Raw genomic sequence first — 56,144 nt, forward strand, 5'->3', positions numbered from 1 at the left:
ACCAGTCAAGATCTGCCGGGTGAAAGAATGCAGGATATTAAACACTTTAATCAACCAAAGAAACATACCTGGTGCATAGTAACACAGGTGAGTTTTTGACAAATCTTATCTCATAATAGCTTAAATGATCTAAAGTGTTTTAAAATATCAGGACGCAATCACTTCAATATTGAATTGATTGTGCTTTTTTAAGGTTAATTTTATGAAAAAAATTCTTCCCTTCTTTTTGCAATGATTTCTAATTGACCTTCTTTGCTAAATGCTTCATTTAAAAAATCAAGTTGATCCTGATTAGGAACGTCGCCAGATACTTAATATTGCTCTAAAATTTGCTTCTTTGAAAAACGACTTTTTTAATTAAATTTGATAAAGTTCAAAAACATAACAATTAAAATTTAAGCTTTTATTTTTCTGAGAAACGAAAGTTTAACCAGGTTTAATGTGTAAATTTGGAAGTTAACAGACCCTTTAAAAAAACAGAACGAAAACATCTAGAAGTTAATACAGAAAAAAATGAGAAACAATATTTATACTTTGTTATTATTTTTATTTTTATTCACAAGCGTTAATGCTCAGGAATATTCAAAATTAATAAGTGAAGCCAACAAATTATATGAAACAAAAGATTATAAAATGTCTACTGATTTATATGATAAAGCTTTTAAAATTGAAAGCAAAAATCCAAGTCACCTGTATAATGGCGCATGTGCATCTTCTTTAGCAGGAAATACAAAAAAAGCATTTAAATGGTTGAACTTATCAATAGAAAAAGGTTGGACAAATCTAAAGCACTTAAATTCTGATACTGATTTAGAAAATTTACATTCAAAAAAAGAATGGGGAAAAACGATTGAAAAGTTAGAAAAAAAATTAGAGTTAGTAGAAGCAAATTATGACAAACCATTGCAGGCTGAATTATTGATAATTCTTGAAGAAGACCAAAAATATAGGATGCAAATCCATGAAACTCTAAAAAAATTCAGTGATGATTCTAAAGAAATGCAAGACCTTTGGAAAATAACACTTCAGAAAGACTCAATTAACTTATTAAAAGTAAAAAAAATATTAGATGAAAAAGGTTGGGTTGGCAAAGACAAAGTAGGCGCACAAGCCAATAATGCGATATTTCTTGTCATTCAACATTCAGATCTGGAAACGCAAAAAAAATATTTACCAATGATGAGAGAAGCTGTAACAAAAGGAAATGCAAACCCAGGTTCTTTAGCTTTGTTAATTGACAGAATAGAAATCCGGGAAGGTAGAAAACAAATATACGGAAGTCAGATAGGAACCAATCCAAACACTAATAATCAATATGTTTTACCTTTGATTGATCCTGACCATGTAGATAAAAGAAGAACAGAAGTTGGCTTAGGTTCAATCTCTGATTATGTTAAAAATTGGAATTTAATTTGGGATGTTGAAAAGTATAAAAGTGAATTACCTGAATTAGAAAAATTAAATAAATAGAAAAAACGTCTGCTACAAGCAGTTTGCAAAAATAGCAGGTTTAGGGTTTAGTTTTAAGCGGTTTTTTTATTTCAAATAAAATATTTTTTTTAAGTCAAGATGACTTCTTTCTGCATTGTATTCTTCACATATCACCGTAAAAATTGAAAGTGTTTCAGTGAAAAATTAAAGCTCATTGCCTCATTAATTTTTAACTTTGCAGCTTACAATTGATAAAGCATTGAAGAAAAAGTACACCATAAAAGAGTTTCTTGAATACACTAATATAAGCGGCTTTAAGAATAATCATATTCATTTGGCGGAATACCATAAGCAGAAGAATATGCGAAGAAAATCGGCTCCCATTGAGCTCGACTTTTATTTTTTAGCAATCAAGCTCAACTTTGATAAAGACAAGAATTTTGGTCAGACGCTATTCGATCAGGCAGATGCCTTTGTATATCTGGACCAGCCGGGGGATTTTCTTCAATGGGATTTAGAACATCAAATTTCGGGGTATCATATTTTGATTGATGCAGGTTTGTTCAGAAAAATTGCTAAAGAATACAGCTTTACTTACTACGGCAATCACGAAGCACTTTTTATTACCAAAGAGGAAGAAAAAACAATTACCGACCTTTTCCAAAAAGCATTAAAAGAATTTGAAGGCAACGAGAGCTTTTCTAAGGATATAGTGATTTCCTATGCTTCGCTTATTCTATCCTATATCCAGAAATTTTACAGCAGGCAGTTTGATACAAGAGAGGAACTGTATAACATTACGGTAGCCGATTTTTACAAGAACCTCGAAGCGTATTATGACAATGAACAGAATGCCATGAAAATGCCATCGGTTTCCTACTTTTCGGATTTAGCCAGTTTATCTTCCAATTATTTTGGCGACCTCATAAAACATTATACAGGGCGTTCGCCACAGGAACATATACATCAACTGCTCATACAGACAGCAAAAAACAAATTACGGACAACTTCTTTAAGCATAAGCGAGATAGCCTTTAGTTTAGGGTTTGAATATCCGTCCTATTTTGCCACGTTTTTCAAAAAGGAAACAGGCATTTCCCCAAGTGTGTTCCGAAATCAGTAAATAATTAAAGTCTTCCCGTAATTACTTTAAGGATTGAGTTTTCAAGTCAGACTATCTTTGTACTGTTCACTAACTTATTAAAGATAAATGGCAATGAAAGCAATAAAATTCAAAAACAGAAATTGGGACGTAGCAGGTATCTTGCAGTTCCCGAAAGACTTTGATGAAACGAAAAAATATCAGGCGATTGTTTGTGCACACCCTATCAGCAGTTGTAAGGAACAGACAGCCGGAAATATTTATGGAAAAGCATTGGCAGAAGCTGGTTTTATTACACTGGTTTTTGATGCTTCCAATCAGGGAGAAAGCGGTGGCGAAGTAAGGTTTTAGAAGACCCTGCCACCCGTGTAGAGGATTTCCGTTGTGCAGCGGATTTTCTAACAACTTTGAATTATGTGGATGAAGAAAAAATTGGTGTTTTGGGAGTTTGTGGCGGAGGTGGCTATGCCGCTAATGCAGCAATGACCGAAAGACGGTTTAAGGCAGTTGTAACCGTTGTTGGCGCAAATTACGGACGTTTGCTTCGTGAGGGGGATTATACCGCTGATGCCGCTATTAAAATTCTGGAGGGAATTGCCAAGCAACGTACGGCACAGGCAAGAGGTGCTGACCCTGCCATTACGGTGTACAGACCAAACTCGCAGGAAGACAGAAAAGCTGCAGGAATGAACGACATCGACATTATTGAAGCTGTAGATTACTATCAAACACCCAGAGCGCAGCACCCTAATTCTCCAAACCATTTACGCGTGGACAGTCTTGATAAAGCAATGGCTTTTGATGCGTTCCATTTAGCAGATTTATTACTTACACAGCCGCTTCACGTGGTAGTTGGCGATAAAGTAGGAGCATTTGGCTCATATAGGGATGGCTTTGAACTGTTTGACAAAGCAGCATCAAAACAAAAGAGCATTCAAGTTGTTACCGAAGCAAGCCATTATGATTTGTATGACGGAAAAGAAGCTACCGGAAAAGCATTGGAACAGATTGTTCCGTTTTTTAATAAACATCTTGTCTAGTGCAATTTTTCATTCTTTTAAAGGTATTTGAGCCTTACAACAAAATCGTTGTAGGGCTTTGTTTTTACCTTTGTATTATAAAAATTAAGATAATGCAAACAGAAATAAATACATTAAATATATTTGGACGATTACGCGCTGGGTAAAGCGTACCATTCAGCGACCCTCAATATTCTAAAATAGGGTAAGCCTGTAACGATACAAACAAATTGTTAGTTGCTTCAGAGCTTGGGTTCCAGGCAGATTATCCGGAGGAGAACATCCTTTTTATAGCAGAAAACACCAATACAAAAGCAATCTGTGTAACAAGAGGAAAACATGGTTCAATATTGCTTTGGGAAAATTCTTTTTACTACCGTAAGGGCTTCATGATGAAAGTTGTAGGTACAGCAGGTGCCGGAGATTCTTATCTCGCCGCCCTTATCGCAAAACTGACCAGTGATAAAGAACCTGAAAAAGTATCGGATTTTGCCAGTGCTGTCGGTGAGATCATAGCAAGCCATCCTGGTGCCAATCCGAAATAGAAAGCATTGAGATAGAAAAATTTATGAAAAACCAACAATTTGAACTGAAACCCTTCGAAATATTTGGCATCATCGGCTTTTTTATGATGATGCCATTTTCTATCATATTATCTTTTGTATGGTTGATGAAAACGGGCGTTTGCTAAAAGAATATGATTCTCCTAAAAAAAGTAAGGATTGATTTAAAGTTAGATCCACCAATAAGCAGGAAAGTCGCGTCAGGAAAGTTCAAACCCGAAGCTTAAAAAACAAATGAATAATCTGAAAATTTGTTTTTCTAAAATAAATTCATTATATTGAGATATGAAAAAATTTGAAAATCAAGGTAGTATAACGCACGCAGGTAAAATGAATGAACGAACAAGAGCTATGGAAGTTCTTGAAAAAGCTAAGCAGACACAAGGGAAAATCACCTTTCTAAGACAAGGGGCCGGAAGAAATTTTAAACCCAAAAATGAGGTTTCCTAAATTGAAATTGATTACTCCATGGTCCACATAAGAATGTGGTATGTTACCGAAAATATAGAAAAAAGCCCCTGTTTCAACAGGGGTTATTTTATTTTATCCTTAATCTTTAGATACTCCAACTCTAATTTTATTATGTTTAGTTTAAACCTATTCAAAGCAGGCTTCAATACTTTTATATGTTCTCGAGTTTAGGTTTTCCTTTCTGAGACTTTTTCTAAAGCTTTAAACAATGAGAGATTACGGTTTAGTTCTTCCTCAAGGAAAAATGAATTGTTTTGATATGGGGTAATAGTCTTTTTCATCAAGTAAAGACGGCATCTGTTTCAGAATTGGATATATCATTTAGCTTACATATAGTTAAGAATATAAGCTTAATTTTAACAAACATATGAAACGAGAGCGAAAAATTGATGATCCGGCTTTCAAGACCAAAGCCGTTGAGCTTGTTTTAATTGCTGATCTTAAGCATAAACAGAAATTCTATTCTTCAATAATCTAGTACTAGCATTAAATTATTCAATCCAATTTCTCAAATTCAATATTGTAAACTCTTGAGAAATTAGTTATACAGCTCATGAATGCCAAAGAGTAAAATCTGCTATTGTAGTTGAGCCCGGTGGTCCCACCCAGATTCTGGAAAGATTTTCTGGCTGTTTCGGATCATAAAGGACAGTTGCTGCATCTCCTGTCTTAGGCAGATCGCTGCGTTTCCACTGGCCGGTTTTCTGAACCCAGCGATCCACCCCGTCCAAGTCGGTAAATTTCACAGTAATTGTTCCGATGAGACCGCCTGAACTAGGATCAATTTCCGGAATATCGGTAATGAGCGCAGGAATTATTTTCCCTTCAGTGATCATGCGGGTAAGAGTTTCATACTTTGCTGATCGCTTCATTCTTAATAGGATGCTAGTTATCAAGAGTAATCCGGCAATAACAGTCAGTATCACAGGAATAATCCATAATATACCCATCTTTGTTAGCGATAAAGCACCCCACCAGGCACCAATGGCAACCCCTGTGAAAAGAACAGGCCCAGGTCCAATCCCTGGAAATGAAAGTAGTTTCCCGGTATATCTGCGGCTGGCACTTATGTGTACAAAGAGACCACAGATTATAAATGGCAGCCCGGCAGCCATGCTAAAGATTGCTAAGGGAGGTTCATCCGAATTCGTCATATCCTGCTCCAAAAAACCAAATATAGAACGAGCGATTAATACGCCGCCTAATAAAATCATAACATGACCGATCAAAACACCCAGCAATGCAGCCTGGCTCCCCTTCTGCCTGGCTATCCTCTGTTTACGTGCTTCTATAGGATCTATTGTATTGTTATTCTTCATTATGTAAGTTGAGTTTTCATAATTACTATATACTGAATACATTAAAGGTTTAGCTTCTCAAATGTAGTAAATAAATTTAAACAGCAATCAGGGATTTTATTCAATCAGTTTAGAGGGCGTTTCAAAAAACATTCGTCTCTTTCGATGGATCCAGAAAGACTTCTTAAAGAAAAGCCTCCCGGGGTATCAGGAGGCAAAAGTGTAATTTGTCAGAAATATGAAATTTTCATGTTTTCAAATGTAAGAAGTGATTACATTCTTTATTATGACCTGAATCATAAATAAATTAACATTATTGCTTTTAACCATTAAATTATTTGTAATTAAAATTAATAAATCCTTATTTTAATTCAATTTCCATTAAGTGTCAGATTGAATGAAATTAGGTATGACAGAAAAATAAAATTCAACCATTCTTTAAATAAAGTACTCAAGAACATTTATTTTAAGTCCTCCTTGACCGTTTTAAACGGCATGAAAGCATTTTCTCAATGGTAGTTTTCGCTTTTTTCCTGGCTTCTCCAGGCTGACGAGGTTTAGATGAAGGTTTACGTTTCGGGGCAGAAGAACGGTCAAAATTCAATCTTTCTATGATTGCACCTAAAAATATCGTGAAATCGCCATCATATTGTATAGAATTAACTTCAATCAACATCCGGCGTGCACCAGGGTTATACCCCTCCTGCAGTAATACAGTGCTGTAATTTCGAATTGCAATCGGGTTTCCATTTTTATCAGATTTAAAAAATCTGGATTTATAATGATTTGTTCCCTCTCTGTATTCTTCTTTTTTTTTGCCTGTCTCAATTTCATCAAACCATACTTTTTGCATGGGTAAATAGAGTGGTTTTTTTTCAGGTTCTGCAAATGGTAAATTTTTCATCAGTTTTTATTATTATTTAATTTCTTAAAAGTAACAACCTCCTTTCAATACTGAAAAAGGGTTTCCGAAAAGACTGATATTTACTATTATTTGCAACCCACTTTAATATTTTAAATCCTTTTGGAACAAATTGATGTTATTTGAAACAATATTCCGGTTTATACTTTTACAAATTATTTTTTTTGCAAATCGCCAAAATCATGTATTTTGATAACTTCTATATGATTACCAGAAATCCGGAAGAGATCTGTAGCTTCTCTATACTTTTCTTCGTTTTCTGTATCCAAAGTTCTAAAATAAACCCGACGTACATCTTTATCATTTACAACTGAAATAAAAGTAAACCATGTAGAATTGGATGCACCATCAGGGAGCACCGCACTCACATTGGCTTCTTTCAGTTTAGCAAGGTCATTCCCTTTAAACCATTTATCAATAAGTTTTTTACCGTCGATTTTTTTTCCTCCTGATTCTAAAGCAGCGGCCAGTAAAGGGTTGCCTGCATTATCAAACCCTGTATTGAATTTGCTTGCATAATAAAACAAAATAGCTCTGGTAGGCTCATCCAGATGTTTACAATATTTATTATCAATCGTTACCTGCCCCTGCCCTGCTCGGGAAAAAACAACAGTACTGTCTGAATTTTCAGACAAATTGGATGGAGTTACCCCAGCATTTTTCTGATGATCAACTTTGGATTTATTACAAGCAATACACAGGAAAAACAGCACTGATACAGCTAATATTTGTAATAAAAAAATATTTGTTTTTTTAAGAATGTTCATAGTAAATCATTTAGATAATGTATATTACGATTAATTTTTAATATTTACAAATGGTCATAAAGGGAGCTAAAAACTATTTACCACAAGGTAGAAAATTCAGCCCCCTTTTAGATCAATAACATCCTATATTCAGATCCGCTATGTAAAATCTGTCTCCATAGTCATATATAAACGTCTCCTTTAGTTCCTTGCCTTATACTAATAGCTGAAACGATCTCCTACAATATTGTATTATTTACAGGTATACACCCCCTTCACAAATTCAGAATAATATAATATCATCACCAGTGCTGTATTCTGAAAACTGTAAGTATTAACATAGTATTTCAAAATTAAATGTCTCAATATTGAGACATTTGTCGTAAATTTGAGCTAATAAAAAAACAATGGATACTCATCAAAGAATTATTGAGACGGCTATATCCGTTTTAAATGAGAATTTTTCGGCAACATTTGAAGAAATAGCAGCAAGCTGCAACCTCAGCAGAAGGACTTTACACCGGTATTTTAAAAGCCGCAACGAACTGCTGGAAGCCTGCAATAAAAACATGATGCTGGCCTGGGAAGAGGCAGCCATCAAAGCCTGCAACAGTTCTGCTAATCCGCTGGTACAATTGGAACACTTATTATACGCCGGAATTGACAGCGGGATAAAGTATGCATTTCTCATTAAGCTGAATGAGGTAGAGCCTTCCTCTGAAGCTTTTGAAAGCGAAAAAACTAAAGACTATTTACAAACAAGAAACAACTTATTCCGTGCAATACAAGAGTTGCAAAAAGAAAAGCTGATCAATGAACGTTTACCATTACCGTGGATAAAAATTTTATTCACCAGTATAATTACAGCTACCATCACGGCATTCAGATCAGGGGATATTGCCCCGAATGAAGTAAAGAAACTGGCATGGTACTCATTCAGCAGAAGTATAGGGATACAATAAACAGATAAAAAATGATACATTCCTTTTTAATGATAGGCCAATCTAATATGGCTGGCCGTGGTTATGTAAAAGAAGTTCCATCAATCTTTGATGAACATATTAAAATGCAGAGAAACGGATTATGGCAGATCATGTCTGAACCGATTAATTTTGACCGCCCCAGTTCTGGTGTGGGACTTGCGGCCTCATTTGCCGCTTCCTGGAGACTGGATAATGAACAAGATGAAATTGGATTGATTCCATGTGCTGATGGAGGAACAAGTCTGGATGACTGGGCTATTGACGGTGCATTGTTTCAAAATGCAGTATCACAGGCCATACTTGCACAACGAACAAGCACACTAAAAGGTGTCTTATGGCATCAGGGAGAGAATGACTGTTCCCCTGAAAAGGCAGCTCAATATGTTGAAAAGTTTTCTGTTATTATTGATGCGTTGCGTAAGGAATTAAATATTCCGGAAGTTCCCCTTATCATCGGTGGTTTGGGAGATTATCTTACCAATGGGATATTCGGACAGTATTTCAGGTCTTACCCTCTCGTCAATCAGGCATTGCAGAATTTTGCACATACTCACAAAAACTCGTATTTTGTTACTGCAAAAGGACTTACCTCCAATCCGGATGGAATCCACTTCAATGCTTTATCACAAAGATTATTGGGTCTAAGGTATTATAATGCTTACCGTGATCTGAAGCATCTTTCTGATCCTGTAAATGATGAAGGTAAAGTATTGGACATCATCTATAACCGTCCTTATAACAAGACAGAAAAAGTAAAACTGCTGGAACAGGAATTTGCTTTGGGAAATATTGACAGTAAGAATTATCTGGAACAATTGACTTCAATAGGTCAGGAATAATACGAAAATCACAAATTCACAGAAGTCTCTATTTATAGGGACTTTTTATGTACGATACCTCTCTTGCAGCAATAATTAAGTATAAAATTCTTCCCTATCTCAAATAATTATTCAGCAGATCAATAGCAGCCGATATTCACCATCGTTTTCTAAAGGAGCTCTGTGCACACAAGGTAAAACCTGCTGAGCCGGATGATCAACCGCTAATCTCCACAGATGTCCTGAACCTAAATTGGTGGGCTGGGCATTTTGTTTAGGCTGATAATGTAAATCAAAGAAACAGTCTTTCAGGAAGGTTTCAAATTCTGCTTCCGGGCCGTCATGTAATTCTTTAAGCTTTTCCCTGATTTCGGGAATCATGATTTTTTGCTCCACCTGATGATTGGGTATGATATCACTCGCAGCACCGTAATATGTACATAAAAAAGTATCTGTCCCAACAGGCGAACGGTCAACATGGTAAGAATATACATCTGTTGAAATAAAATCGAATTCCTGATCCCGTTCATAGTTTTTGAGTAAATTAAGCGAAGGGGATGCTCCGAAAGCAGTTAATAACTGTAAATCATTTAAGATAACTTCCCTTGCAGCATTTCCGTTTTCCGATAACTGCAGCTTTAAAAGATCATCAATGGAAACTTCTGTAATATTTTCTTTTAACTGAAGCTTAGATACAATTTCTTCATAATCTCCGGACAGCTTTCTATGCCAGCAAATAGCATTTGTAAGTCCACGAAAATGGGTATTTACAAGTTCAGAAAAAGTAGAAACTACGCCGACCTGGCTGTTGTCAGAAAATTTATTGTCCATGTTTTAGAATAAAAAATTTAGCCTTTTATTTCTTTACAAAAATAATGAATAGGTCAGAAGATAATGCTAAGCCGACGAACATTTCTTCTCACTATCCGGGTCCGGTAAATTGTAATACTCTGTTTCAATATAGAATGATTATTCAGAAAAAAAGTTATATCCATTATAAGCAATAAATTGTTTATCTTTCTACATGATCCGTAAAAAAACTGTAATAACCATCTTGTTAATTGCTTTTATAAGTTGTACAGGGCAAAACAATAAAAAAATGACACACAAAACATCCGATACCAACCCGCTTTTATGCAATCCTGAAACTGGAATTTGTGAAATGCCGGATACCCGGTCTAATGATTTTACTTCAGAGAATATTCCTTCAAAAAACAAACCGGTTAAAGTTGTCTACTTTACCGATCCTATCTGCTCTTCCTGCTGGGGTATAGAACCACAGCTCAGAAAACTGAAACTTGAATATGGTAATACTATTGAAATTGAATACCATATGGGAGGATTGCTGCCAGACTGGAGCTATAATGGCGGAGGAATAAGCAAACCTTCTGACGTAGCCCATCATTGGGATGAGGTAAGTGTTTATTATGACATGCCTATTGATGGTGATGTATGGCTGGAAGATCCCTTACATTCTTCTTACCCTCCTTCTATAGCCTTCAAAGCTGCACAGCTTCAGGATAAAGGAAAAGCAATACGGTTTCTGCGTGAGATAAGGGAAATGGTATTTCTACAAAAGAAAAATATTACCCAATGGGAACATATTGCTCAAGCAGCTCAAAATGCAGGATTAGATACCAACCAATTAAAAACAGATTTTGAGTCTCGTGCAGAACCCCTTTTTCATGAAGATCTGCAAACTGCCAGAGAATTTGGAGTAAGAGGCTTTCCTACTATTTTTTTTATGGACAGTTCTGGAAATAAAGAAATCGTATATGGTTCAAAGCCCTATGCTTCTTACGAAGAAACAATCTTAAAATTATTTCCTAAAGCAGTAAAAATCGATTACAACAAAAACTGGGAATCCCTTTTTATGATCTACCCCACTCTTACCGCAAAGGAGTTTTCTGTATTATCCGGAACACCAAGGAACGAAAGTGAAAAAGCACTGAACAGCCTTTCAGAAAATGGACGGTTAGAGAAAATTTCAACGAAGAACGGAGCCCTATGGAAATGGAAATTGTAACAGTGATCCATTCTTTTTAATGATCATTTCACTATTTGCTAATTATATAAAAGCCAGTCTGATTATATAAAAATACAGGTTTCATTTTACTAAATTAAATTTATACTGAAAAAGAATGAAGCAGAGAAAATAGGCAGTTTTCGTCACTAATCAATTCAATCCTGAAATGACTCCTAAAAATGATTTATAAAATTCAGTTTTCATTCAGATTTTAATTCTAATTTTGAGTAAAATCATTTATTCTATGAAAATACTGGTCGTTGAAGATGAAGCAGCACTGAGCAAAAGTATCGTTACCTATATGAAACAGGAGAATTACCTTTGTGAAGTTGCTCCTAACTTTAACACGGCCCTTGAAAAAGTAGATTCTTATGATTACGACTGCATTCTTCTTGACATTTCCCTGCCTGACGGCAATGGACTGAATGTTTTAAAGACTTTAAAAGAGGATAATAAAACAGACGGAGTGATTATTATTTCTGCCAAAGATTCCATTGATGATAAAATCGCAGGATTACAGCTGGGAGCAGATGATTATATTCCGAAGCCTTTTCATTTATCAGAATTAAGCGCAAGAATTGCCGCTGTAATCCGCCGCCGTAGATTTAACGGGGGGAATGTGCTGGCATTTCATGAAATTACCATTGATACGGTAGCTAAAACCGTTACTGTTCATCAGCAAACAGTTGATTTAACAAGAAAGGAGTATGATTTACTGCTTTATTTTGCTATTAATAAAAACAGGGTTCTTTCCAAAACAGCAATTGCAGAACATCTTTCCGGAGAAAACGCTGATGTCTATGACAATTATGATTTTATCTATGCTCATATCAAAAATCTGAAAAAGAAACTGGGCGCTGCGGGAAGTACTGACTATTTAAAATCTGTTTACGGAATGGGATATAAATTTGAATATTAAATGAAATTAATCCACTACATATCACGCCGTTATGTCATCTACTCCATTCTTATATTGCTGATAGCCATCCCTGTCTTCTATTTCTCCTTACAATATCTGATGCTGAAAAGTCTGGATGAAAATATGCATCATCAGAAGGAATGGATAAAAAAGCAGTTAAAAACAACAATTCCCGATAATTTTATTTCTTTCGAAAACAGCATTATTGTCCGCCCTTCGAATAATCCAAAGGTTTTTGATTCTCTATACAGCCAGCCTGTTTTTATTCATGATGATAATGAAACGGTGATGCACAGGATTTTACTTTCCAATACGATTGTAAATGGTAAACCTTACGAAATCAGGATTCAAAAATCTATGATAGAGGATGAAGATCTTCTTAACAGCATTCTGGTTCTTCAATTGGTATTGGTTATTGTATTGCTGGCCGGCCTTATGATTATTAATTTTCGTCTCTCCAAAAATCTTTGGAAACCTTTTAATGATATTGTCCATAAACTGAATCTTTACCGGGTAGACAGTAATGAGGAGTATCAGTTTATGCCGACCCGTATTGAAGAGTTTAAAAACCTTGGAAACTCCATTAAAGATCTTACACAACGCAACCGGAAACTCTTTAAGACCCAAAAAGAATTTACGGAAAATGCTTCTCATGAACTTCAGACTCCCATAGCAGTGATGCAGAGTAAAGTGGAACTATTGATGCAGACCTCCCCTATATCTCAGGAACAGGCAGAATTAATTGAGGATATTTCTATTGCAGGAAATAAAATGCAGCGTCTCAACCGGACTCTTTTATTGCTGACTAAAATCGAAAACAATCAGTTTCCGGATACCGAAAAAGTAAAAATTAAAAATGTTATTCAAAAATTACTGCATCAGTATGAAGAGCCTGCTGAACAAAAAAATATCCAATGGGAAATTATGCTGGACAGTGAAATAGAGATTACAGCCCATCCAATCCTTATTGATATATTAATCGGAAATATCATGTCTAATGCAATAAGGCATTCAGAAAACGGGCGTCTTATTTCTGTAAAAACTTCTCAGAAAAAACTTACAGTCTCCAATCCGGCAAATAAAAAGCTTGATGAAAAAGAGTTGTTTCAACGGTTTAAAAAACAGTCAGAAAACACTCACAGTATCGGATTAGGCCTGGAGATGAGCAAAAAGATCTGCGATCTTTATCACTACGAAATCCAGTATCACTTTACTGATCAGCACCATACGTTCAGTATTATTTTCAATTAAATTGTCTTTATCCGAAAAAATTCAGAATCTCTACAGAATATCTGTTCAGTTTTACATCAACAATTAAAAAATGGGTAAAATGAAAACAACAACTTTTATCATACTGTTGATGACAGGATTCAGCACCATAACATTTGCACAAGAGAAAAAAGAAAAGCTTAAAGTTCCTTTGGCTGTTGAAAAAGCATTTCAAAAAAGTCATCCTGCCATTAAAGCCAAATGGGAAGAAGAAGATGGCAAGTATGAAGCCGGATTTCAACAGAATGGAAAAAAAATGAGTGTACTTTATTCTGCATCAGGTATCGTAGAAGAAAATGAAACAGAAATAGCCATCAATCAGCTTCCCAGCCCTGTAGCTCAATATACTGCACAACATAAACTGGGAAATATAAAGGAAGCTTCAAAAATCACAAAATCAGATGGTACTGTTCTGTACGAAGCTGAGGTAAAAGGAGGAGATGCTTTATTTGATACCAAAGGGAATTTTGTAAAGTTCCAAAAAGATTAGTCCATAGAAGAATGGAATATTGATAAAAGGCCGGCTGGAAACAGTCGGTTTTTTTGATGGCTTAATGATTTCATAAAAGTGATCGAACTCCGCAAAATTCAGAATCTCCACAGAATTCTGTTTCATCTTTGATGTAACAATTTGAAATAGTCTGTATGAACACAACCTACCCATATCCTACCCACTGGTTTATTGTTCTGACCACCCTATTATTTTGTTTTTCCGTAAAGGCACAGACAGAGCATGCCCTTCCTTATTTTATTACCGCAGCGCAGGCCAACAGCCCTTTACTCAATGACTATAATAATCAGGTGATGTCCAATAAAATCGACAGCTTAAAATTAAGATCTTCCTACGGTTTTATCGTAACCGGAGAAGCCAATGCAGGATATTCACCGAACATAAAAGGATGGGGATATGACAATGCTTTGACGAACGGACAGTCTTTATTTGCCGGTGTAAGAGTTGCCAAAGAATTTATCAGCCGGAATAATCTTGATACAAGGTTAAAAGCATATGATGCAGGTATTGCCCAGATTCTGGCCCAGAAAAATCTCAGCATTCAGACTTTAAACAAACAGATTACGGATCAATACATTGCTACCTACACCAGCCAGCAGCGTTATGAACTCAGTAAGGAAATCATCAGTCTGCTTAACCAGGAAGATGTGGTTCTGAAAAAATTAACGCAATCGTCCGTTTTTAAACAAACAGATTATCTGACCTTCAAAGTTACCCTTCAGCAAAACGAACTCACCCTGGAGCAGCAGCAAGCTGAATGGCAAAGCAATTATGCCCTGCTTAATTATCTGTGTGGCATTGTTGATACTCATTTCTCTCCTCTGAATACTCCCAATATCGATAAAACCCTCAATCCAGTAGATTTTAAAGAAAGCGTTTATCACCAATCTTTTAAAGCGGACAGTCTGAAAATAAAAAATGACAGTGAGATTATAAAATACAATTATAAGCCCAAGATTACTGCATTTTCTGATGGCGGATATCAATCTTCGTTTATACAAACTCCTTACAAAAACTTCGGATTGGGAGTTGGTGTAGGAGTTTCTATTCCAATCTATGACGGCCATCAGAAAAAAATGCTCCTGCAGCAAAATCAACTGGCCCTACAAACCCGGCAAAAATATCTGGAACAAACAGAAAGACAATACCAGCAGCAAATTTTTCAGATTCAAAATCAGATGGAACAGTATTATAAAATGATAGGAACAGCCAACCAGCAGATCAACTATGCAAAGACGCTGGTAGAAGCTAATGCCAAACAGCTTCCGACCGGAGATGTAAGAATGGTGGATTTTATTTTATCTATTAATAATTTATTGAGCCTAAAGGGTAATATTATTCAGTACAATGCCACTTTGTTTAACCTGCAGAACCAGATGCAATACCTAATTATTCAATAATCATGAAACAGTTATTTTACCTGATATTAGTGAGTATTCTTACATTCAGCTGTAAGAAAAATGATACTGCAGCTCCCGAAGAAGCAAAACCGGAAGCAAATCCTAAAACAGAAGTAGCTATTGCCTATCCTTCCGATACCATCCAGCTTCATAATGAAGTCACCCTGAATGCTACAGCAACCTATCTTTTGAAATCGGATGCAAAAGCCAACAGTACAGGGTATATCACGAGTATGAATGTAAGGCTTGGAGACCGGATAGGCCGGGGTTCTGTACTTTTCGGTTTGCAGACCAAAGAATCGCGGGCCTTAGGTAATACGATTAATAAACTGGATCAGTCCTTCAGATTCAATGGAGCGACCACTGTGGTAAGCCCGGCAACCGGATATGTAGTAATGTTAAATCATCAGATCGGTGATTATGTACAGGACGGTGAAATCCTCGCAACAGTAACGGATGCTTCCAGCTTTGGATTTGTGGTGGATGTTCCTTATGAATATCTGCAGCTGATAAAAAATCAAAATTCTCTCGCGGTAAAATTACCCGATGGCAACAGCCTGCCTGCTAAAATAGCCAAAGTGATGCCTTCCGTAGATGCGGTTTCCCAGACGGTAAAAGTCCTTCTGAAGATAGCAGGAGGCAGCACTATTCCTGAAAATTTAATTGGGACTGTTACTTTCTCCAAATCAACGGCCTATGGTTTATCTGTTCCTAAAATGGCTGTATTAAGTGATGAAACCCAGTCTTCTTTCTGGATAATGAAAATAATGAACGATACCACCGCTGTAAAAACACCTGTTGTAAAAGGAGCTGAAACAGACCGATATATTCAGATACAATCAGGGAATATTACCACAAAAGACAGAGTGATCGTTTCCGGAAATTTCGGATTAAGCGATACGGCTGCTGTAAAAATTAAAAACCCTTAATCTGATGAAAAAATCATTCTTTGTAACCTACAAAAGTCCCCTGCTGATCCTGATTTTTCTGATACTTTCAGGGGGGATTTATTCCTATACGCAAATACAGTCTGCTTTGTTTCCACAGGTCACTTTCCCGAAAATAAAAGTGATTGCAGATGCAGGACAGCAACCTGTCAGCCAGATGACTGTAGGGGTGACCAAGGTATTGGAAAATGCAATAAAAAAAGTACCTGACCTTGAGATTCTTAAAAGTACAACCAGCAGAGGGAGTTGCGAAATTTCAGCATTCCTGTCCTGGAAGGTGAATGTAGACCTGGCGAAACAGCAGGTGGAAAGCAGCATCAATGAGGTCCGAAATCAGCTGCCTCCGGAAGCCAATATTACTGTAGAAAAGATGAATCCTTCCATTCTTCCGGTAATGGGATATTCTTTAAATTCTGATACTAAAGATCCTATAGCCCTGAAACAGCTTGCTCTGTATACCATCAAGCCTTTTCTTTCTCAGGTTCCCGGTGTAAGCGAAATAAGAGTGATCGGCGGGCAGGATAAAGAGTTCCGGGTCTTGATGAATCAACAGATGATGGCCCGTCTGGGGATTACTTCAGCCACTGTTGAACAGGCAATTAATACCACCAATTTTATTAAATCAAATGGATATTCTTCAGATTTCAGATATCTTTACCTTACCCTTACGGATGCACAGATCCGGAATGAAAACCAGCTTAAAAATCTGGTGATCAGCAACAACGGCAACCGAATTGTTTTATTGGGAGACATTGCTGAAATCAATATTCATCAGGCAAAACAATATATTAAGGTTAATGCCAATGGACAAGAAAGCATCCTCATTGCTGTCATTCAGCAGCCCAATGCGAATGTAGTGGAACTGACCAAAGCTATGAATGCCAAAATTGAGGATTTGCAGAAAACCCTGACGAAAGATGTAGTGTTAAAACCTTATTATGTACAGGCAGATTTTGTAAATGATTCTATAAAAAGTGTAACAGATGCATTATGGATCGGCCTTGTACTGGCGATTATTGTTGCCATTATTTTTCTTCGCTCCTGGAAAGCCAGTACTGTCATATTGATTACGATTCCTATTACATTAAGTCTTACCATGCTGGTTCTCTATGCTGTTGGGCAGACTTTTAATATTATGACTTTAGGAGCCATTGCTGCTGCCATCGGCCTTATTATAGATGATGCCATTGTGGTGGTAGAGCAAATACACCGTACCCACGAAGAACATCCTGAAGAGTCTTCCAGAACATTGGTTCAGAAAGCCATCAATTATCTCCTAAAAGCAATGGTGGGTTCTTCATTAAGTACAATCGTCATATTTTTACCTTTCATATTGATGAGCGGTGTTGCCGGAGCTTATTTCAAAGTCATGACGAATACCATGATTGTTACTTTAATCTGTTCTTTCTTTGCCACCTGGATATTGCTTCCCGTAATCTATCTATTCCTTTCTTCCGGAAAAACAAAAGAAAAAAACCTGCAGCATCATGATGTTAAAGAGCGAAAATGGGTTGGATTTTTTATCAGAAAACCACTTTTCAGTTATATTTTCATTGTGTTTCTTATTATGGTTACTGCTTTTATTTTACCTAATATCAGTACAGGATTTTTACCGGAAATGGATGAAGGCAGTATTGTTCTGGACTATAAATCGCCCCCGGGAACCTCACTGGAAGAAACAGACCGGGAGTTGAAAATAGTGGAAAAGATAATCGTTTCCAATCCTGAAGTTGCGGCCTACAGCAGAAGAACAGGTACACAGATGGGCTTTTTTATCACAGAACCCAATACGGGTGATTACCTGATTCAGCTAAAAAAAGACAGAAGCAAAACCACTGCTGAGGTTACCGATGAAATCCGGTCAAAAATAGATGCTTCAGGACTTCCTTTAACGGTTGATTTCGGACAGGTGATTTCAGATATGCTGGGTGATCTCATGAGCAGTGTACAGCCTATTGAGATTAAAATTTTTGGTGCTGATCAGAAAGTTATTGAAAATTACTCGAAAAAGGTAGCTGACATTGTAGGAAAGGTGAATGGTACTGCCGACGTATTTGACGGAATTGTCATTGCAGGCCCTTCAATGATTATTACTCCAAAACTTCCTGTTTTAGCTCAGTATAAAATTGCATTGCCGGATTTTCAGAGTCAGCTTCAGGCCAACCTGGATGGGAATGTTGCAGGAAATATCTTTGACCAGGTTCAGTTTACTCCTATCCGGCTGCTGTACAACAGCAAAACCAATCAGTCTCTTAATGAGATCAACAACAGTATGATTTCTTTACCTGACGGAACATTAAAACCGTTAAGTGAATTTGCTAATGTAAATATTACCAGTGGTTCTGCAGAGGTAAACAGAGAAGATCTTCAGACGCTTGGAATTGTAACCGCAAGATTGGATAACGGGGACCTTGGAGGTACTATTAAAGAGATTCAAAAACAACTGGATCAGAAGATCAGGCTTCCGGCAGGTTACTCCATTGTTTATGGCGGTGCTTATGCGGAACAGCAGCAATCTTTCCGGGAACTTCTTATTATTCTGGGAATTTCTTGTCTGCTTGTATTTTCTGTGATGCTTTTCCTGTTCAGAAATATTACGGTGGCCCTTCTTATTTTATTTATTTCCGTTCTGGGGATATCCGGAGGAATATTTCTTTTGTACCTCACCAGTACTCCTTTGAATGTGGGAAGCTACACAGGATTGATTATGATGGTGGGAATCATTGGGGAAAATGCCATTTTCACTTATCTGCAATTTCATGAGAGCCTGGCTTCCAAAAGTAGAGAACAGGCTATTATATATGCGATCAGTACAAGGCTCCGTCCAAAATTAATGACTGCATTAGGAGCGATCATTGCTTTAATGCCCCTCGCATTAGGAATTGGAACGGGTGCTCAGATGCATCAGCCTTTAGCAATTGCAGTTATCGGTGGTTTTCTGATTGCCCTGCCTCTTTTACTGATTGTCTTTCCAACCTTATTAAACAAAATTCAATTAAAAAAAACTGAAGAATGAAATTTCTAATCTTCTTTCTATTGCCTATTGCAATATCCGCACAAAACGACAGCCTTCTTACCTCAGCAAAAGATAGTGCTGCGATTACTACTAATGCTACTGTCAGAGACAGTTTACAGGCGCCTTTCAAACTAAAAGCCAGGCAGTTTATTATTCCGGGTGCATTGATTACGTATGGAGTATTGGCTACAGAGACCAAATGGTTTAAAAAGGTCAACTTCGATACCCGAAATGAAATAATGGAGGATCATCCGACCTTCCGTACCACAATTGACAATTATACTCAGTTTCTGCCTGGCGCTGCCGTTTTTGCTCTTCAGGCATTTGGTATAAAAGGGGAAAGTTCCATAAAAAAGAACTGATTGTATATGCAATGTCTATAGGAATTTCTACAGCTATTGTTATTCCCACAAAGAGATTGACCCGCCAGGAAAGACCTGACGGAAGCAATAATCAGTCTTTTCCTTCGGGACATACTGCTATCGCCTTTGCTTCTGCCGAATTTCTGCGCAGGGAATACTGGAATGTTTCACCATGGATAGGCGTTGCAGGCTATGCCGTTGCTACGGGAACGGGAATCCTCAGAATGTACAACAACAAACACTGGCTGGGTGATGTGGCTGCCGGAGCTGGGGTAGGTATCCTTTCTACTACTCTATCTTACTGGCTTTATGATAAGATTCACATTGGCGGTAAAAACAAAAAAAATCAGGCTTTTATATTTCCGGGCTACAGCAATAAGCAATTTTCTATTGGCCTGGTAAAACAATTTTAACCTTTTTCCAATTTAAAAACCCATTCAACTATGAGAATAAAATCCATTTCACTCACCGCTGTATTTCTTACACTATCCTTCAACATTTATGCTCAAAATCATAATCCATTGAAAGTTCTCAAAACATTGCAAATCGGTGGAGATGGCAGCGGTTGGGACTATTTATCCCTCAATCCTCAAAATAACCGGCTGTATGTAAGTCATGGCAGCCGGGTAAATATCATCGATAAAGTAACAGGCTCTCCTGTTGCTGAAATTACAGATACCAATGGAGTTCATGGTATAGCTTTTGTCCCGGACACCAACAAAGGTTATATTTCCTGTGGTAAACTGGATATGGTAAAAGTATTCGATACTCACACCAGCAAGGTCATCAGTGAAATTCCTGCCGGTAAAAATCCGGATGCAATATTCTATGAAATTTTTTCAAAAAAATTAATTGTCTGTAATGGAAAAAGTAATGATGTAAGTATTATTGATCCTCAAACCAATGCCGTTATCAGGACCATAGATGTTGGCGGAAAACCGGAAACTGCCGTGAGCGACAATAAAGGGAGAATATTTGTTAATATTGAAGATAAAAATGAAGTGGCTGTTATTGATGTGAAGACTTTTACCGTCCTGCATCATTGGGATCTGGATAAGGAAGAGGAGCCTTCCGGACTTGCTATAGATACCAAAACCAACAGACTCTTCAGCACCTGTTACAAAATGCTGGTTATTTTGGATTCCAATACAGGAAAAGTGATCAAAAAAACATCTATTGGAGAAGGCTCTGATGGAGTTGTATTTGATTCTGCGTCTAATACTATTTATACATCAAATGGGGAAGGAACTATTTCTGTGGTTCATCAGGACCACGCTAATCAGTACACCTCTCTTCCTAATATTGAAACTAAAAAAGGAGCACGTACCATAGCTTTGGATCCCTCCACTCATCATCTTTATCTTCCCACTGCTGATTTTAGTACAAAAGAAAAAGACAGCAGAGGAAGAGCCGCAATATTACCCGGAACATTTCAGGTACTGGAAGTAGGGATAGCAGGAACTGGCAAACCTTAAAAATAATTTAATCATAAAAAAACAGTACTATCAAAAGAAAGTACTGTTTTTTTATAATGTTATTAGTTTTCAGTCTTATTTTTTACTTCTTAAGTATTTTCTCTGTTACTGTAGAAGATTTGGTTTTAAGTTTTATGTAATATACTCCTGTCTGAAGAGAGGATAATGCTATTTTCTCCTGCATCATACTTAGATTTCCCTGCTTGATTAATTGTCCTGTTGCAGCGTAGATCTCATAAGAAACCAACGGATCTTTACTTCTTATCGTAAGAACATCCTGTACAGGATTCGGATATAACTGTATACCGGCCTGAGCAGCAGTTTCCTCTACGGACATCTGGCTGCAAGCTGATTTAGCATACTTTGTAAAAAAAGATTGAGATTTTCCGCCCAGAACATTAACTCCCATAGTAGCAACCCCATCATTAGGATCAGTAAATAACTGATCATGAAAAAGGCCTCCCAATATATAATTTCCATCATTATCTACAGCAATAGCCGTAAACTCATCCTGAGAACCAACATTACTAAGAATGTCTTCTGCTGCTATTACAGCTCCAGTAGTTTTATTAAGACGTACCAGCAGAGGATCTGCTCTGTCTCCATTCGGGCGTACCATAGAATAATTACCCCAAATATCATTCCAGCTTCCTTTGGCAAAGGCCACCTCGTTTCCGTTAATGGCAATTTGACCTTTTACAAAACGATATCCCCCATAAGTGGTTATTCCATCAGCAATCTTAGCCCATTTTACAGCACCATCAGCACCAAGTCTCATCACAAAAGGCACCTGGCCCTCGTAAGGCGGTAAAGGGAAGGTATAATTGCCAAAAGTACCTGCCACAGTTCCTGTATAATAACGGCCTGAAATATAAATATCTGAGGAGCCAGGTTCTTTGATAACAGAATGAATTTCGTTATCTATAACCCCCTGCCAGTTACCATCCAGTTCTTTCCGCCACACTTCTGCTCCAGTGCTTCCATCAAAAGCCAATAAATACCCATCTTTCGTAAAAGGGACATTATTATAGGAGAGATCTTCATAATTACTACCAAAATCTCCGTACATTCTTCTTCCCGCAAGATAATAACGGTTCAGAGTTTCATCATATAACAAGTTTACTTTTCCGTTATCAATGCCCGTACTTAGACCTCCTGTGATAGGAAGAGGCAATACTGTAGAAGGTGTCATATTACCATTATCATAATTGAATTTCACCATATAATACTTATAGTCTGAAGTATAGGTGGAAGGTACTGTGATCATTCCATTTAAATGACTTCCGGCTCTAAAGCCCATAATAGAATGGATATTTTTGGAAGAGTCCATATACATCATTTGAACATCACAAATTCGTCCAAGATATGTAACATCTCCCTGCAAAGATTTACTCCATGCCAATGTACCATCAGACGTCTTATATTTTAGTAAATAAGCAGACTTAAATCCAGGATCTGGAGTAACTGCATCTACATAGTTATATGCCGGGATGGAATTATTATCATCCAGGCGTATAGGAATTGCATTAGGATTATTAGCATCTGCTGCATTATAAAGCGTAGCCATTATATACAACCCTCCGTTATTATCCACCTCAATATGCCAGGCATTTTCTCCAGTCCCGGTCCCTCCTATAGTTCTTGACCATCTTATATTTCCCTGGCAGTCAGTAGAAAAAAGAAGAAGATCACGAAGTCCGTAGTTCTGAACTGAGGTTCCGTTCAGATTTTGATCCTGTGCCCATACTGTAGTCAGATAATAAGTGTTATTATTGCTATCCACAACAATATCCCGGATTGATTCATCAGATTTATAATTAAATCCAGGGTCTGCAGAACCTGTTGCTCCACCTGCTTGTTTTCCCCATTGCCACTGGTAGGTCTGGCTAAAAGATAATACCGGCAACATCAGAAGCAATCCATACAGTTTGTTTTTAAATTGTATCATAAAAATTCATTTAGTTATCACATATTATAAAAAAACAGTGCTCTCCGAAGAGAACACTGTCTTATAAGTTACTAATTCTTAATTAGTTTTCCTTGTAATGATGTGTCTCCCGTTTGTACAATGACAATGTAAACACCTTGCAGCCAGTTTGAAACTTCCACGTCTACCTCTCCGGAAGCCGCTTTCAGTTCTTTGCGGAATTTGACATTGCCTATGGCATCAAAAACCGTAACCTGTTTTGCCTGTAAATTTTCATCGCCCGTATTATACGAGATTTTCACTTTTTCCTTCGCAGGATTTGGTATCATTTTCAGCGAAGAAACTGAAGTTGTAGTCACTCCTCTATTCGCTTGCTTACTACTCATCCAATAAGGATCTACTACTTTGGTACTAAACTTACAAGTTTCATTGAATAATAAAATTTCATCAACGCCCTGGAAGTTAGGATTCGGGTAGAATGCTAATGGATTTGAACTCAGGTCATATGTACCTCCTGCAGGAATAGTGATCATGGATGGAATATAGCTTCCGTATCCATTTACACTGGAAATTGTAAGAGTTATAGCCTGAGATCCGCCATTATGAATAGCACCATATATATTATAATGATCACCATCCCATTTCATAGGTTTAAAGTCAGCTTTCAATTTACAATCTGTTTCTACTCCACATTCTTTACCAGGGAAGTAGTTCATTGCACCTGAGATATACTGACATCCAAATTGATTGATCTGTAACTGATAAGTTCCAGGTGTTCCAGGATAAAGCGGATTGATGAAGCTATTGTTTCCACTTTGAATACTGTTGCTGAACAGTTGCCATTCGTAGTGATCAAACAATCCTTTTGGTCCCAATACATATCCTTTTCTATAGCAGTTATCATAACATCCTGTAGGGAATACCCACATAAGACTTTCAAGACTCAATGGCACTTCTACTGTATGGCTTACTTTACAACCGCTTGGTGCCGTGTAAATAACCTGATAAGCACCGCCTTCATTTACTACAATAGACTGGCCTGTCATTCCGTTACTCCAGTTATAATCTCCTGATGCTGGTCCTGATGCCGTTAATTTAACTTCATAAGGCTGGCAGCTCTGCATAGCATACGAAATTGTAACTGCTGATGGCGGATTACTTACTGTAACAGTAAAGTTTTTAGAACTAACACATCCTGATGCTCCAGGTGTTCTAACCTCAAGAGTAAAGACATATGTACCTGTAGTTAAAGTTCCTGTATTAAAGGCAATAGGATAAGGACCAGCGCTCCATGCCGGTGATGCTAATACCCCATTCTTCTTCCATTGATACTGTAATGTATTATCAGTTACAATACCTGTAAGAATCGTTGAGGATCCTGAGCAGATATTTGCTTTTCCTGAAATATTAACATATGGAAGGCTCTTAAGTGTCACAGAAACTGGCTGCTCACTCATAAATTCAGTCTTACATCCGTCTGCTGACACCAATACCGGCCAGTAACTACCAGACTGAGTCGGAGTGAAGCTGGCAGAACTTGGTGCTCCTGCTACAGGCTGGGCTCCGTTCATCCAGATATAACCAGAAGGAGCGACCCCTGTCGGAACAAAAGTAACTACCGGATTATTCCCAATACATGCAACAGCAGCTGGAGGAATAATGCTTCCACTAAAGTTTGTACCTTTTATAACAATTGGGGCAAATGCAGAGTCATAAAAACACCCTTGGGCAGTCTTAATTCTCAATTTTATAGTAGTATTTCCAGCTCCTACAATCGCTACCGGTGTACTAGCTCCTGAAGCAATGATAGAACTATTACCAAAGTACCATGTATAAGTATTAGCCGGATTATACCCCGGAGCAACCAGATTGATTACTTCTCCTGAACATGCTACTGCCGGAATTACAAAATTCAGACTTGGAGGCGGAGCCAATGTAACAGTCTTCGAAACAGTACATGTTGGCAATCCTGGTGAAGTCATGATCAATGTGAAGGTATAAGTACCCGGTGCCAAATTGTTGTAAGTAGCAGTCTGTCCTGACTGAGGCTGTCCTCCTCCGTTAAACGTATACGTGATAGGTCCCGTAGCTTCAAATACAGTAGAAGTATTATAAAGAGTAACATTATAGTTATTTCCATTACAAACTATACCTACATTAAATTTAGGCTCGTAGTTCTTTCTTACTTCTATTCCTCTTGAATACCAGCACGTACCATATCTAAGACGTACAAAAACAATATGTGCACCCGCAAGCGTAGTTGAATACGTAGCAGTAGGAGCCCCCTGAGCAGACGCTAAAGTAAGTACACTATCAGAAACCCATTGAATTTCATCCGGAGTTCCGATATAACTTAAATTGGTAACACTAATCGTATTACAACCTGTCCATTTCGGACTGAAGTTGATCTGAGGATCTGCTGTACAGCTGCTATTGCTTGGGCAAGACTGTACTACTTTGATCTCTTGTGAATAAACAACACAACCATTCTGATCTGTTGCTCTTACTTTATAAATACCTAACGCATTAGCTCCTGCAATAGTATAGCTATTGGTAGTAGCTAACGGTATTTGTACTCCATTTTTATACCACTGCCAGCCGGTTGTATTTGTAAGTCCTGTAGAACTGTTAGCTGTAAGAGTATATGGAGCCATAGAAGCAGGATCACATACAGCGATATTATATACCGGAGAAACCGTAATAATCGTCTCAGGGAATATCACAAAATTGGCACTTGCTGTAGGTGCGTAATTACACCCGTTTGTTCCATAATAAGTTACTGTTACGGTTTGAGAAATATTACCTCCTGTATTATTCAGGATATATCCATTATTTGGAATCGTATAATTTCCTGTTGCGTCAAAATTCGCAGGATAAGTTGAACCATTGGTAAAGGTAAACTTAACCCCCCCAGGCGCTGAAGTAATTGTCCCCTGATTAATGGTAAAATGCAAATCTGACCCTAAACAAATACTTCCAACATTAGTAAAATTAACAACTGGGAGAGTCAGTAATGAAATCGGAATACTTATATTTTTTGTCATTCCGCATTTCACTATTTTCACATTCAGAGTTGTTGTATTGTTAGATCCTGAAATTTCGTTAAAATTAACATTGATATTTGCAGTTCCCTGACCGGATACAACACTACCAAAGCCAGGATTTCCAAGACTCCATTCTATTGAATCAGGAGTAATTCCACCTAGATTTACGCTGAAAGACTGCATACTGCTTGGGCAGAAAGGTCCCGGGTTAGCGTTCATGGTAATTCCCGTAAGCGTTAATTCTTTCAGCTTAATAAGTCTTGGATTTGAAAGACATCCCGCACCATCGGTTGTTCTGTTACGCACAGTAAGTGCAACAAATCCGGAATTAAAGATAACAGTTACTGAAGCTCCTGTATTACTTCCCTGAATAGTTCCGTTAGAAACTTCCCATACCGGGATCATTCCTGGATCCACTGAGCTAAGTGTGTAAACATAAGGAACTCCAGGACATACTCTGCTCTCACCTGTTATTGATCCTGTAGGAGCAGCAGGAATCGGAGATACTTTTATTTGTACTCCCTTACTTTCGCAGCCTCCGTTTTGTTTGGTGGCTGTAACCGTATAAGTACCTGCAGTAGCAAAAGTATACGTGAACACCCCTGTTGTTGGAGGTGATGTATATACAGAACTTCCTGTTGTTACTTTCCAGATAACAGGTACATTCGGAGTCGTTGTAAATGACTGGCTTTCTCCTGCACAGATCTCTTCTGATCCTGTATTTACTACAGTCACAGGCTCTTCTACTACGATATCAATGACACCCATTCCTTCACATGACATCCACGTGTTGAAATAATTAGCTTTAAGACTGTAAGTTCCCGCCTGAGTTGCACTGAAAAGAACTTCATTTCTCTGCTGATTGTAATTTAGCTGCCCCCCTGCAGGACCTGACAAGCTCCATTTCACATCAGTAGTCGGCCACTGAGGAACTGCATAAGTATATTGCTTGTTGGCACATACTACAGGCTCTCCTTTGATTATTACCTTAGATAAAATCACCGGAATTTTAACAGTTGTCCATTCAGGGCAAGCACATTCTGATAAGAACATCACATAACCAAAGCCGTCAGCAGGATCAACCTGATCCCATTTTACTTCGATTTCGTTACCATTGTTACTTACAATAGTTCCGCCAATTACTTTCCATTGACCTTGTTTACATCCATCCTGTACACTGTATTTTTCAAGGCTTCCTTCACATACTACAGAAGCACAGTTGATCTGCACAGGAGGTGCTTTATTTACGTTAATCTCCTTCTTCACAGAACTTGAACATCCACATTTGTTTGTCACGGTTAATTTTATCGTATAAACGCCTGAGTCTGTATAAGCATGAGAAGGTTCAAAAGCCGTAGAAGTTGTTCCGTCCCCAAATTCCCAGAAATAATTGACAATATCTGTCCCTCCGTTTTGGTAAGACAGGTTATCAAAGTAAACCGGTGTATTTTTACATACGGAAGAATCCAGATTTAACAGTTCAAATTTTGCTACCGGACTATTGATCTTTTCGATACACATCGTCTGATTTTCAACAGTTCCGTCGCTGTAAGTAATAGTAGCCTGTATAGAGCCATTACCTGCAGAACCCCAATTGACTATTGCCTGGGTATTTCCTGGACCTGTTGGTGAGACACTTCCTCCAGAAACAGTCCATTGTACATTGGAAATATTCTGACCGTTTACTGTATAGGTCACAATACTCTGTTCACAGACCCGGAGGCATTGAGAAGAATCGATGTAGGAACTGGCTATTCCATTACCATCGGGGCCTTCTTTTTCGCCCCTAAATTCCTGACATCCGACTTGGGAGTTCCATGTAATTCGAGTTTGTGCTTGTAGTGCCCACGGCACTAAAAGCCAACATAGCAGGAGCCATCTGAAGATGTGCTGCCTACTAAAGTAGGTGTTGTTTTTCATAGTTATTAAAAAAGTGTTATTAATTTTTTTCCAAATTAGTAAAAAAAATAACACAAAAATCATTTAATAGTGAAAATAATCAATGAATTAATAGCTAAATATCAACAATATAACAAAATCCATCATTATGTGTTATTTCACCCACATTATAGTTATCTATAAAATTCAGCTTCACATTCATTTTTAACAATAAAAAGTGAATTTTAAGCCATTTTTAGGAAAAATTGAAGTAAAAAATAAACAAATAAACCTATCAATGTTTATTATTTTAATCATTATTGATATAAACAAGAATATAATCCATAACCAAAATACCAGATTCAGGATATAAAACTAACCGTTTTTTAAACTTGTAAAGTAGGATTTTATAGGAAATTGAGATTAAGAAAAAAGAAGCCACAAGAGAAGCTGAACACTGCCGTTTCGCCTTGTAATTTGTAATCTTACCATAAAATCATCTGAATTAAATTTTTTAAACTAAAATTACAGAACACCTCACAAGATTAGTCACTGAAAAAGACAGAATAAAAAAAAGAAGCCATTAAATTATTTACGTACACCTAAGAATTTATATGTAATATTGTTATAATAAACCCATAACAATGAAAAAAAACTTCATTTGTTTTCTTATTATCATCTTTCCTTTTCTCTGCATGGCCCAAAGCCAGCCAACCCTTTCCCTATCAGACCCTTTCCCCCAAGAGGGAGTACAACAAAAAGATGTGGTAGATATTCTTCACAGAATACTGCATAAAAAAAACAATGGAGATACAATCCGGGCAGGAAAAAAATTTAACTGGTCCCTGATTCCGGCCGCAGGTTATACTTTACAGACAGGATTTGCCGGTGTTGTAAGTGGTAATATTGGATTTTACCAGCAAAATTCCAAAGGTCAGAAAATCTCCAACATCACCACAAGCTATACCTATTCACAATATAAACAGACTATTTCCCCCCTATATGCCAATATCTGGACAAGGGAAAACAAAATCAATTTCATCAGTGATTTCAAGTACCTCAACTATCCCTCAGAAGTATACGGCTTAGGAGGTAAAAGAATTTCAATAGAAGCCAACTCCAATACAGCGTACACCGTCAACTTTAAATATATAAAGCTGCATCAGTCTATTATGTTTAAAGCGCTAAAAGATTTTTATGTGGGGGGTGGTATTTACTATGACCAGTTCTGGAGCATTAAAATTACGGATTCATTAGGGAAAAGAATCAATCATATTCTCTCCCGGGATTTAAAAACTTCTGAAAGAGCTTCAGGGCTGGCTGTAAAAGCATTATATGATAACAGACTCAATCAGATCAATCCTCAGAACGGTGAGTATTTAAGCATTACTTACCGTCCCAATTTTACATTTCTCGGCAGCCAGTCCAACTGGTCCTCACTTCAGATAGACGCCAGAAAATACGTCCGTTTCCCTACAAACTCGGAAAATACTCTTGCATTTTGGGGATTTGCATGGCTCACTACCAGTAAAACAATTCCTCCTTACCTTATGCTTCCCAGCACAGGATGGGACGATCAGAACAATATGGGGCGGGGCTATATACAAAGCAGATTTCGGGGCAAAAATATGTATTATTATGAAAATGAATACCGCTTTGGAATTACCAGAAACGGATTATTAGGAGGCGTAGTTTTTGCGAATGTACAATCCTTCTCTGCAGATCTTTCTGATGAATACAAAAAACTTCTTTTCGGGTACGGAGTCGGATTACGAATTAAACTGAACAAGCACAGCAGCACCAACTTAGCTATAGACTACGGCTTCGGTCAAAATAACTCTCATGGCTTTTTCGCAAATATTGGAGAAGTATTTTAGTCCATTTTATATACAACTTCACTTATTAGCTATATTAGGAAATCAGTTCATGCTCTACTTCTGCTTTATGACAATCGTTACAGTACGGTCGGACCTGTAAGTAAATCTTTCAAAAAGCTATTCTGAAATGAATATCACGGGACAATTGCCAACGAACATGAAATACTTTATCTTTGTTTTTTTTAAGGTTAATCAAAAAACATTGTATCCGAATACTTTTTTATATGAAAAAAAACAGCATTTTATTTTCCGCAAAAGGCTTTGCCATTACTGCTTTCCTTTCCTTCAACACTTTAGTTTATGCTCAGAAAACCGCAGATATCTCTACCATTTCTGAAAAAATATTAAACGGTATCATGGAGAAAAACAGAGCATATTATACACAGGGGAAAGTTGCTGACTATATTCCTGAACTGGGGAAAATGGATGCTAAAGCCATTGCTTTTTCAGTAGTGGACAAAAATGGGAAAATATTCAGTACCGGAGATATACAAAAAAAATTCACAATGCAGAGCATCTCCAAAATTATTGCATTGATGATCGCTGTCAACGAAAGAGGTGAAGCCAATGTTTTTGATAAAATAGGATATTTTGGATCTGATAAACCTTTCAATCATTTCTCAAACCTTGAAACAACAGGCAAACCGCTGAATCCAATGATGAACGCAGGAGCCATTCTTACCACTTCTTTAATTTCAGGAGAAGGCGAAAAACCGTTTCTTAAAGTTTTGGATATGGTACGGTATATTACCAAAAATCAATCCATCGAATACAATAAATCTGTTTACGAATCTGAAAAATCTACAGGACACCGTAACCGTGGAATGTTTTACCTGATGAAAAACAATGGGTTGATTACCGGTAACGAAGATCAGCTGGATAACTATTTCAAACAATGCTCCATCGAACTTACGGCGGAAGATCTTGCCAAAATAGGATATTTCTTTGCCAATCAGTGTGTAAGATTTGACGGAGATTCCAAATATAAAAATGCAGAAGTTGCCCAATTAATAGAATCTCAAATGTTAACTGCCGGAATGTATGAATTCAGCGGAGAATATTCACGTATGGTAGGCTTGCCAAGCAAATCCGGTGTTGGAGGAGGAATTACAGTAAGCGTTCCCGGAAAAATGGGAATAGGCGTTTTCAGTCCATCTCTGGATCAGCATGGAAATTCATTAGCAGGTTATCATATAATTTTAGATCTTGTGAAACAATATAATCTAAGCCTGTTTTAAAGACCAGGTTCAATATTAAAAGATTTTCAAAACTCCAAAAAGCAGTCCGCTTTTTGGAGTTTTATTTTAATATGACATCGTTTATTTTCTGTTTTTCATACAATCACCTTCATCTCATCAACCCTTTTTGAAACAATTAATTGTCATTTTTAATCGTAAAATCAGAAGCGCTCACAACGGCAAAATTCTTATAAAAGCCAATCCGGTATAATAAGTATAATCATACAATATCAAATCCCATCAGATAAGCAGAACATCACATTGGCTTAAAATGAAATTATTTAATCTCCAGACAACCAAGATAAATTTTAATATTTTTTTAATACCAATGTAAACCACTCACAAACAAGTCTTTAAAATCACCTTATAGAGATTAATATTACAAAATTATTCCACCTCTATTAATAAAACTCAACACCCTGTGAAACAAATACTTAAAATGAATTATGAAAATTTACGGGCAAATGTTCAAAAAAGTCATAAAAAAAAAATTCAATTGCATTTTTTTAACCATAACATCCAGTTTACCAGCTAATCACCTCTTTTTTCATGCTAAAAAAAAGCATTATTTTTAGTTTCAAAATGAAAATTTTATCATTTTCCGAATTTTAATGACCCCTCTTTTCCCCCGATTACCATTCATATTATCTTTTATTAATATAAAAAAAACAAATCTCTTAATTTTGAAATATTTTATTTTTTATTGCTATCTTTGCTTGACATTACTATAATTATAATCATTTATAATTATAATTAGTAAGATTGTATCCGCTTGTTTCTAAGAATAAAAAAATAAATTATACACTTTAATAGCGTTTAAATAATTAACATCTAATTGTTAAAAAATTATTACTAAATTGCATTTATGATTAAAGATATAATATAAATTTATTACTTTTATTCCCTCATCATAACAAATCACTGGTAATACCTATGGTTATGTGATTTGTTGTGAAATTTCATAATAACATTTCAATACCATAAATGCTATGAAAAACTTGATCATTTTAGGGCAAGAATCCTTTAAAAAGACGGAAGTCAATCTCATTTTAACCAATCTGCTGACATTCAGTGGATTATTGAATATTTGTTACAAAATAACATTTATGGTTAACAATATAACAAAAACCAATTTTATTATATCATAACAATACATAGTCGCTTTACCCGAAAGTTTAGCGTTTTGTTATGGAATCTCTTGCTATCATTTCAATAATTATCACGCCATGAAAAACTTAACCATTATTGGACTAACGCCTTTCGAAAAACCGGATGTTAATCTAATGCCCAAACTACATCAGGCGGGTGCATTTCCCGTTCTCAACCTGGGGCATGATTTAACAGCTGCTGAAAATGCGTTAAAACAACTTGAACAAATAGATATACCATCCTATGGTATTTGCTTTTCTAACGACAGTTTTACATCACTTCAGATTCCTGAAAAAGTAAAATTTGCCATCCTGCCGTTTGGTATGTCAGCCAATGCTCCGGATGTATCCATTGTTTACCAGGTAAGCAGTTTGGAAGAAGCAAAACAAGCTGAACAGTCAGGAGCAAAAGGTATCATTATTAAAGGAAATGAAGCTGCCGGGCTGGTAGGCTACGAATCTACATTTGTTTTATTTCAGCGTATCATCAAAGAAATCCAGACCATTCCGGTGTGGGTACAGGGAGGAATAGGTCTCCATACCGCAGCGGCAGCAAAAGCTTTAGGAGCAACAGGGATTGTACTGGACAGCCAGCTAGCGCTGTTTCCGGAAAGCTCTGTTCCTAAGGATTTAAAAGAGGTATGCTCAAAACTAAATGGTACAGAAACCAAAGTTATTGCGGATCACCGTGTGCTGGTAAGACCTAATTCACCGGCATTACCGGAAAACCCTACCGCCAGAGATCTTAAACAGTATTTTACAGGACTTGATCTTGGCACATGCTACATCCCTATGGGACAAGATATCTCTTTAGCAACAGATCTTTATGAAGACTTCAGAACTCTTAAAAAACTGATTTTTGGATTCAGAGAAGCCATGTATGGACATCTGAAACAGGCAAAAGCCCTTCAGGTTATCGATCAGAACAATCCATTAGCTCAGGAATTGGGATTAAAATATCCCATTGCACAAGGGCCAATGACCCGTGTAAGCGATGTTCCCGGATTTGCCAATGCTGTTGCAGAAGCCGGAGCTTTACCATTTGTTGCCTTATCATTACTGAAAGGAAGCTCTGCAAAGTCGTTGGTTATGGAAACTAAAGAACTGGCAGGTAACAAAACATGGGGTGTAGGTATTCTAGGATTTGCCCCGCAGGAATTAAGAGATGAACAAACCTCTTATATCCTTGAAGCCCAACCTCCTGTAGTATTGATCGCAGGCGGAAGACCTGCACAGGCTAAAGTATTTGAAAAAGCGGGAATAAAGACATTCCTGCACGTTCCATCTCCTGCCTTGTTGGATATTTTCCTTAAAGAAGGTGCAAAAAATTTCATTTTCGAAGGCCGTGAATGTGGTGGCCACGTGGGACCATTATCCAGTACAGTTCTTTGGGAAAAACAAATTGAACGCATATTAAAAGAAGACCATCCGGAAAATATCAGTGTATTTTTCGCAGGTGGAATCCATAATGATTTCTCAACGGCATTCGTCTCCATCATGGCTGCTCCATTAGCTGCCAGAGGGGTAAAAGTGGGTGTATTGATGGGAACAGCTTACCTGTACACTCAGGAAGCTGTAGAAACCGGAGCTATTCAGGAAGAATTCCAGTTACAGGCGATGCAGGCTAAGGATACTGTTTTATTAGAAACAGCTCCCGGCCATGAAACCCGTTGTCTCAATACAGCATTTGCCAACCACTTCAAAACGGAAAAAGCTAAACTTCTGGCTGCCGGAACTGATAAAAAAGTAGTGTGGGAGCAATTGGAGAAACTCAATGTAGGCCGTTTAAGAATCGCAGCCAAAGGAATCGAACGTCAGGGAGATCAATTGGTAAACATTCCTAAAGATGATCAGCTGGATCTCGGAATGTACATGATCGGGCAGATTGCCACCATGCAAAACAAGGTGCTTACGCTTGAAGAACTTCACCATAATGTTAGTATCGGCAATTACGAATACATCCAAAACGCACCATTGTCAGAACAGCCAGCATCAAGCGAAAAACCATTGGATATCGCTATCGTAGGTATGGAATGTATATTCCCCGGGGCTAAAAATCTTGAAGAATACTGGAGAAATATTATTCTGGGAAAAGACAGTGTAACTGAAGTTCCGGATGAAAGATGGAATAAAGAACTTTATTATAAACCGGATTCAGACGAAGCAGATGTATCGCATTCAAAATGGGGTGGTTTCATTCCGAAAATTGATTTTGATCCATTGGCATTCGGTATCCCGCCACAATCTCTTGCCGCTATTGAGCCAACACAATTGCTCACTTTATTGGTAGCCAAACGCGCAATGGAGGATGCAGGATATGGTGAAAAGTATATTAACAGAGAAAATATCTCAGTAATTATTGGTGCTGAAGGAGGTAATGATCTTGCCAACAGCTATAGCTTCAGAGGATATTATAAACAGGTCTTCGGAGAACTTCACGAAGAAGTAAAAGAAGCCTTTCCACATACCACAGAGGATTCTTTCCCGGGTATTTTGGCCAATGTGATCGCAGGTAGGATTACGAACCGCCTGGATCTTGGAGGGAGAAACTTCACCGTAGATGCGGCATGTGCTTCTTCACTAGCAGCTATCGATTTAGCTTGTCAGGAACTTGTATTAGGTAAATCAGACATGGTTCTTGCCGGAGGTGCAGACTTACACAACGGAATCAACGATTACCTGATGTTCTCCAGTACCCACGCCCTTTCCAGAAAAGGAAGATGTGCTACATTCGACAGTGATGCAGACGGAATCGCCCTTGGAGAAGGAATTGCAATCCTTGTGTTGAAAAGATATGAAGATGCTATCAACGACGGAGACCGTATCTACTCTGTAATCAAAGGAGTGGGCGGATCCAGTGATGGTAAAGCCCTTGGATTAACGGCACCTAGGAAAGTAGGTCAGGTAAGAGCTCTTGAGCGTGCTTATACTCAGGCCGGAATCAGTGCGGCAGCTGTAGGATTGGTAGAGGCTCACGGTACAGGTACTGTTGTGGGAGATAAAACCGAACTGAGTGCATTGACTAATTTATTCAGCCGTTCAGGAGCTTTACCGGGACAGACTTATTTAGGTTCTGTGAAAACTCAGATAGGACATACCAAATGTGCTGCAGGTTTAGCAGGTTTGATCAAGGCTTCTCTGGCCGTATATCACGGAGTAAAACCTCCTACCCTTCACTTGCAGCATCCAAATGCTTATTATAATGCAAAAACGAGCCCATTCTCTTTCCATGCAGAAAGTGGATTGTGGACAGAAAAAAACAGGTATGCAGGAATCAGTGCTTTTGGATTTGGAGGTACAAACTTCCATACGGTAATAGCAAACCATCCAAAACAAGATGATTCTATTACCATGCAGTCCTGGCCTTCAGAATTATTTGTCTTCCGTGGAGATTCCTATGATGAAGCTAAACAACAATCGGGCCAGATTAAGACTTTACTGGAAATCAATGATGGTATTCCATTAAAAGATATTGCTTACAGTTTAAGCATTAGTTCAGAAAAGCCTATTCAGTTCAGTATTGTTGCAGACACCGCAGAAGATCTGATGATGAAGCTCGAGCTAGTATTGCTAGGGATTGAGACAAAAGATACTTTCACCGTTAATAAAAAAGAAGGTAAAGTAGCCTTCACATTCCCTGGACAAGGAAGTCAGAGAATCAATATGGCTCGTGATCTGTTCGTAGTTTTCCCGGCTATGCGTAAGATTATTGATAACTATCCTGAGTTGGAAAAAGTGGTTTTCCCTTCTGCAACATTCAATGAAGCGGATTTAAAGCAACAGAAAGAAACCATTAAAGATACCCGTCTCGCACAACCACTTTTAGGAATTGTTGATCTTGCATTGGCAAAATTCTTAGAATCATTAGGAATTATTCCTGATATGCTGGCTGGTCACAGCTATGGTGAAATACCGGCTTTATGTTTCTCTGGAGTATTTGCAGAAGAGAAGTTAGTTGATTTAAGTATCCGTAGAGCTCAGTCTATTTTAGATTCAGTAGAAGGTGGAGATCCGGGTTCAATGTTGGCAGCAAGTGCTACTCATGAACGATTACAGCCGATCATTGCTAAAGTGGAGGGATGTTACCCGGTTAACTTCAACGCTCCTACTCAATGTGTCATTGCAGGAAGCACTCCGGCCATCAATACATTATTGGAAATCCTTAAACAGGAAGGTATTTCTGCTAAAAAATTAGAAGTTGCCTGTGCATTCCACAGTCCATTATTGGCAAAATCAAAAGATTTATATGCTGAGGTATTAAAAGACGTCCCTTTCCAGGAAATGCAGATCCCTGTATGGTCTAATACGACAGCACAAGTATATCCGTCGAAACCTTCAGACATCAAAGAAAGATTGACTGATCACCTGGTACAGCCGGTAAGATTCGTGGAGCAGATGCAAGCGATGTATAACGATGGAGCAAGAATCTTCATCGAGGTAGGACCAGGAAAAGTCCTTACAGGATTGGCAAAATCATGTCTTGAAAAAGACCAGTTGACCTTATATGTTGAAGACAGCAGCCGTAACAAATTCACTCATTTACTGTGTATGTTAGCTCAGTATTTAGGTACGGGACGCAGCTTCAATATTGAAAAACTTTTCGATGGCCGTTTCGTTCAGCTTGTTGACATCAACCAGCCTGAGCTGTATAAGAAAAGCCCTGCCATCTGGCGTGTTAACGGACAAGCTGCACATCCGACAACAGGTTCATTGCCTGCTAATGGTGCACTCCCTATCATAAATCCTATTCCTATGAACAATTTTACTACTCATAATACGCAAGCTCCTGCACCGGAAAGCTTATCTACAGCCGAACGTATGTTGCAGGAATATTTAAACAGCATGAAATTAATGGTACAGGCACAACGTGATGTGATGCTTTCCTTTATGGGACAGAATCCTCAGGTGAATCCAATGCCTGTTTATAATACACCAATGCCGGCATCAGCTCCTGAACGTACGATTCCTGTACAACAGGTTCAACAAACAGCAACTGTTGCTGTAGCGGCTACTGCCGTTGCTGTAAAAGCAGCACCTACAAGAGATATCAAAGCTTTATTACTACAGGTTGTAAGTGATAAAACAGGATATCCTCAGGAAATGCTGGGCATGGAAATGGACCTTGAAGCAGACCTAAGTATTGACTCTATTAAAAGAGTGGAAATCATCGGAACGCTTCGTAATGAGCTAGGAACATTAGCTAAAGGTAACACCAATGAAGATATGGTGATGGAACAATTGGCAGCCATCAAAACCCTGAGCGGATTGGTTTCCTGGCTAACTGAATTCTCCGGAGCAGATGCAACACCAGCAACTCCTGAAAAAAACGGAACTTCAGATGATGCTACTGCTAAACCGCAAGCAAAATCTGCTTTATCATTAGAAGATCTTCAAAACGCTATTCTTGATATCGTAAGTGAAAAAACAGGATATCCAAAAGAAATGCTAGGCCTAGACTTAGATTTGGAAGCAGACCTTAGTATTGATTCCATCAAGCGTATGGAAATCATTGCAGATCTTAAAAACAAGATCGGTTTCGGTGAAAACCTTGAACAGGCTGATGATGTGATGGAAAAACTGGCAGCCATTAAAACTCTTCGTGGATTGGCAAGCTGGATCAGTGAAATGAGCGGTGAAAACAACGAAGTCAGAGAGGAAGCAAAGGAAGTTAACACTCCTGAAGCTACGAATAATGTACTATCACGTCTTCGTTTTGACATTACGCCTACAGATGATTTCTTAGCACAAAATACAGATGTCCTTCAGGGAAAATATTTTGCAATCACTCAGGATGACAGTAAGCAGACATCAGCTATTAAAGAAGCTTTAGAAAAGCATGGCGCTATCGTAGAACTGGTAAACGCAGACAAAGATCTTTCAAAATTTGACGGACTTATTATGCTGGACCTCTTCTCTTCTTCTGACAAACCAAGCATTATCGATCACGTTGATTTGATTAAAAAACTGGATTTTGACAAAGCCAAGTGGGTTTATTTAATCTCTGATATTGCAGCCCATATTCAGGAACTAACTGATGTTAGCGTTTTACGTCATCATCAGGGATATCCGGGACTTTTCAAAAGTTTAGCAAGAGAATTCGATCATACAACTTGTAGATTCATCAGTTTAAGCACTCCTCAGGAAGTAGATCAGATTGCTGATATTACTTTAAAGGAAATATTAACCAACGATAAACCAGCTGAAGTTATTTACAAAAACGAAAAAAGACATAAGGTAGATATTATCCCTTCCCCATTGTCAACGAGTTTAAGTGAAGCTCACATTCAGCTAGATCAGAAATCTGTGGTACTGGTATTGGGAGGTGCACAGGGAATCACTGCAGAATTGGTGAAACACATGTCTCAGGCTTATCCATGTACTTATATTTTGGTAGGAAGATCAGCAGATCCAAGAAATGAAGCTTCTGCTAAAGAATTCGAAGGAATGAAGACGAAAGAGGAAATCAGAGCATTCCTGATTAAATCCGGAAAATTCACTTCTCCTGCTGAGATTGAAAAAGAAACCACAAAAATTTTCAAAAATAATCAGATCCTACGCACGATCCTTGATATGGAAGCGCTTGGAAATACGATTATTTATCAGTCATTAGACCTTTGCGATGAAGAAGGATTAAGCAATCTGATCAGCGGTATTTATGAAAAATATAACCGTTTAGATGGAGTGATCCACGGAGCAGGTCTTTTGGAAGATAAATTATTCAAACAAAAAACAACATCCTCTTTCGGACGCGTATTTGATACCAAAGTAAAACCCCTTCGTGTATTGGCGGAACAACTTCGTACAGACTGCCAGTTTGTGGTATTATTCTCAAGCATCGCATCGGTATATGGTAATAAAGGCCAGACAGATTATGCTGCTGCCAACAGTGTACTGGATGATTACGCTAATGCACTGAATAAAAGATTAAAAGGAAAAGTAATCTCCATCAACTGGGGCCCTTGGAAAGGAGCAGGAATGGTTTCTTCCACCCTTGAATCTGAATACGAACGTAGAGGAATTTCTATGATCCCATTGGATGAAGGAAAAGAAATCTTCCTTAACGAAATAAAATACGGAACTGAAAGCCAGGTGCTTATCATGTCAGGAAATAATTGGTAATCCTCTGTAAACACTAAACATGAAAAAAACAGATGTTGCTGTAGTTGGACTATCCTGCGTCTTTCCCGGGGCGCAGGATGCCCATACTTTTTGGCAGAATATTGTCAACAAAGTAGACTCTACCCAATCGGCTCCGGCTGATCGGATAGATCCGGTACACTTTAGTGATGCCACGAACCCTGTCGATCGTTTCTATTGCCAACGAGGCGGGTTTATACCTGATTATGAGTTTGATCCTACCAGCTTTGGAATTTTACCCCTTGCTGTGGAAGGAACAGAACCCGATCATTTACTGACCTTAGATTTAGTTCAGAAAGCTTTGGAAGATGCCGGAGTATTTCAAAAGAATACTTCCCTTGAAAAAGCAGGAATTATCATTGGGAAAGGAAACTATACCGGGCCGGGAGCTACCCGTGCCATTGAAATTGTAAGAACCGGAGAACAGATTTCCTCCTTATTGCAGGAATTGCTGCCTCAGGTATCTTCAGCTGATATTGAAAAAGTAAAACATGCTTTCCAGGAAAGAAAAGGACGTTTCGCTGCTGATACTGCCATGGGATTAATTCCTAACCTGGTAGCTTCATTGGTAGCCAACCGTTTTGACCTTGGCGGCGTTGCTTTTACCGTTGATGCCGCTTGTGCCAGTGCTTTAATCGCTGTAGACCACGCTGTACAGGAACTTCAGAGAGGTCGTTCTGATATGATGATCGCCGGAGGAGTTCACACCGGACAGAACGCTGCTTTCTGGAGTATTTTTGCTCAATTGGGAGCGATGTCCCGCCAGGAACAGATCAAACCGTTCAGTATGGATGCTGATGGATTACTGATTGGGGAAGGCTGTGGTTTCGTTGTTTTAAAACGATTGGAAGACGCTGTTCGCGATCAGGACAAAATCTATGCGGTGATCAAAGGGGTGGGTGTCAGCAGTGATGGTAACGGAACCAGCGTGATGAGCCCATCCGTAAAAGGACAGCTGAAAGCGTTAGAACAAGCCTGGATCAATGCTGATCTGGATAAAAATAAAGTAGGTTACCTGGAAGCCCATGGTACCGGAACTCCCCTTGGAGATAAAACAGAACTTCAGACCTTAGCCCAGTTCTTTGGGAAAGAAGAAGCTGCTCCGGCAGCAGGAATCGGATCGGTAAAGTCCAATATCGGACATGCTATGCCGGCTGCAGGAATTGCAGGACTGATTAAAACCTGTCTTGCTTTGCACCACGACACATTACCACCAACATTGTACTGTGAGAATCCAACAGCAGAAATGCAGAATACAAGATTCGAACCGGTGCAGGAAGCTAAAAACTGGTCAAAAACAGGACTGCCAAAAGTAGCGGCAGTCAACGCTTTCGGATTTGGAGGAATCAATGCACACGTTGTTCTTGAAGGCTATGATATGCCGAAAAAAGACGCCGTATTGCTATTGGCAAGACCTACCCACGCAGAATTAGTTTCTGCCTTAAAAAATAACGAGACCACTACAGGAGAAGGAGATTTCAGAGTAGCGATATTCGATCCTACGCCTGCAAGAATAGAAAAAGCGCTTAAAATTGTTTCTAAAAACCTGATCTGGAAAAACAAACAGGACATCTGGTACACTTCTACCCCATTATTAAAAGATGGCGGCAAAGTAGCCTTTGTATTTCCTGGATTGGATGGACTGGCAAAAGGTGAAGTAGACAGTGTAAGCCGTTATTTCGGATTAACAGCGCCTATAGAAACCGAAGGTGAAGGTCTTTTAACCGATGCTTTAAACATCTTCAATAACTGTAGCATCCTTGACAATTCATTGAAAAAACTGGGAATCATCCCGGACATGAATGCAGGACACAGTTTAGGAGAATGGCTGGCAGGATATTCATCTGAGTTAGCAGAGGCCAATTCTGTTAAAGCCTTAATCGATGTATTGAATCCGGAAACTTTTGAATTAAAAGACTCCAAGTTCATTGCCATCGGAGCAGGAATTGATGTCGTACAGCCATTTATTTCTGAAATTTCAGACTTATATATTTCTAATGACAACTGCCCTAACCAAGTGATTCTTTGTGGTAGCAATGCCGCATTGGATGAATTGGTTCCGCAATTAAAATCAAAACAGATCTTCCATCAGGTATTGCCGTTCCAATCCGGATTCCACTCTCCTTTTATCGCTGATAAACTGGATGTGATCCTTGCCGGAATGGAAAAAGCACAGTTCCAGAAAACCAAAATCCCATTATGGTCTGCAACGACTTTAGAACCTTATCCTGCAGATCAGGCAGCGATCAGAAAACTGAGTGCTGAGCACTTGGTAGAACCTGTTCGTTTCCGTGAACTGACGGATAAATTATACGAAGAAGGTGTAAGAGTATTCATTCAGGTGGGTACCGGCGGACTGATCGGGTTTATTGATGATACTTTAAAAGGAAAAGCATTCAGCACGATTGCTTCCAGTGTTCCTGCCCGTTCTGCATTAGCGCAGTTACAGCGTGTGGTTGCATCCCTATTTGTAGAAGGTAAAACCGTTGCTCTAGACTTTTTAGAACTTTACCATCAATCCAAAAAATCATCAGGAAAAGGGATTAAACTGGAATTGGGATCCCCTATTATCAGAAATTTTAAAGAAGTAAAAGCATTAGCTCAAGCCTTTGAAACCCCAAAACAATACACTGCTTCCGCTTCAGCCATGACGGCTAAAAGTGGTCATCCGCTGGTACAGGCATTCCAGGACAATGTTACGGATATGATCCGTATGCAGGAAGAAGTCTTGACTTTATTCCAAAACCGTCCTGAGATTACGATTCCACGTCCAGCTCCTGTAGCACAATACGCTGCTCCACAAGCTCCAAGAAGTGCAACCTTCTCAAAAGATCTGTATGTGACGCTTGAAAGTCATCCATACCTGATCGACCACAGCTTATTGAGACAGCCAAAAGGATGGGCTCATGTAGCCGATATGGAACCGGTCATTCCGATGACCATGATCTTTGAACAGCTTGCAGAAATTGCAGAAGCGGAAATCCCGGGAACACAGGTTCATAAAATAATGAATGTAAGTGTATTCCAATGGATGAATGTTGCCCAGCCTTTTGAGAAAACAGTAAAAGGACAATGGCGTGGCGAAAACCATGCGTATCTGGATGTTGAAAACTTCGCCAATGCGGAAGTGATCTTAAAATCCTCACCTGTCCCTACTCCAACCTTCAACCTTTCTGTTGGTGATCTTTTACCGATTGAAAGAACACCTGAAGAAATCTATGATGCCCACATGTTCCATGGTGACAAATACCAGGGAATTACCGAAGTATCAGCCGTTGGAAACAAAGGAATTGTAGGAAAAATCAAAGGAAATGGCGGAAAAGGATCTCTGTTAGACAATGCCGGACAGTTATTTGGGCTTTGGTTACAGCTTACGTTGGTAAAAGACCGCATTGCCTTCCCGGTGAAGATCAGAGATATTGAATTCTTTGGTGATATGCACGATCAGGATGGTATTTTTGAATGCACCTGTATGCTGACTGAGCTTAATGATGAATTTGCCATTGCAGATATTATTCTAAAAAGAGACGGAAAAGTATGGTGCGCGATCACCGGATGGCAGAACAGAAGACTGGAAATTGATGCCGCTTTATGGAATGTTTCCATGTCGCCGTTGCATAACCGTCTTTCTGAAGAAATTGCTCCTGAAGTATTCTTCTTCCATCAGGCCTACACTAGGGTCGCTTCATGGGATTTTATTCTGAAAAGATATTTCAACCAGACGGAAAAACAGCATCATCTGCAATTACTACCGAACAAAAAGAAAAACTGGATGGTAAGCCGTGTTGCTGTAAAAGATGCCGTTAGAAACCTTCTTCGTCAGGAAAAAAATCATGCTTGCTTCCCGATCACCTTTGAAATCCGTTCCGATGAAGTGGGGAAACCTTACCTCATCAGTGATTTTACAGAAAACATTCATATTTCATTAGCTCACAAAGGAAAAGAAGCCGTGGGTATTGCGAGATACGGAAAATCTGTAGGAATTGATATGGAACTCATGGAAGAACGCAGCGAAGGATTCTATGATCTGGTATTTACAGACAGTGAATTAGCTTTATTAAAAGGCAGAGATCAGGCAGAATGGACCACCCGCTTCTGGGTAGCCAAAGAAGCCTACGGAAAATTCTTAGGAACCGGACTGAAAGGGAATCCAAAAGCCTTCGAAGTCGAATTGATAAAAGATGATCACTTGTGGATCAACAACATTGAAATCAAAACTATTAAACATAAAAATTATATTATCGGATGGACACTGTAAACGCAACATTAAAAATGAACCACGAAGAACTTTTTACTTTATTAAAAGGTTTTATTACTGAAGTGATAGGTGCTGAATTTGTAGAGGAGATGGATATTACTCCGGAAAGTTCATTCACCAAAGATCTTGAAATGGACAGCATCGAGATTGTCTCTTTCTCTGAAAAGATCAAGGCGCATTTTGGCGATCAGATCGACTTTACAGGCTGGTTATCTTCTATGGATCTTGACCAGCTTATTAATCTTGACCTTAGTATGATCATCAATTATATCTACGAATGCCAATAATCACTGTCAATAACAGACAAGTTCATATACAGGAACTCAATAAAGGAGCCGAACAAACCGTGGTACTCATCCACGGTATGTTCAGTAACCTGTCCATTTATTATTTTAATATTGCCCCCATTCTGGCAAAACATTTCCATGTGGTGATGTACGATCTGAAAAGTCACGGGATGAGTGAACGTTTTTTGGATGGGTACGACCTTGATACTATGTCATCCGATCTGATTGGTTTAATGGATCACCTTCAACTGGAAAGAGTACATCTTACAGGCTATAGCTTCGGCGGTCTTATTGCTTTAAAAACAGCATTGAAATATCCTGAACGTGTCAATCAACTGGTAGTGATGGAAGCTCCGGATCCTCAGGATGAAAAAGCAAGGAATATCATTGATGAATACAGCAAGGAATTCCTTGAGCATTATGTAGCCAATTTTACAGATACTACCAAAGTCCAGATGGGCAAAAGACAAATGGAAAAGAACCATCGTATGTATGAGTTTCTGTTTAATCAAACCAGCATCAAAGCAGATATGATCAGGGAAAAACATTTCCTTGGTGAGGCTGATTTCAGTCAACTGAAAGCTTCTACGTTATTGCTTTACGGTGCGGATTCCAACTGCAGACCTACTGGAGAATGGCTGCAGTCTCAAATCGGTGAATCCGAACTTGAATTAATTTCCGGCGATCACAATATTCCCATCCAGGAACCTCAGCTCATTGCAGAGACGATCGCTCAGTTTTTATCTAATATCTTAACGAAGAACCATGGCTAAATTTGCATTTATAGTTCCACCCTTGACAGGACATGTCAACCCTACTCTAAGCATCGGTGCTACGCTGTTGGAAAGAGGGCATGAAGTAGCATGGATCAGCCTTGACCCAACTTTAGAAGCGAAACTTCCCGAGGGCGGAAAATTATTACTGATCCAATATGATCAGACCGACGAAGAAAAAAAAGAAAGCGAACAGTATCTCGATATTATTTCAAAAAAAGTAGTGTACGGAATCGACAGTGTGAAGTTCCTTTACGAGGAAGTTCTTATTCCTCTGAACAGACATTGCTATAATGGAATTGTTACTTTATTAAAGACCTACCAACCCGATTTAATCATCGGTGACCACCAGTTATTTGCCGCTCCGATAGCAGCAAAAGCATTAGGGATTCCTTGCGCCACTTCCGTTACCGCTCCTGCTGCCATTAAGATCATGAATGAGCTGCCAAAAGTACACGAATGGGAAGTGAATCAAATCATCGACTTACAAAAGGAGCTTGGCTTCAGTGAAGAACGTTCTCTGGCCACTTCAGATTTGCTAACGCTTGTTTTAACTTCAACCTATTTCTTTGGGGATATGGAAGATCTGGCCCCTCAATATCAATTCACGGGACCCGTTCTTACCGAAAGACGCATCTCCTGCGAATTTGACTGGGACAGATTAAAAAGTGCTACTAACAAAAAGATTTTAGTAAGCATCGGAACGACTTTCGATCACGATCATAAAAAGGCATTTTTCCAAAAGGTAGTTGATGCTTTTAAAGAGGAAGATTTAACGGTTGTGGTGGTTTCTGATCCGCAGCTTTTCGAGCAGTGGCCGGACAACTTTATGGTGTATCAGCAGGTTCCGCAACTGGATCTGTTGCCTCATCTTGATGGTGTAGTTTGCCATGGCGGTCACAATACCGTTTCTGAAACCTTATCCAACGGAATTCCTTTGGTAGTCATTCCTATTGCGTATGACCAGTCGCACGTTGCAGGACGTGTGGTGCGTACAGAGGCAGGTGAAAGACTTAATTTCAACCGATTTAAAGCCAATCACCTGAGAGAAGCGGTACAACAAATTTTAAACAACCCGAGCTACCGTGAGGCTGCTCAAAAAGTAGGACAATCTTTTATGGAAGCAGGGGGAGCATCTACAGCAGCTAATTTATTGGAAACGGCCATTACAAAAGCCGCAAAACACGAAAAACCATCTAAATTTTTATTCGTTGTTCCTCCATTTTTCGGACATGTGAGCCCTACTTTAAGTGTGGGAGCCAGTCTGATTGCCCGTGGCCATGAAGTAAAATGGTTCGGTATTACGCCTTTAGACAATAAACATATTCCTGAAGGAGGTTCTTACTACTATCCTGAAGAAGATTTAATTCCGTATCAGGAAGAAATTGCCCGTATTTTAAAAAGACAGGATGACGGCCCGGCCTGTTCAGGTCCTGAAGTGATGAAATTAGCATTGGAAGAAACCTATGTTCCTTTTGCCAAAATGATGATGCCGGGATTAACCAGATTAACAGAAAGCTGGATGCCTGATGTAATTGTGAACGACTGTATCACATTCGGAGGTGCGCTTTTCGCTCACAAGCATCATATTCCTTGTGTAACGACTACACCTGTTCCGCCAGACGTTATGGGAGATACTGAAAAAAGTGCCCCAAAAATCTGGGAATGGCAGCAAAATTTAATCAAAGACTTACAAAAAGAAGTAGGCATTCATGAGGAAGGAATTTACATTCATTCCCATAAACTGAATATGGTCTTTACTTCTCAGGCTTTTGCAGGTTTTGATACCGTACCATCACATATGAAATTTGTGGGCCCGGTAAAAGGTCGTCCGAATGATGCTCCATTTGACTGGGATAAATTAAATGCTTCTACCGCACCAAAGATCTTTGTATCACTGGGAACTCTATTAGTAGACATCAGAAAAGCTTTCTTTGAAAAGATCATCGCTGCATTCAAAGACCAGCCGGTTACGGTGATTGCCGCTACTCCACCTGAAATTTTTGAAGAATGGCCGGAGAACTTTATTGTGAACAGCTTCGTGCCTCAATCTGCAGTGATGCAGCAAATGGATATGGTGATCTGCCACGGTGGTTTCAATACTGTGAATGATACCTTCCGTAATGGTTTACCGATGTTGATCACGCCTATCGCTTACGACCATTTTCATATTGCGAAACTGATCGAGCAGGCAGGTTGCGGAATCAGTATCCGATACAAGAGACTTCGTGTAGAGGCTCTTCGTGAAACTGTTTTTGAATTACTGGAAAACCCTAAATACAGAGCTGCAGCCCAAGAGGTTCAGAATACCTTTACTCTTGCCGGAGGTAATGATAAAGCGGTAGAATTACTGGAAAACTTTGTAGAAGAACATTCCACATTAGCTTCTGTATAAGCCTTTAGATATCTACATATGAAAAGAAGATTGTTATTTGGCGAACGAATGTTACTGGGAGACGGAACAGAACCCTTCAATGCGGTGATCCCTTTCAGACTCAGAGGTACCTTTGCATTAAAGGATATCCAGCAGGCTTTGGCTCAGATCCAGAAAAAACATCCGTGGTTAAAAGCGCTGATCGCTCACGATGAGAAAAACATTCCCTGGTTTGATGTTCCTGAAAACCCTGTTTCTATTCCTGTAAGAATCATTGCCAGACAGAGTGAAGATCAGTGGCAGGAAGAATCCAGAAGGGAATGGAATACTTTATTTGATCCTAAAAAATTGCCTCTTATCCGGTTTGTCTGGATCAAGGGCGAAGACGTTTCTGACATGCTGTTTTCGTTTCACCATTGTTTATGTGATGGTGGTTCTGCAATGGCCTTCCTGTATGAATTTTTAAAAGTATTGGATAATCCAAAAGCGGATATCGGGATAGAACATCCTATTTTAGGCATTCAGGATGTAGTCCCGGCCCATATTTTAAACAACCGTAAGCAAAAATTAAAAGCTAAATTCATCGGAAGATTAGCCGCTACAGCCATTAAGGTTATTCCTACCGGTAAAAAATCCATTGATAGAAAGGATGATTATCTGCTTCACTGGAAAGTAAATGAAACGATAAGCCAACAACTGGTTTCCTATTGCAAATCCAATGGCGTGACGGTGAACACCTTCTTAAGTGCCGCTTTGCTTCAGGCTTTCAAAAAAATAAAAGGAACCGGAGCTTTCAATAAAGTGTCCTGCCCGGTAGACATCAGACGTTTTGCTACCCAGGTGAAGAACGATCATATTTTTGCTTTTGGGCTGATGATCGTAGTTTCAGCCAATGAAAAGCTGAACTTTATAGAAAATTTACGTGCGATGCAGGCTTCTGTAGAACGTAAAACCTCTAAGCTTGATCCTTATATTACCATGATGGTGATGGAATCCGGGCATGATGCGCTGAATAATTTCACCAAGCTTTTAAAGAACGGAAAATCCTCCAACGACTGTATGTTTTCCAACCTGGGACGCATTCAGATTCCTCATGAGTATAAAGAATTTTCAGTAGATACTATTTTCAGTCCGTCTGTGATTGGCCCATTGGGAAATACAACGACATTGGTAGTGTCTACCTACCGCGGGAAAATGGATTTTTCCTTTGTGGGAAGCGAAGGCTATTTACCATATATTGATGCCATCACCATCCGTGACGAGTTTATGCAGATTATTAAAACCCAACTGGAATACATTGCTGTATCATGATCAAAAGAAAACTAATGATGGTGGAAAGGATCATGTATGTAGATCCGGAAACCCCCGTAAACTGTATATTTGCAGCCAAAATAAAAGGAGAACTTCCGGAGCAGAATTTTAAGACTGCTCTGGAAAAAATCCAGCAGAAACACGCGTTGTTAAGAGTGGTTATCGACTCTAAAAGTGAGAAATATCCCTTTTTCATAGAAGAAAAAGAGATCGCTCCTATCCCACTCCGCATCGTAGAAAGAACAACAGACCAGGATTGGCTGACAGAGTCTCAAAAAGAATGGAAAATCTTATTTGAGGAAGAAAAAACACCACTAGCCCGTGTAGTGTGGGTACGAGGACAGGATGTTTCTGAAGTCTTTTGGGCCATTCCACATTGTATTTCAGACGGAACTACCGGAGTTACCTTAATGCAGGAGCTGCTTCAGCTTTTGGATAATCCAGATCTGGAGTTAGAACCTTATGAAGCGTTCACCTCCGTAGATGAATTTTTACCTTCCAATTTTAATGTAAAAACTAAGAAATTCAAGGCAAATCTTTATCTGATGTTTGCTAAGTTCTTCTTCCTTTTGCAACCAAAAAGTAAAAAGAAAAATCTGGGAAACAATTATGTTCTTCACCAAAAACTGGATGCAGAAACCACTTCTCAAATTACGGAGCGATGCAAAGCCAACGGAGTTTCCGTACATGCTTTACTGTGTGCCGCATTTATGCAGGCCTTTCAGGAAGTAAAAGGGAAAGAAGCCAAAGGGAAAGTGATCAGTCCGGTGGATGTGCGTCATTTTATTCCGGAGATCAAAGAGGATCATTTATTTGCCTTTGCTCCAACGGTTGATCTTGCTCTAAAAAAAGGAAATTCTGACCTGTTGAACAATGCCCGACATATCAAAGAAGATCTTGTCCAGAAAATTGGTAAGATGGAAGCCCGCGAACTCCTGTGGATGGGTGAACAGATGCACCCGATTGTAGACCGTATGATCTCCATGCTTAAATCCAGCAATGGCGGCCATGATGTAACCCTATCCAATATGGGCAGGATCAACATCCCGAGTGAGTATAAAAACTTCAGCATTGAAACCATCTTCAGCCCTACGGTAGCCTTCCCATGGCTAAACTCAAACACTTTGGTAGCGAGTACCTACAACCGTCAGATGGATTTTATATTTTTGTCCAACGAAGACTTCCTTCCCAAAGCGGAAGCCGCCCAAATAAAAGAGAAAGCCATAGCGCTCATGACCACCTCATGAAATTGAAATTTAAGCCGAAGCCGCCTAAAAAGCTCAAAAAAACTACCCTTAAACGCTTTCTCATCAAGCGTACGATTTATTATGTCCTTCCCAATGTATTTTTCAATTTCATCATTGCCTATGCCAGCTTCAAAGAATTAGGCTACACCCATTTTTTCTCAGGCGAACAGAATCTGGCCCGCCTTACCTTACCCATGGCCCTGTTTCTCCCCGTTGTCCTCACCATAGACATCCTCAAAAGAGTAACCGATGCCGCCGGACAAGGCGCCATTGAGTTTACCGTAGATGAAGCGTTGAACATAAAAAAGTTAATGACCAAGCTGAGTATTCTGCATGGAGTGATTACCTGTTCTTTAGTATTAGCTATACTTTTTTTAGGGCAGTATAATTTTTCTAAGGATTATAAGCTGGATGCTACGGCCATGGCAGTGGTGGTTGGAATTCTGGCAGGTATTTTATCTGTGGTATTTGTGTATTTGCCGGTGTGGAGGTTGAGGAGGTGGATGTGTAGGAGGATTGAGATTGTAGCATAAATTCATTATTTAACCTTATTAATCTGAGTCTTTAGTCAATATGACTAAAGATTAATTCTACTAAAAAATGAGCACACAATATTTCTGAAAACATAATAGTCTAGGCATTATTTGGCTTTCTTTACTAGGTTTCCTTATATTTACCTCTTAAACTAAGAAGACCAAATGCTTAATCAAAACCCTGAACAAATTGCTCGTGATCGCATAGACGAAATGCTTCGTCAGGCAGGATGGGCTGTACAATCTAAAAATCAAATAAACTTTAATGCTGCAAAAGGTATTGCTGTTCGTGAATATCAGACTTCAGTAGGACCTGCTGATTATGTTTTATTTGTAGATCAGAAACCTATTGGTATCATTGAAGCCAAAAAGGAAGAAGAAGGGTTTCGATTAACAACAGTTGAAGAGCAATCAAAAAATTATGCACAAGCTCAACTGAAATTTTTTAAAAGTACAGAAGTAATTCCTTTTGCATATGAAAGTACGGGTGTAATTACTCGTTTTACAGATTATAGGGATCCGAATCCACGGAGCCGGGAGCTATTTCATTTTCACCAACCTGAAATGTTGATGGAATGGTATAAGAAAGAAAAAACATTACGAGAACGTTTCAATGATATACCAGTTTTAGAAGAAGCTGGATTACGTCCTGCGCAGGTTGTTGCCATAAATAATTTAGAAAAATCATTTAAACAGAATAAACCTAAAGCTCTAGTGCAAATGGCAACCGGAGCTGGTAAAACTTTTACAGCAGCAACATTTATTTACCGTCTACTTAAGTTTGCAAAAGCAAAGCGCATTTTATTTTTAGTTGACACAAAAAATCTTGGTGAACAAGCAGAACAAGAGTTCATGGCTTTTCAGCCAATTGATGACAATCGTAAATTTACAGAACTATACAATGTACAACGATTGAGCTCAAGTTATATCGCATCAGATAGCCAGATATGTATTTCCACTATTCAAAGAATGTACTCTATTTTGAAAGGTGAGGAAATGGATGAAAGTGAAGAAGAGAATAGCCCTATTGAACAATCATCCTGGCTTCAACAAAAGCTGGCTGAAAAAAAAGCTGTTCCTGTTTCTTATAATGAAAAAGTACCTATTGAACAGTTTGATTTTATTGTCATTGACGAATGCCACCGTTCTATTTATAATCTCTGGAAACAAGTTTTAGATTATTTTGATGCCTTTTTGATTGGGTTGACAGCTACTCCGGATAAACGGACTTTTGGTTTTTTCAATCAAAATGTAGTAAGTGAATATACTTACGAAGAGTCTGTAATTGATGGGGTGAATGTTCCTTACGAAGTCTATTCTATTGAAACAGAAATCTCCAAAAAAGGGGGGCTTATAGAATCAGGATGGTTTGTGGACAGAAGGGATAAACTTTCTAGAGCTAAACGTTGGCAACAAGAAGATGACGATACAGAATATCTGCGTAATGATCTGGATAAAGCTGTTGTAAATGTATCACAAATCCGCACGATCATTAAAGAGTTTAAACAGGCTTTAGAAACCAAGATATACCCTGATCGTTGGCAAAATGATGAATATGAAGTACCAAAAACTTTAATATTTGCCAAAACAGACTCCCATGCAGATGATATCATCAATATTGTGCGTGAAGAATTTGGGGAAGGCAATGATTTCTGCAAAAAAGTAACTTATAAAATTGATGAAGACCCAAAATCTTTATTAAATCGTTTTCGTAATGATTACTATCCTCGCATAGCAGTTACAGTAGATATGATCGCAACAGGAACAGATGTAAAGCCATTAGAGGTACTGTTGTTCATGCGTGATGTAAAAAGTGTCAATTATTTTGAGCAAATGAAAGGACGTGGTACACGAACTATTAATGATGATAAATTACAATTGGTAAGTAAAACAGCTCGTGTAAAAAATCATTTCGTTATTGTAGATGCTGTGGGAGCTACTAAATCTAAGAAAACAGATAGTCGACCGTTAGAACGTAAACCTTCAGTCTCAATGAAAGAATTGTTGGGTGCAGTCACTATGGGTATTTCAGATGAGGATGTATTTCTGTCTTTAGCCAATCGACTTATTCGTTTAGATAAACAATTGAGTGAAAAGGAAAAAGAACATATTATTGAGCTTTCCCGAGGCAAACCATTACTGCAGATTATCCGTGAGTTAATTGAAGCTTTTGATATTGATAAAATAGAAGAAAATGCCCAAAAACTAATACAGGTTATTCCTCTACAGGAACGTACACCGGAAAAGATAGAAAGAGCAAAAGCAGAAGCCCACGAAGCTTTGATCAGAAAAGCATCATTATCATTTAATGGCCCGTTGAATGAATATATTGACAATGTAAGAAAACAACACGACCAAATTATTGATCATATTAATATTGACACTGTACTAACTTCTGAGTGGGATACAACGACCGTTGATAAAGCTGAAAGTTTAATTAATAATTTTGAAGAATATCTGCGAACTAATAAAAACGAAATCACCGCATTAAGTATTTATTTTGATCAGCCATTTCGAAGAAAAGAAATAACTTTCAAAATGTTGAAGGATCTTATGGAGAAAATACGACTGGAAAAACCGATATTTGCACCCCTGCATATCTGGGATGCTTATAAAAATATTGATGCAACGACGGCTCATGCTCCTAAAGATGAATTAACTGCTTTAGTTTCATTATTACGGAAAATTTGTGGAATAGATGAAGTTCTAAAGCCTTATGATAAAACAGTTGATGACAATTTTAAGCAATGGATATTTGCTCAAAATGCCGGACAGCATAACCGTTTTTCATCTGAACAAATGGAATGGTTAAGAATGATTAAAGATCATATTATCAGTTCTTATCATTTGGAATTAGATGATCTTGACTATACACCATTTGATGTACAAGGTGGGCGTGGTAAAATGTATCAATTATTTGGCAATGATATGCAGAGTATTATTAATGAATTAAATGAAGCTTTAGCAGCATAATGGGAGAAGATTGGGTTAAATGTAAAGTTGAAGATATTTTTTCCTTCATTGGTGGAGGAACCCCAAGTAAATCAAATAAAAATTATTGGAATGGTTCTTTAAACTGGGCGTCTATAAAAGATATAAAAGGAGATTATTTAAGAAATACTATTGATTCTATTACAGAACTAGGTCTTAATAACTCTGCTTCAAATTTAGCTCAGATTAATGATATAATTTTAGCAACCAGAATTAATCCAGGTAAGCCAATTGTTTCTAAAATTTTAACTGCTATTAATCAAGATCTAAAAATTGTAAAATTTCCTAAAAATTATATAAACGAACAATTTGCATTTTATCTTTTTAAAAATATTGAAAAAGATGTAATTAAACTTTCATCTGGAACAACTGTATTAGGAATAAATCTGAATAATTTAAATTCGATATCAATTAACATCCCTTCCCTCTCTGAACAAAAAGCAATTGTCAAAAAAATAGAAACTTTATTTTCATCTTTAGATGCTAGTATTTCAGATTTGAAAAAATCTCAAGAACAATTGAAAATCTATAGACAAGCTGTTCTGAAAAAAGCTTTTGAAAAAATTAACAATTTTGAAAATATTGGTAATTTGGTAGAAATGCAGGCAGGGCTAGCTTTCAAAAAATCTGAATATGCAAATGATGGTGTCCGTTTATTTCAAATTGCAAATGTTTCATTTAATGAAACTAAATGGAATCAGATCGAATATTTACCCTTAAATTATATAGATAAATATCCTGGATTATTATTAGAAAACGGAGATATTGTGATGGCTCTTAATCGTCCATTATTAAATGATAATTTAAAAATAACCGAAATTAAAATTAACGACCTGCCATCCATTTTATATCAAAGAGTAGGAAGATTTCATTTTAAATCTAATTTATTGAATAAATATTTTTTATATTATCTACAATCACCAAATTTCATTTTATGGCTAAAAAAGCAACTTCAAGGTGTTAACATACCTTTTATCAACAAAAGTAAACTATTTTCTTATAGTGCATTTCCAATTTGTAACGTAGAAAAACAACAACAAATCGTCAAAGAGATAGAATCCCGTTTATCAGTTTGTGATGATGTAGAAAAACAAATCAAAAATAGTTTGGATCAAGCAGAAGCTTTACGCCAAAGCATCTTGAAAAAAGTTTTTGAAGGAAGTTTACTTACTGAAGAAGAATTAAGAGCTTGTAAAGCAGAACTGGATTATGAACCAGCTTCAGTTTTATTAGAAAGAATAAAGGCAGAGAAAGAGGTTCATAAACCTGTAAAGAAAATAAGTAAGAAAAAAGTATCTTAAAAAAGGGGTTAAAAGAAGTTAGAAGAATGACTGAATCAACAATTATATCAAAAATATGGAACCTCGCTAATGTGATGCGAGATGATGGTGTAGGTTATGGAGATTATCTGGAACAAATCACCTATCTGCTATTTCTGAAAATGGTGGATGAGCTAAATAAACCACCTTATAACAAAAACATACCATTACCTAGAATAAAAGATGTTGAAGGAAAAGAAATTAAAGATGGAGATATTTGCAATTGGGAAAATTTAACGTCAAAGAATGGAGCTGAATTAGAAAGTTTTTATGTACAGCTTTTACGTACCCTTTCAAGTGAAAAAGGGATGCTGGGGCAGATTTATGCGAAAAGCCAAAATAAAATTCAAGATCCCTCTAAATTATTACGAATCATTACATTGATTAACAATGAAGAATGGTCTGTAATGGGTTCTGATGTTAAGGGAAAAATCTATGAAGGGTTACTGGAGAAAAACGCAGAAGACACCAAATCTGGTGCCGGGCAATATTTTACTCCCCGTGCATTAATCAATACTATAGTGAAGTGTGTACAGCCTAAACCGCTGAAAACAATTATAGATCCAGCGTGTGGTTCGGGAGGATTCTTTTTATCTGTTTATGAGCACATTACACATCACCACAAGTTAGATCGTGAAGAAAAAAAGTTTTTAAAAGATGAAACTTTTCATGGTAACGAAATCGTAGCAAGCACACGCCGTATGTGTCTTATGAATTTGTATTTACATGGTATTGGTGAGATTGATGGTGAACCTTTAATTAAATCATCAGATGCTCTAATTGCTGCAGAATCAAACACGTATGATTATGTATTGGCCAATCCTCCTTTTGGAAAGAAAAGTTCATATATAGTAACTAATGAAGAAGGAGAAGTACAGCGTGACGATATGAGTTATAATCGTCAGGATTTTTGGGAAACAACTTCCAATAAACAACTGAATTTCTTACAACATATTAAATCTTTGATGAAGATTGATGGTGAAGCCGCAGTTGTTTTGCCAGATAACGTTTTATTTGAAGGAGGAGCCGGGGAAGAAATCCGTAAACAATTATTAAAATCTACTGAATTACATACTATTTTACGTTTACCAACTGGTATTTTTTATGCTAATGGTGTAAAAGCAAATGTTTTATTTTTTAATAATAAAGCTGCTTCTAAGAAACCGTGGACAAAAGAAATTTGGATTTACGATTATAGAACAAATGTACATCATACTCTAAAGAAAAAACCTTTAACAGAAGTTGACTTAGAAGATTTTGTTACTTGCTATAACAGTTCTAATATAAACAACCGTAAGGAAACCTGGTCAGAAGAAAACCCAGATGGACGCTGGAAAAAATTCACCTATGAAGAGATCATAGCCAGAGACAAAACTTCTTTGGATATATTTTGGATTAAAGATCAAAGTCTTACAGATTTAGATAATCTACCAGAACCTGATATCTTGGCACAAGAAATTATTGATAATATAGAATCTGCTTTAGCTAGCTTTAAAGAGATTATGAAGGATTTGGAAAATTAAA

Annotated in this window: 38 protein-coding genes; 32 read left to right on the forward strand and 6 right to left on the reverse strand. The window is 38.0% G+C overall.

What is annotated here, in order from left to right:
* Positions 1 to 513: 513 nt before the first annotated feature.
* From AC27VX_RS22130 to AC27VX_RS22155, 6 genes are all read left to right on the forward strand, one after another.
* On the forward strand, positions 514 to 1,470 hold the full coding sequence (locus AC27VX_RS22130; RefSeq protein ID WP_236855314.1) for a DUF6624 domain-containing protein: 957 nt from the start codon (positions 514 to 516) through the stop codon (positions 1,468 to 1,470).
* 196 nt (positions 1,471 to 1,666) lie between these two features.
* The gene (locus AC27VX_RS22135) at positions 1,667 to 2,554 is read left to right on the forward strand and encodes a helix-turn-helix domain-containing protein (RefSeq protein ID WP_236855315.1); all 888 of its coding nucleotides are present in this window, start codon (positions 1,667 to 1,669) and stop codon (positions 2,552 to 2,554) included.
* Positions 2,555 to 2,647: 93 nt separating this feature from the next.
* Positions 2,648 to 2,884, forward strand: a complete 237-nt coding sequence (locus AC27VX_RS22140; protein WP_236855316.1) for an alpha/beta hydrolase — start codon at positions 2,648 to 2,650, stop codon at positions 2,882 to 2,884.
* Positions 2,885 to 2,940: 56 nt separating this feature from the next.
* Complete coding sequence (locus AC27VX_RS22145) at positions 2,941 to 3,573, forward strand: alpha/beta hydrolase family protein (protein ID WP_488698031.1); 633 nt, start codon at positions 2,941 to 2,943, stop codon at positions 3,571 to 3,573.
* 209 nt (positions 3,574 to 3,782) lie between these two features.
* Positions 3,783 to 4,097, forward strand: a complete 315-nt coding sequence (locus AC27VX_RS22150; protein ID WP_488698033.1) for a carbohydrate kinase family protein — start codon at positions 3,783 to 3,785, stop codon at positions 4,095 to 4,097.
* A 303-nt stretch (positions 4,098 to 4,400) separates the two neighbouring features.
* Positions 4,401 to 4,565 carry a hypothetical protein gene (locus AC27VX_RS22155; protein WP_236855319.1) on the forward strand — a complete coding sequence of 55 codons (165 nt, stop codon included), beginning with the start codon at positions 4,401 to 4,403 and terminating at the stop codon, positions 4,563 to 4,565.
* 572 nt (positions 4,566 to 5,137) lie between these two features.
* On the opposite strand, the gene AC27VX_RS22160 is transcribed toward AC27VX_RS22155, so the two are convergent.
* Positions 5,138 to 5,905, reverse strand: coding sequence for a hypothetical protein (locus AC27VX_RS22160; RefSeq protein WP_488698035.1), 768 nt, complete (start codon positions 5,903 to 5,905; stop codon positions 5,138 to 5,140).
* A gap of 144 nt (positions 5,906 to 6,049) precedes the next feature.
* Between AC27VX_RS22160 and AC27VX_RS22165 the strand changes: the two genes are divergently transcribed.
* Complete coding sequence (locus AC27VX_RS22165) at positions 6,050 to 6,190, forward strand: hypothetical protein (protein ID WP_236855322.1); 141 nt, start codon at positions 6,050 to 6,052, stop codon at positions 6,188 to 6,190.
* A 160-nt stretch (positions 6,191 to 6,350) separates the two neighbouring features.
* Here AC27VX_RS22165 and AC27VX_RS22170 read toward each other — a convergent pair whose 3' ends face one another.
* Together AC27VX_RS22170 and AC27VX_RS22175 are read right to left on the reverse strand one after the other, a co-directional pair.
* A complete protein-coding gene (locus tag AC27VX_RS22170) occupies positions 6,351 to 6,788 on the reverse strand; it encodes a hypothetical protein (protein ID WP_488698037.1) in 438 nt (145 codons plus the stop codon).
* Between the two features lie 173 nt (positions 6,789 to 6,961).
* Entirely contained in the window at positions 6,962 to 7,573 is a 612-nt protein-coding gene (locus tag AC27VX_RS22175) for a hypothetical protein (protein ID WP_488698039.1), read from the reverse strand.
* 386 nt (positions 7,574 to 7,959) lie between these two features.
* Between AC27VX_RS22175 and AC27VX_RS22180 the strand changes: the two genes are divergently transcribed.
* The gene (locus tag AC27VX_RS22180) at positions 7,960 to 8,514 is read left to right on the forward strand and encodes a TetR/AcrR family transcriptional regulator (protein WP_488698041.1); all 555 of its coding nucleotides are present in this window, start codon (positions 7,960 to 7,962) and stop codon (positions 8,512 to 8,514) included.
* Positions 8,515 to 8,525: 11 nt separating this feature from the next.
* Positions 8,526 to 9,374 (forward strand): sialate O-acetylesterase, encoded by an 849-nt coding sequence (locus AC27VX_RS22185; RefSeq protein WP_488698043.1) that lies wholly within the window; start codon positions 8,526 to 8,528, stop codon positions 9,372 to 9,374.
* Positions 9,375 to 9,485: 111 nt separating this feature from the next.
* Here the strand turns inward: AC27VX_RS22185 and AC27VX_RS22190 are convergent, their stop codons facing one another.
* Complete coding sequence (locus AC27VX_RS22190) at positions 9,486 to 10,184, reverse strand: DUF1826 domain-containing protein (RefSeq protein WP_488698045.1); 699 nt, start codon at positions 10,182 to 10,184, stop codon at positions 9,486 to 9,488.
* A 268-nt stretch (positions 10,185 to 10,452) separates the two neighbouring features.
* Between AC27VX_RS22190 and AC27VX_RS22195 the strand changes: the two genes are divergently transcribed.
* From AC27VX_RS22195 to AC27VX_RS22240, 10 genes are all read left to right on the forward strand, one after another.
* Positions 10,453 to 11,379, forward strand: a complete 927-nt coding sequence (locus AC27VX_RS22195; RefSeq protein WP_300686001.1) for a ClpXP adapter SpxH family protein — start codon at positions 10,453 to 10,455, stop codon at positions 11,377 to 11,379.
* Between the two features lie 244 nt (positions 11,380 to 11,623).
* Positions 11,624 to 12,298, forward strand: coding sequence for a response regulator transcription factor (locus AC27VX_RS22200; RefSeq protein ID WP_488698047.1), 675 nt, complete (start codon positions 11,624 to 11,626; stop codon positions 12,296 to 12,298).
* Entirely contained in the window at positions 12,299 to 13,549 is a 1,251-nt protein-coding gene (locus tag AC27VX_RS22205; protein ID WP_488698049.1) for a sensor histidine kinase, read from the forward strand. It begins immediately after the preceding gene.
* A gap of 79 nt (positions 13,550 to 13,628) precedes the next feature.
* On the forward strand, positions 13,629 to 14,057 hold the full coding sequence (locus tag AC27VX_RS22210; RefSeq protein WP_236855331.1) for a hypothetical protein: 429 nt from the start codon (positions 13,629 to 13,631) through the stop codon (positions 14,055 to 14,057).
* Between the two features lie 155 nt (positions 14,058 to 14,212).
* Positions 14,213 to 15,478 carry a TolC family protein gene (locus tag AC27VX_RS22215; protein ID WP_488698051.1) on the forward strand — a complete coding sequence of 422 codons (1,266 nt, stop codon included), beginning with the start codon at positions 14,213 to 14,215 and terminating at the stop codon, positions 15,476 to 15,478.
* 2 nt (positions 15,479 to 15,480) lie between these two features.
* Positions 15,481 to 16,407 (forward strand): efflux RND transporter periplasmic adaptor subunit, encoded by a 927-nt coding sequence (locus AC27VX_RS22220; protein ID WP_488698053.1) that lies wholly within the window; start codon positions 15,481 to 15,483, stop codon positions 16,405 to 16,407.
* A 4-nt stretch (positions 16,408 to 16,411) separates the two neighbouring features.
* Entirely contained in the window at positions 16,412 to 19,441 is a 3,030-nt protein-coding gene (locus AC27VX_RS22225) for an efflux RND transporter permease subunit (RefSeq protein WP_300686006.1), read from the forward strand.
* Positions 19,438 to 19,803, forward strand: coding sequence for a hypothetical protein (locus AC27VX_RS22230; protein ID WP_488698055.1), 366 nt, complete (start codon positions 19,438 to 19,440; stop codon positions 19,801 to 19,803). The genes AC27VX_RS22225 and AC27VX_RS22230 overlap by 4 nt, the downstream gene beginning before the upstream one ends.
* 11 nt (positions 19,804 to 19,814) lie before the next feature.
* Positions 19,815 to 20,216, forward strand: coding sequence for a phosphatase PAP2 family protein (locus AC27VX_RS22235; RefSeq protein WP_488698057.1), 402 nt, complete (start codon positions 19,815 to 19,817; stop codon positions 20,214 to 20,216).
* 30 nt (positions 20,217 to 20,246) lie between these two features.
* Positions 20,247 to 21,278, forward strand: coding sequence for a YncE family protein (locus AC27VX_RS22240; protein ID WP_488698059.1), 1,032 nt, complete (start codon positions 20,247 to 20,249; stop codon positions 21,276 to 21,278).
* 82 nt (positions 21,279 to 21,360) lie between these two features.
* Here the strand turns inward: AC27VX_RS22240 and AC27VX_RS22245 are convergent, their stop codons facing one another.
* Together AC27VX_RS22245 and AC27VX_RS22250 are read right to left on the reverse strand one after the other, a co-directional pair.
* Positions 21,361 to 23,226 (reverse strand): T9SS type A sorting domain-containing protein, encoded by a 1,866-nt coding sequence (locus AC27VX_RS22245; protein ID WP_236855337.1) that lies wholly within the window; start codon positions 23,224 to 23,226, stop codon positions 21,361 to 21,363.
* Between the two features lie 71 nt (positions 23,227 to 23,297).
* Entirely contained in the window at positions 23,298 to 28,169 is a 4,872-nt protein-coding gene (locus AC27VX_RS22250; RefSeq protein WP_488698061.1) for a PKD domain-containing protein, read from the reverse strand.
* A gap of 602 nt (positions 28,170 to 28,771) precedes the next feature.
* On the opposite strand from AC27VX_RS22250, the gene AC27VX_RS22255 reads away from it, so the two are divergent.
* The 13 genes from AC27VX_RS22255 (at position 28,772) to AC27VX_RS22315 (ending at position 56,143) form a co-directional block, all read left to right on the forward strand.
* On the forward strand, positions 28,772 to 30,004 hold the full coding sequence (locus tag AC27VX_RS22255; protein ID WP_488698063.1) for a BamA/TamA family outer membrane protein: 1,233 nt from the start codon (positions 28,772 to 28,774) through the stop codon (positions 30,002 to 30,004).
* A 224-nt stretch (positions 30,005 to 30,228) separates the two neighbouring features.
* Positions 30,229 to 31,242, forward strand: coding sequence for a glutaminase A (glsA, locus tag AC27VX_RS22260; protein ID WP_300686011.1), 1,014 nt, complete (start codon positions 30,229 to 30,231; stop codon positions 31,240 to 31,242).
* Positions 31,243 to 32,567: 1,325 nt separating this feature from the next.
* Positions 32,568 to 39,509 carry an SDR family NAD(P)-dependent oxidoreductase gene (locus AC27VX_RS22265; protein WP_488698083.1) on the forward strand — a complete coding sequence of 2,314 codons (6,942 nt, stop codon included), beginning with the start codon at positions 32,568 to 32,570 and terminating at the stop codon, positions 39,507 to 39,509.
* A 19-nt stretch (positions 39,510 to 39,528) separates the two neighbouring features.
* Positions 39,529 to 43,785 carry a beta-ketoacyl synthase N-terminal-like domain-containing protein gene (locus tag AC27VX_RS22270; protein WP_488698065.1) on the forward strand — a complete coding sequence of 1,419 codons (4,257 nt, stop codon included), beginning with the start codon at positions 39,529 to 39,531 and terminating at the stop codon, positions 43,783 to 43,785.
* Positions 43,773 to 44,072, forward strand: a complete 300-nt coding sequence (locus AC27VX_RS22275) for an acyl carrier protein (protein ID WP_002977699.1) — start codon at positions 43,773 to 43,775, stop codon at positions 44,070 to 44,072. The genes AC27VX_RS22270 and AC27VX_RS22275 overlap by 13 nt, the downstream gene beginning before the upstream one ends.
* Positions 44,063 to 44,845: an alpha/beta fold hydrolase gene (locus tag AC27VX_RS22280; protein WP_488698068.1), complete on the forward strand. Its 783-nt coding sequence runs from the start codon at positions 44,063 to 44,065 to the stop codon at positions 44,843 to 44,845. Before AC27VX_RS22275 ends, AC27VX_RS22280 begins: the two co-directional genes overlap by 10 nt.
* Entirely contained in the window at positions 44,838 to 47,240 is a 2,403-nt protein-coding gene (locus AC27VX_RS22285; RefSeq protein WP_488698070.1) for a glycosyltransferase, read from the forward strand. The genes AC27VX_RS22280 and AC27VX_RS22285 overlap by 8 nt, the downstream gene beginning before the upstream one ends.
* An 18-nt stretch (positions 47,241 to 47,258) precedes the next feature.
* Complete coding sequence (locus AC27VX_RS22290) at positions 47,259 to 48,530, forward strand: condensation domain-containing protein (RefSeq protein WP_488698072.1); 1,272 nt, start codon at positions 47,259 to 47,261, stop codon at positions 48,528 to 48,530.
* Positions 48,527 to 49,777 carry a condensation domain-containing protein gene (locus AC27VX_RS22295; protein WP_488698074.1) on the forward strand — a complete coding sequence of 417 codons (1,251 nt, stop codon included), beginning with the start codon at positions 48,527 to 48,529 and terminating at the stop codon, positions 49,775 to 49,777. Before AC27VX_RS22290 ends, AC27VX_RS22295 begins: the two co-directional genes overlap by 4 nt.
* Positions 49,774 to 50,310: a hypothetical protein gene (locus tag AC27VX_RS22300; protein ID WP_488698076.1), complete on the forward strand. Its 537-nt coding sequence runs from the start codon at positions 49,774 to 49,776 to the stop codon at positions 50,308 to 50,310. The genes AC27VX_RS22295 and AC27VX_RS22300 overlap by 4 nt, the downstream gene beginning before the upstream one ends.
* Positions 50,311 to 50,475: 165 nt before the next feature.
* Positions 50,476 to 53,283, forward strand: a complete 2,808-nt coding sequence (locus AC27VX_RS22305; RefSeq protein WP_488698078.1) for a type I restriction endonuclease subunit R — start codon at positions 50,476 to 50,478, stop codon at positions 53,281 to 53,283.
* On the forward strand, positions 53,283 to 54,602 hold the full coding sequence (locus AC27VX_RS22310; RefSeq protein WP_488698080.1) for a restriction endonuclease subunit S: 1,320 nt from the start codon (positions 53,283 to 53,285) through the stop codon (positions 54,600 to 54,602). The genes AC27VX_RS22305 and AC27VX_RS22310 overlap by 1 nt, the downstream gene beginning before the upstream one ends.
* A 26-nt stretch (positions 54,603 to 54,628) precedes the next feature.
* Positions 54,629 to 56,143: a class I SAM-dependent DNA methyltransferase gene (locus tag AC27VX_RS22315; protein WP_488698082.1), complete on the forward strand. Its 1,515-nt coding sequence runs from the start codon at positions 54,629 to 54,631 to the stop codon at positions 56,141 to 56,143.
* The last annotated feature ends 1 nt before the right edge of the window (position 56,144 follow it).

This window comes from Chryseobacterium sp. 14P4.3.2, assembly GCF_057799275.1.

Coding starts and splice junctions, on each gene's coding strand:
- AC27VX_RS22130 (WP_236855314.1), top strand. CDS start 514: ATGAGAAACAATATTTATACTTTGTTATTATTTTTATTTTTATTCACA.
- AC27VX_RS22140 (WP_236855316.1), top strand. CDS start 2,648: ATGAAAGCAATAAAATTCAAAAACAGAAATTGGGACGTAGCAGGTATC.
- AC27VX_RS22155 (WP_236855319.1), top strand. CDS start 4,401: ATGAAAAAATTTGAAAATCAAGGTAGTATAACGCACGCAGGTAAAATG.
- AC27VX_RS22160 (WP_488698035.1), bottom strand. CDS start 5,905: ATGAAGAATAACAATACAATAGATCCTATAGAAGCACGTAAACAGAGG.
- AC27VX_RS22165 (WP_236855322.1), top strand. CDS start 6,050: ATGGATCCAGAAAGACTTCTTAAAGAAAAGCCTCCCGGGGTATCAGGA.
- AC27VX_RS22170 (WP_488698037.1), bottom strand. CDS start 6,788: ATGAAAAATTTACCATTTGCAGAACCTGAAAAAAAACCACTCTATTTA.
- AC27VX_RS22175 (WP_488698039.1), bottom strand. CDS start 7,573: ATGAACATTCTTAAAAAAACAAATATTTTTTTATTACAAATATTAGCT.
- AC27VX_RS22180 (WP_488698041.1), top strand. CDS start 7,960: ATGGATACTCATCAAAGAATTATTGAGACGGCTATATCCGTTTTAAAT.
- AC27VX_RS22185 (WP_488698043.1), top strand. CDS start 8,526: ATGATACATTCCTTTTTAATGATAGGCCAATCTAATATGGCTGGCCGT.
- AC27VX_RS22190 (WP_488698045.1), bottom strand. CDS start 10,184: ATGGACAATAAATTTTCTGACAACAGCCAGGTCGGCGTAGTTTCTACT.
- AC27VX_RS22195 (WP_300686001.1), top strand. CDS start 10,453: ATGACACACAAAACATCCGATACCAACCCGCTTTTATGCAATCCTGAA.
- AC27VX_RS22200 (WP_488698047.1), top strand. CDS start 11,624: ATGAAAATACTGGTCGTTGAAGATGAAGCAGCACTGAGCAAAAGTATC.
- AC27VX_RS22205 (WP_488698049.1), top strand. CDS start 12,299: ATGAAATTAATCCACTACATATCACGCCGTTATGTCATCTACTCCATT.
- AC27VX_RS22210 (WP_236855331.1), top strand. CDS start 13,629: ATGAAAACAACAACTTTTATCATACTGTTGATGACAGGATTCAGCACC.
- AC27VX_RS22215 (WP_488698051.1), top strand. CDS start 14,213: ATGAACACAACCTACCCATATCCTACCCACTGGTTTATTGTTCTGACC.
- AC27VX_RS22220 (WP_488698053.1), top strand. CDS start 15,481: ATGAAACAGTTATTTTACCTGATATTAGTGAGTATTCTTACATTCAGC.
- AC27VX_RS22225 (WP_300686006.1), top strand. CDS start 16,412: ATGAAAAAATCATTCTTTGTAACCTACAAAAGTCCCCTGCTGATCCTG.
- AC27VX_RS22230 (WP_488698055.1), top strand. CDS start 19,438: ATGAAATTTCTAATCTTCTTTCTATTGCCTATTGCAATATCCGCACAA.
- AC27VX_RS22235 (WP_488698057.1), top strand. CDS start 19,815: ATGTCTATAGGAATTTCTACAGCTATTGTTATTCCCACAAAGAGATTG.
- AC27VX_RS22240 (WP_488698059.1), top strand. CDS start 20,247: ATGAGAATAAAATCCATTTCACTCACCGCTGTATTTCTTACACTATCC.
- AC27VX_RS22245 (WP_236855337.1), bottom strand. CDS start 23,226: ATGATACAATTTAAAAACAAACTGTATGGATTGCTTCTGATGTTGCCG.
- AC27VX_RS22250 (WP_488698061.1), bottom strand. CDS start 28,169: ATGAAAAACAACACCTACTTTAGTAGGCAGCACATCTTCAGATGGCTC.
- AC27VX_RS22255 (WP_488698063.1), top strand. CDS start 28,772: ATGAAAAAAAACTTCATTTGTTTTCTTATTATCATCTTTCCTTTTCTC.
- glsA (WP_300686011.1), top strand. CDS start 30,229: ATGAAAAAAAACAGCATTTTATTTTCCGCAAAAGGCTTTGCCATTACT.
- AC27VX_RS22270 (WP_488698065.1), top strand. CDS start 39,529: ATGAAAAAAACAGATGTTGCTGTAGTTGGACTATCCTGCGTCTTTCCC.
- AC27VX_RS22275 (WP_002977699.1), top strand. CDS start 43,773: ATGGACACTGTAAACGCAACATTAAAAATGAACCACGAAGAACTTTTT.
- AC27VX_RS22280 (WP_488698068.1), top strand. CDS start 44,063: ATGCCAATAATCACTGTCAATAACAGACAAGTTCATATACAGGAACTC.
- AC27VX_RS22285 (WP_488698070.1), top strand. CDS start 44,838: ATGGCTAAATTTGCATTTATAGTTCCACCCTTGACAGGACATGTCAAC.
- AC27VX_RS22290 (WP_488698072.1), top strand. CDS start 47,259: ATGAAAAGAAGATTGTTATTTGGCGAACGAATGTTACTGGGAGACGGA.
- AC27VX_RS22295 (WP_488698074.1), top strand. CDS start 48,527: ATGATCAAAAGAAAACTAATGATGGTGGAAAGGATCATGTATGTAGAT.
- AC27VX_RS22300 (WP_488698076.1), top strand. CDS start 49,774: ATGAAATTGAAATTTAAGCCGAAGCCGCCTAAAAAGCTCAAAAAAACT.
- AC27VX_RS22305 (WP_488698078.1), top strand. CDS start 50,476: ATGCTTAATCAAAACCCTGAACAAATTGCTCGTGATCGCATAGACGAA.
- AC27VX_RS22310 (WP_488698080.1), top strand. CDS start 53,283: ATGGGAGAAGATTGGGTTAAATGTAAAGTTGAAGATATTTTTTCCTTC.
- AC27VX_RS22315 (WP_488698082.1), top strand. CDS start 54,629: ATGACTGAATCAACAATTATATCAAAAATATGGAACCTCGCTAATGTG.